Here is a 55,127-nt window from a genome sequence, read left to right as displayed (position 1 = left end):
CTGACTCGTTATGCGCAGGGGAAGACTGACGCGCCCTTTTCTGTGGTCGCGCGGTTAGCCCAGGCGGCGGGATTCAGTCTCGATTGGATTGCGACAGGCCGAGGGGCGCCAGATGCGCAACCTCTTGCGGAAGGGCAGCTTGGCGTAAAGGTGTCTGAGCGAGAGCAGAACTCAGGGATCGTTACCTACAAGTCGGCAAGTGATCTAGGCGACGAATATGTTTTGGTTCCCCGATATGATGTCCGGGCGTCAGCTGGACATGGAGCCGTTATTCATTCTGAACAGGTTGTTGATCATTTGGCCTTTAAGGCTGAGTGGGTGCGACGCCAATTACGGGTAAACCCATCTTACTTGCTTCTAATAGAAGCAATGGGAGACAGCATGGAAGAAACCATTTCTGATGGTGATCTTCTTCTTGTGAATACCCAAGAGCCGCGCATTAAAGACAATGCGATTTACGCGCTTAGCGTCAACGGAGACCTGATTGTTAAGCGGGTTCAACGTCGACTTGATGGAACGCTCCTCGTCAAGTCTGACAATCCACGCTATGAACCTGAAGAATTGCCACCACATTTGGCGGGACAATTACGTGTAATAGGACAGGTAGTTTGGCACGGAGGCCTGATCCGTTAAAAGCAGGAGTAAAAAATGTCGAGCATTAAAGTTTTGGCAGGGGATCTGGAAAAAGGCACTTGGAGCGGAAGCTTCGGTGTGTTCACAAAATACACAGTTTCCCATCCGGTTAAGGGGGAAACCTTTGCTTTAAGGGATTTTCAACAGGCTGAAATGCTGACTGAAGAAAACAAGAAAAAAGTAGCAGGGACTCTGGGGTGGGCTGCCGTAGGTGCAATCGCTTTAGGACCAATTGGTGCTCTGGGCGGTGCTCTTCTCGGCGGACGCAGTAAGGAAGTCTGTTTCGCGGCAAGCCTGAAAAATGGTCGGAAGTTCATGGCCACTACTGATATGAAGACCTGGCAGAAGATACAGGCATCGATCTTTGAGAAAGCATGACGCTGCAAACGAAAAGCGGCGTTTGACCAATCAGGTCACGCGCCGCTCCTTTCCGCTCATTCCCTGTCCAAAAGCGCTCACCGCCTAGCCCATTTTTGCGCATTTCTCGTCCAAAAGGCTGCCGCCCTACTAACGCCCGAAACGTCAGCCTTTCTGCGCCTCTCGGCCTATTCCAGGCCCTTCCCCGTGATTCCAGAAATGATCACCTCCCCACAGCGGGGCGGTCCAAAACCGCCGCCGCGATCCTTGCCGCTACTCCTTCACCTCCACCGAAACGAAACGCTGTGCCCGGAAGCGTGGCGACCAATGCCGGGGGTGAAGCCCGGCCTTGTCGCGGAGATGGTCGAGGAAGTCCTGCGGGTCGGGCAGGCTTTCCCAGACCGAGGGAAGGAAGAGGGCGCGGTCGCGGCCGTCTTCGATGATCAGGCCGTCGATGCCGGGGCGCAATTGCGCCAGCAGACTGGCCTCGCTGTCGAAGGTCATGGCCTCGGGGGCCGAAAGCAGTGACACCGACAGGCGGAGATGTTCCGTTTCCGCCGCGCGCAAGGGCGGGAAGCGGGGATCGCGGAAGGCGGCCTGGAAGGCGTTGGCGCAGACATCCTCGGCCCAGCTCCGCCATGCCTGGGCCGAGCCGATGCAGCCGCGCAATTCATCCCGGTGCTTCAATGTGACGAAGCAGGCGCCCTGCTGCCCGGTCAAGGCGGGCGGGCAGGCAGCCTGATCGGCGGGCAGGGGCGTGCCGGTCTCCAGCCCATGGCGAAGCGAACGCCAAGCGAGGTCGAGCATGGTCCTGCCATGCGTCTGGGCGAAATCGGCCAGGGCGGTTTCGGGGCTGGTCATTCCCTGTTCTCGTAAAAAGCCCAGGAGCCGTAGCCGACGACGCGGTCGCGCCCGCCCGCCGTGTCGCCGGAATTGCGCAGATCCAGCCGTTCGACCCGCATCCGGCGGGCCTTGGCGGCGGCGAGGAGCCCTTGCAGCGGACGCCGTCCACAGGCCTGGTCATAGGTGATGGCCGCGCCGTCCAGCGTTTCGATGGCGCGGGCCGTGCGGGAATCGAGTTCCCGGGCGGTGCCGTGGTCGAGGAAATGGCTGAGGTCGGAACTGATGACCAGCAAGGTTTCCGGCCCGCCCCAAAGGGTTTCCAGGACCGCCGCGATCTGCTGCGGTCCGGCATCGCCGACGACCACGGGAACGAGCGCGAAGTCCCCCAGGACCTGTTGCAGGAAGGGCAGGTGGACCTCCAGGCTGTGTTCCTGGGCATGGGCGGCGTCCAGCACGCTCACGCCCGGCAATTCTTCCAGCCTTGCCTGGGCGTCGCGGTCGATCCTGACCGGCCCCAGGGGCGAGTCATAGGCCTCGGCCGAGGACAGGGCGAGGCCGCGGAAGCCGACGCGATGGCTCGGCCCCAGCAGAACCACGCGGCGGATGGTGGCGCGTGCGGGCTTCAGCCGGGCATAGGCTTGCGCCGCCACCGGGCCGGAATAGACATAGCCGGCATGGGGGGCGATGATGGCCTTGGGCAGCGGGGCATCGGTTTCCGGGACGGAGGAGAGGTGCCGGGCAATCTCGGCGGCCAGTTCGTCCGGCTCGGCGGGATAGAAGAGCCCGGCAACGGCGGCATGTCGAAGCGCGGCCATGACAAGATCCTCCAAGCAATTTCCTGGTGGAAATAAAGAATGTCCGGCACCGCCACGCAAGCGGGGCACCCATCTTTCGCAGCGCCCCGCCGGGGCTATATAGCGGCGCGTCCAGGAAAGGAAGAGCACGAGGAAGAAACCCATGGCAGCCCAGAGCTTCCCTCCCGAACGCTTCGCCGATACCGTTCCCGGCCGTCATTGGCACCGCCTGGAGGACGGACGGCTGCAATGCGATGTCTGTCCGCGTTTCTGCAAGCTGCATGAAGGCCAGCGCGGCCTATGCTTCGTGCGGGCGCGCCAGGACGATCAGGTGGTGCTGACCAGCTATGGTCGCTCTTCGGGCTTCTGCGTCGATCCCATCGAGAAGAAGCCGCTGAACCATTTCCTGCCGGGCAGTCCGGTCCTGTCCTTCGGCACCGCCGGTTGCAATCTGACCTGCAAGTTCTGCCAGAACTGGGATATCTCGAAGGCCCGCGAATTCGACCGCCTGACCGACCTCGCCATGCCCGAAGCCATCGCCGATGCCGCCGTCCGGTCGGGATGCCGGTCCGTGGCCTTCACCTATAACGATCCAGTAATATTTCTCGAATACGCTGCCGACGTGGCCAAGGCTTGCCATGCGCGGAACGTGAAGACGGTGGCGGTGACGGCAGGGTATTTCGCGCCCCAGGCGCGTGAGGACTTCTTCGCCAATATCGATGCGGCCAATGTGGACCTGAAGGGGTTCACCGAGGGCTTCTACAAGAAACTGTGCACGGCCAGCCTGGGTCCGATCCTCGAGACCCTGGATTATATCAAGCACGAGACGCAGGCATGGCTGGAGATCACGACACTTCTCATTCCCGGCGAAAACGATTCGCCGGCCGAGATCGAAGCCATGACCGCGTGGATCATGGAGCATCTCGGCCCCGACGTACCACTCCATTTCACAGCCTTCCACCCCGACTGGAAGATGCTGGACAAACAAGCTACACCATCCTCTACACTCCGGAACGCGCGCGCCATCGCAAAGCGCAATGGCTTAAGGCATGTCTACACGGGAAACGTGTCCGACCCAGAAGGCGGCAGCACATGGTGTCACGGATGTGGCGCCCTGCTCATTGGCCGCGACTGGTATGAGCTTTCGGCCTGGAACCTGACCGAAGAGGGGCATTGCCGCGATTGCGGCACGCCCTTGCCCGGAATTTTCGATGCCGCGCCCGGCGATTGGGGACGGCGGCGGATGCGGGTGGCCGTCGGGGCGTGACCGGCTTTTCTGTCCTTTCGGGGACGGGTGTGTTAACTTTCCGGCGTGACGTGGCAAGGCGGCCTTTCCGCCGGTGAGAAAATGATCAAGACCTGGCTGCCCTGGATATTCAAGCTGACGCTGACCGGGGCGTTGTTCTGGTATCTCGCGCAGAAGATCGATTTCGTCCAAGCCTGGGAACGCGGCCGGACGGCCGATCCTCTGTTGCTGCTGCTGGCCTGCTTGCTGCTGGTGGTGCAGGTCGGGCTGGGGGCCGTGCGCTGGGACGTGGTGATGCGGGCCATCCGCGCCCGCCTGCCGCTGGGGCGGGTCTTTTCCATTTTCTATGCGGGCAATTTCTTCAATCTCGCGCTGCCCGGAGCCTTGGGCGGCGATGCCGTGCGGATCTGGATGGGCCGCCGCGCCGGGCTGGCGCTGGGGCCGGCGGTCAACGGCGTGATGATCGAGCGGGTATTGACCCTGCTCAGCCTGATGATGATGGTCGCCATCCTGCAGCCCGTCCTGATCTACCGGGTGGGCGACATTCCCGGCAGATGGATCTTTCCCCTGGCCAGTCTGGCGGCGGTGGTCGCGGTCGGAATGCTGATGACCCTGGACCGGCTGCCTGCCGTGCTGGCGCGCTGGCGCCTCGTCTCCGGGCTGCGGAAGCTGGCTGGTGACAGCCGCCGCGTCTTTCTCAGCCGCCATGCCTTTCCCGCCTTTGCCTGGGCTTTCGCGGGCCATGCCAATCTGGCGCTCGTCTTCTGGCTGCTGGCGCTGTCGCTGGGGCTGGATGTCTATTTCCTCGACTTCCTGGTGCTGGTGCCGCCGATCATCCTGCTGATGACCCTGCCCATTTCCGTGGCGGGTTGGGGCGTGCGCGAAGCGGCGGTGGTGATGGCCCTGTCGCTGGTCGGCGTCGACCCGGCTTCGGCACTGGTGGTCTCGGTGCTGTATGGTCTGGTCAATATCGCCGCGAACCTGCCGGGCGGCCTGTTCTGGCTGCTGGCGCGTGAGAACGGGCCGCATGCGCCGGGTAGTCTGGCGGCCGGACCCGCCGCCTGACTGCCGTCATAATCCTCTTCCTTTTCCCTTCCTTTCGGCGGCACGATGGCTACATTGTTGGTCATTCGTGCTTTTTCATTTTGTGAGCCGAGAGGAATTGGAACCATGAAGATTTCCTTCGCCAAGCCGGGCCTGCCGGGATCGGGTGCCGTGGTGGTGCCGGTTCTGGAGGGCCGCACCCTGTCCGCTTTGGGTGCCGAGCTGGACGAGCGTACCGGCGGGGCGCTGGGCAGGGCCATGGCGGCGAGCCGCTTCGAGGGCAAGAAGGATCAATCCCTGACCATTCTGGCCCCGGCCAATCTGGGCCTGTCCCGGGTGCTGCTGCTGGGTCTCGGCAAGGCGGCGGAAATCGATGAAGCGCGCGCGCAGGCCTTCGGTGCCGCCGCCGTGGCGAATCTCGCCTCGGCCACGGACGAGGAAGCGGCCATCCTGTCGGATGTGATCGACGGCAATGGCCTCGGCTCCGCCACCTTCGCCGCCCATGCCGCCTTCGGCGCGCGGCTGCGCGGCTATCGCTTCGACAAGTACCGCACCAAGGAAAAGCCCGAGGACAAGCCTGCGCTGAAGAAGCTGGTCATCCAGGCCGAGGACCACAAGGAAGCCAAGGCGCTGTTCGCCCCGCTGAACGCGGTGGCCGAGGGCGTCGAGCTGACCCGCAACGTGGTCAGCGAGCCCGCCAATGTCATCCATCCCGAAAGCTTCGCCGACGAGGCGCGCAAGCTGGCCGATCTGGGCGTGGATGTGGAAGTGCTCAACGAAAAGCAGATGAAGAAGCTGGGCATGGGGGCGCTGCTGGGCGTCGGCCAGGGCAGCGAGCGCGAAAGCCAGCTCGTCATCATGCGCTGGATGGGTGCGGACAAGGACAACGAGGCCCCCGTCGCCTTCGTCGGCAAGGGCGTGACCTTCGATACCGGCGGCATCTCCATCAAGCCCGCCGCCGGCATGGAGGACATGAAGTTCGACATGGCCGGGGCCGGCTGCGTGCTGGGCCTGATGAAGGCCCTGGCGGGCCGCAAGGCGCGGGTCAATGCGGTGGGCATCATGGGGCTGGTCGAGAACATGCCCTCGGGCAATGCCCAGCGCCCCGGTGACGTCGTCACCTCCATGTCCGGCCAGACCATCGAGGTCATCAATACCGATGCCGAAGGCCGCCTCGTCCTGGCCGATGCCCTGTGGTACTGCCAGGACCGCTTCAAGCCCAAGGTGATGATCGATCTGGCGACCCTGACCGGGGCCATCATCATCTCGCTGGGCAGCGAGCATGCCGGCCTGTTCTGCAATGACGATGACTTGGCCGCCAAGCTGATGGAAGCCGGGCAGAAATCGGGCGAGACGGTCTGGCGCATGCCCATGGGCGACAGCTACGACAAGCAGATCCGTTCCGACATCGCCGACATGAAGAATACCGGCGGGCGCGAGGCCGGCAGCATCACCGCCGCCCAGTTCCTCAAGCGCTTCGTCAAGGACGTGCCCTGGGCGCATATCGACATCGCCGGGACCGCCTGGACCAAGAAGGACCTGACCGTCACCCCCAAGGGCGCCACGGGCTTCGGCGTGCGGCTGCTCGACCGGCTGGTGGCCGATCATTACGAGGACCGCTAAAGGAGGCGGAGACATGATTGGAGAAGCGGGGGTGCCCATCGTTTTCGAGGGGCGTCCCCCCTTCGCCGACGATCCGACCGGCAGCAACGACGAATATATCGGTGCCGTCGTGGTCGGATACTGGCGCGGCTGCCTTCCGACCCCGGCAGCCGTGGTGGTCGACCGGGCCTCGGGGGCGCTGACCCGGGCCCTGGCCGGATCGCACTTCGCGGGCGAGGAAGGCGATGTGCTGACCGTCCTTGCCCCCGCAAGCCCGGCCTGCGAGCGGGTCATCCTGCTGGGTCTGGGCGACGAGGCCGAACTGGACCCCGCCCGCCTGCGCCGCCTGGGCGGCATCGCCGCCAAGGCGCTGATGGAGAGTACCGGCGGGCGTGCCGTCATTGGCTTGGGGCTCGACGGTTTCCTGGCCGCGCAATTCGCCTACGGCCTGCGGCTGCGGGGCCATACTCCCCTGAACCTCCGTTCCCGTCCCGATCCCGACCGGCCGGCGGGACCGGCGGAAATAGTGGTCGCCACCAGCGACCCGGACGCCGCACGCAATCTCTTTTCCCGTCTCGAATCCGTCGCCGAGGGCGTGCATCTGGCGCGCGATCTGGTGGCCGAACCCGCCAACCGTCTGACACCCCAGGCCATGGCTGAGCAGGCAGCGGCCCTGGAGGCGCTGGGCGTCGAGGTGGAAATCCTGGAGGATGCCGCCTTGAAGGCCGAGGGGCTGGGCCTGCTGGCGGGTGTGGGGCAGGGGGCGGACAATCCGCCCTGTCTCGCACTGCTACGCTGGCGGGGGAGCGGCGAAGAGGGGCAGCCGCCGCTGATCCTGGCGGGCAAGGGCATCACCTTCGATACCGGCGGCATCTCGATCAAGCGCTATGACAGCCTGCACGAGATGAAAGGCGACATGGCCGGCGCGGCCGCCGTCCTGGGTGCCATGCGTGCCCTGGCCGGACGGCAGGCCCGGGTCGAGGCCGTGGGCGTGCTGGCCCTGGCGGAAAACGCCGTCTCGGGCCGCGCCCTGCGGCCGGGCGACGTGCTGCGTTCCTATGCCGGGAAGACGGTCGAGATCATCGATACCGATGCGGAAGGGCGGCTGGTGCTGGCCGATGCCCTGGCTTATGCCTGTTCTCGCTATCGGCCCGCCGCCGTCCTGTCCCTCGCGACCCTGACCGGCGCCGTCGTCACCGCCCTGGGGCGTCACCGCGCCGGATTGTTCAGCAATGACGAGGCCCTGGCGGCCAAGGTCCTGGAAGCGGGCGAGGCGGCGGACGAACCCGTCTGGCGCCTGCCCATCCTGCCGCAGCATGACGAAGATCTGGCTTCGGACATCGCCGATACCCGCAACTGCGCCTGGGGCAAGGTCCCCGACGCCTTGCACGCCGCGCGCTTCCTGATGGGTTTCATTCCCGAAGGGGTGGCCTGGGGTCATCTCGACATGGCGGGCACCGCCCGCACCGAGGAAGACCTGCCGCTCTGTCCCAAGGGAGCCACCGGCTGGGGCGTCCGCCTGCTCGACCGTCTGGTGGCGGAAGGCTGGGAACGCTGACCTGAGGACGAAAGGGCGGGCGGTCAGCGCGCCTCGACGGCTTGGGCCAGGCGGCAGAAATCTTCCACCGACAATTCCTCGGCCCGCGCGGTCGGGGTGATGCCGGTCGCGGCCAGCAGGCTTTCGGCGTCGCCCAGGGCTTTCAGGCTGGAACGCAGCATCTTGCGGCGCTGGCCGAAGGCGGCGGCGGTGACTTTCTCCATGATGGCGAAGGAGACTGGAGCCAGCGGCGCAGGGCGCGGCTCGATTCGCACCACCGTCGAGACCACCTTGGGCGGCGGGGTGAAGGCCTTGGGGGTGATGTCGAAAAGCGGCCGCACATGGCACAGCCATTGGGTGATCACCGACAGGCGGCCGTAATCGGGCGTGCGCGGGGTGGCGGCGAGGCGGTCCACCACTTCCTTCTGGAACATCAGCGTCATGCTTTCGAAGGCGGGCGCATGGCGCAGCCAGTTCAGCAGCAGCACGGTCGAGATGTTGTAGGGCAGGTTGGCGATGATGCGCCGGGGGGCGCTGCCCAGTTCATGGGCCGCCACGTCCAGCGCGTCACCGGCGATGACGGTCAGGCGGCCGGGATAGGCGGCGGCGATTTCCTCCTGCACGGCGATGCAGCGGTCGTCGCGCTCGATGGCGATCAATTCGCGCGCTCCGGCCTCCAGGATGGCGCGGGTCAGGCCGCCCGGGCCGGGGCCGATTTCGATCACGGTGCCGACGCTCAAATCCCCGGCGGCGCGGGCGATGCGCCCCGTCAGGTTGAGGTCGAGCAGGAAATGCTGGCCCAGGGATTTGCGGGCGGCGAGGCCATGCTGGGCGATCACGTCACGCAGCGGCGGAAGTTCGGTCATGGAAGAGTCCGGGAAGCCATCTCGCCGGCCAGACGCAGGGCGGCCATCAGGCTTTGCGCATCGGCCTTGCCGGTCCCGGCAATGTCGAAGGCGGTGCCGTGGTCGGGCGAGGTGCGGATGAAGGGCAGGCCCAAGGTGACGTTGACGCCACGGTCGAAATCGATGGTCTTGAGCGGGATCAGCGCCTGGTCGTGATACATGCACAAGGCGGCGTCGTAACCGGCGCGGGCGCGGGCATGGAACAGGGTATCGGCGGGGGCCGGGCCGAAGACGTCGATGCCTTCGCCGCGCAGCGTCTCGATCGCCGGGGCGATGATGTCGATTTCCTCGCGGCCCATCGCGCCCTGCTCCCCGGCATGGGGATTGAGCGCGGCGACGGCGAGGCGCGGCGCCGCGATGCCGAAGCGGCGCCGCAATTCGGCCGCCGTGATGCGCCCGGCGGTGACAATGGCTTCGGTGGTCAGGCTGCGCGCGGCCTCGGCCAGCGAGACATGGATGGTCACCGGCACCACGCGCAGGCCGGGGCAGGCCAGCATCATCACCACCGGCACATTGCCGCCCAGCTCGGCCAGGAATTCGGTATGGCCGGGAAAGGTGAAGCCCGCGGAATACATGACCTGCTTGTTGATGGGATTGGTCACCACGCCCGAGGCGCGGCCCGCTTGCGCCAGGGCCACGGCTTCCTCGATAGCGGCGCGCACGGCGGGGGAATTGGCGGCATTGGGGCGGCCGGGCTCGACCGGGCCGGGCAGGGGGCGGTGCAGCACCGGCAGGGACTTGCCGAAGACGGCCACGGCCTCTTCCGGCTGGGCGATCTCGGTTACCGGCACATCCAGGCCCAGGCGCTCGGCCAGACGCTTCAGGCGTCCCGCATCGTCGATGACGAAGAAGGGCGGCAGGGCTTCGGCAGTGCGGCGGGACCAGGCGGCGAGGGTGATGTCGCCGCCGATTCCCGCCGGTTCCCCCATGGTCAGCGCCAGCGGCGCCCTTGGGTCAGATGCGGACATCGATGAAGGCCTGGCGGCGCAGGTCGCGCAGCAGGCGGCGCGCCATCATGTCCATGCGCTGATCCAGCAGGCTTTCGGAAATCTGCTGGCGGCTGGGCAGGGCACCGGCCGGAACGTCGCGCGAGCAGACCATCAGGATGGCGATGCCGTCTTCCATCAGCACGGGGGCGCTGGGCTGGTTGTTGTCCAGCGGCAGGACGGCCGGCAGCAGATATTGCGGCAGGTCGCCCAGGCGGATCTTGCCCATCAGGCCGGAGCTGGGCGCGCGGGTTTCCTCGGCCACGCGCACCAGATCCTCGCAGGAAGAGGCACGGCTGCCCCAGGAGGCGGCCTGCTGCGCGGCCTGGTTCAGCTGCGCCTCGCTGGCATTCGGAGGGACCGGCACCAGCAGGCGGGCCAGTTCCAGTTCCGTCCCGGCGGCGTCGCCGCCGACGATGCCGCGTTCGCGCAGGGCCAGGATGTAATAGCCGTTGGGGGTGCGGATCAGGCCGGACACTTCGCCCGGGCGCAGGGAGCGCACGACCTGTTCAAGCTCTTCCTCCAGCGTGCCGGAGGTCACCCAGCCCATGTCGCCGCCTGTCGCTGCCGTGGGGCTTTGCGAGAATTGGTGGGCCAGGGCGGGGAAGGGGGCGCCGTTGCGCATTTCCTCGATCAGGCGCAGGCCCAGATTGCGGACCTCGTCCTCACGCTGCCCTGATTCGAAGGACAGGAAGATTTCCGACAGCAGATATTCCGGCTTGCCGTGGGCTTGGCGCAGCATGTCGAGCTGGGCGTTCACCTCCTCGTCGCCGATGCTGATCGTGCCGGCGAAATTGCGGCGGACCAGTTTCACCCAGCTGATTTCGGCGCGGATCTGCTGATACATCGATTGCGGCAGGATGCCGTTCTCGCGCAGCAGCTGTTCCAGCCCTCCTTGGGGCATGTCGTTCTGCCGCTCGATCATGGCCATGCCGTCGCGCAATTCGGTCTCGGTCACCGTGATGCCCTGGCGGCTGGCCTCCTGCAATTGCAGGCGTTCGTCGATCAGCTTGCGCAGCACCTGGGGCAGCACGCGCTGACGCATCTCGATGGTGTCGGGCATGCTCGACGACATCAGCGCCAGACGGATGCGCATCTCCAGGTCGAGGATGGAAATGGCTTCGTCATTGACCACCGCGGCGATCCGCTCGACCTGTTGGGCGCCGGCAGGCGCCAGGGAAGCCCCGACGGGCGCCCAGGCTATGGCGGCGAGGAAAGCGGTGGCGAGAAAGCGTTTCATGGCTCGTTCCATCGGGGCTGCGAGTAGACGTCTACGGGCAATTCGCCCAGGGTTTTGAAGACGAGGCGGAACATTACCGAATCCCCGCCGTCATATTCGCGGTCGTAGGCATTGCTGCCTTCATAGACGGCCGAGAAGATGAAGCATTCATCTTCGTAAGTCACGCCCAGACCGTTGGTGACCAGCCGCCCTCTCGGTCCTGCGCTCAGGTCGCGGGTGGTCGAGCCGAAGACGGACCAATGCTGCGTCAGGGCCGAAGACAGGGCCAGGGTCACCTGTTCCCGGGTGCCGTATTGAGCGTCCACGAACTCGCCGCTGCCGCGCTCGCCATCAAGATAGGTGTAGGAGACCCAGCCCCGCAAGAGCGGCGGCCCGGCCCAGGCATTGACCTCCGAACGGCGGAGGCTGAAATCGTCCTTGTCCAGGCGGAAGCGATACTCGCCGCCCAGATTGCCGCCGACCGCCGGAATGGCGCGAATGCGCCCGACATAGTCGGACAGGCGGTCATCCATGCCGCTGGCCGGTCCCAGACCGCCTTCCGGATAGAGCCGTGCCGTCTGGCCGAACATGGTCTCCAGGGTGCCGCCGCTATCGCCATAGACGTTCCATTGCAGGCCGTAGGTGATGCGCGGCCCGGTCTCCAGACGGTCCCAGCCGGTATAGCGGTTGGTGGAGAAGAGGTTGGTGTCGTCGAATTCCAGGTCGCGGCTGTCCTCGTTGGGAATGCCGCTGGTGCGGTTGCCGCCGCGCGGGCTGACGGCGGCGATGACCACCGGTTCCAGCACCTGGTGGTAATTCTCTCCCCGCTTCTCCATCGGATAGCGCCATTCCACGGCGACTTCGGGAACCACGCGGCCCCGCAGGACCGACGAATCGTCGGGCCTGTCTTCGGGATCGGTGACGTAATAGGCATCGGTGCGCAGGCTGGTCGAGAAGCGGTAGACCGAGCCGCCGGGGGTGATCAGGGGCATCTGCCAGCCGGTCTGCAGGCCGATGCGCTGGACATTGGGGCCTTCGTCGCGGGCGATGTGCAGGATATTGCTGTCGATGGTCCAGTAATCGCCGTGCTCGCCGGTATCGCCGACATAGCTGTACTGGGCATAGGGCAGGACCAACGGCGTCTGGCGCCGGTCCGCGACCTGGCGCATCTCCTGGAAGGAGAAGGCCTCGATCCGGGCATAGTCGTTCCCAAGGAAGCCTTCCGCCCAGGGCTGGGTGGTCAGCCAGGCATCCCGCCCGAAGCCGTAGCGGCGCATATAGGTGGCATTGGTCGCCCGCTCGAGCGTCCAGCCCGCCCGCCAATCCTGGTTGAGGTGGAAGTCACCCTCCGCCCGGATATGACTCAGCGTATCGCCCTCGGAATCATGGGTGATGCTGCCTTCCGTGATCATCTGGCCATGGGTGAAGCGGCGGCGATGCTCGCCGACCAGCACCGCTCCCTCCCGTGCCGTGATCATCGGCGAGATGGTCATGTCATGGGATTCGGAAAAGACATGATGATAGGGCTGGCGATAGAAGATGCCGAGATTGGAGCTGTTGCCGGCAATCGGGGGCAGCAGGCCGCTCTTGCGCTCGACCGTCGGATCGGGATGCGAGAAATAGGGCACATAGGCCACCGGCACCCCGAACATCTCCAGCCAGGCATGGTTGAAGGAGATGGTCTGGCCGGGCTGGTCGTGGATCACCTTGACCGCCTTGATCTGCCACAGCGGCGCCCGTTCCGGGTTTTCGCGGCAGGGTTCGCAGGCGGTGTAGACGCCGTATTCCAGTTCGCTGACCTCGCCGTCCATGCGCCGGGCGGACGCGGCGGCAAGGCGCGAGCGGTCGGCCAGCAGCAGGCGGATATTCTGTGCCAGCCCGTCGCGCAGGTCGCCGGTCAGTTCGACATATTCCGCGAACAGCACCTCGCCGGTCGGTTCCGTGATGCGCACATTGCCGGACGCCGTCACGACATCGGTGCGCAGGTTGTAGGTCACGGTATCGGCCACCAGCACACGTCCGGCCTGGATGATCTCGACCTCGCCCTTGGCCGTCACCAGGTCCAGCTCCTGGTCGTGGATCAGTTCTTCGGCCGACAGATGCACCGGTTGCTCGCTATCCGGCTGGGCCTGTGCGGCGGTCCAGGGGGCGAGGACCAGCAGGGTCAGCAGCGAGGTGGTGGCGGCAAGTCTGCGCGCGGTGTGAGGAAGGAAAGGCAAGGTGGCTGCTCTCGGGCTGGGGCTAGGGCTGGAGCCGGGGTCAGGATGAGGCGGAAAGCACCGTCCTGGGACGGCGGGGCGGACGGAGCAGAACCCAGGCGGCAATCGGCAGGGGCAGCAGGGCCGTGACATACATCAAGGGGACGAAACGCAGATCGTTGGCGGCAAGATTGCCCGTTCCCAGGGCGGCGGCCTGGACCATCACCATCAGACCGACGGCGGTCAGCACGCGGGGCGCCTGGCCTCGCCGGTTGAAGGAGCCCGAAAGCAGGGTCGCCAGGGCGATCATGGCGAAGGTCAGGTGATTGAGCGGTGTGACCAGGCGCTGATGGAGTTCGACCTTGAGGCGGCGGAAGCCAGTGGGGCTGTAATCCTCGGGCGAGGCCGCATGCAATTCCCGGATCGAGAGTTCGCGGTCGTCGCGGCTGCGGGCTTCCAGTCCGGGCTGGGGGCCGCCGAAATCGATGGTGTAGCTGTCGAAATACAGCACCGACAGGTTCAGGTCGTCCTGCCGCCGCTCCTGGCGGGCCCCGTTGAGCATCATCACGCGCGGACCGGAGTCTCCTTGCATCAGGGCGCCGCGTTCCGCCGTCAGCGTGACCTCGGTGCCGGGCTCGCGGGAATCATGAACCAGGATGCCGTGCAGGGCGCCGTCGGGGCTGCGCTCGCGCACATAGACGGTCAGTCCCTGCTGGACCTGGGTGAAGGCACCTTCCTGCAACAGGAGGCCGCTGATGTTGTTGCGGATGGTCCACTGCAATTCCCGGAATTCCTGTGCCGATTTCGGAATGATCCAGATGTTCAGGCCATAGCCGAAAATGGTGGCGGCCAAGGCGAGGAGCAGGGCCGGCTTGGCAAGGCCCCACTGGCTCATTCCGGCGGCCCGCATTACCACCAATTCGCGGTCCATGGTCAGCCTGTTATAGGTGAACAGGATGATGGAAAACAGCGAAATGGGCAGGATATGCGGCAGGAAGTTGGGGATGAACAGCAGGCTGATCGTCAGGAAGGTCCAGGACGAGATGCCTTGGTTGACGATCAGTTCGACGAAGCGCAGCGATTGGGTCAGCCACAGGATGCTGAGCAGCCCGATGGTGACGAGCACCATGCCGATCAGGAGTTGCTTGAAAATATAGCGTGATGAGATTGCCCACATGGGCGGGAGTATAGTGTCGGCCCTTCCCCCCGGACAGGGGAAAGTAACACTTCCTTCCTTCAGGATGGGAAGACGGCCGCAAAGGGCCGTCTTCCAGGTCTGGGCCAATCCTTTAGAACTGGTCTTCGTGCAGGGCCATGATGCTGCCGGACCCTTGCGTCGCCGAGGCCAGCAGGCCGCCCGTCTGGGGCAGCAGATGTTCGGCGAAGAAACGGGCGGTGACGATCTTGGTGCGCAGGAAGGAATCCTCGCCTGCCGCCAGATGCTTCTCGGCGGCCAGGGCCGCGCGGGCCATCAGCCAGCCGCCGGTGACGATGCCCCACAGGCGCAGATAGGGCGTGGCGCCGGCGGCGGCGGCTTCCGGATCGTCGTCATGGGGGGCGAGCAGCCATTCCGTGGCCTGCTGCAAGTCGTCCAGCCCCTGCGACAGGGCGTCGCGGATCACCGCCAGGTCGCCGTCCTTTCCGGCCAGGGCGGTGGCCGTCCCGCGCATTTCCGTCAGCAGACGGCGGGCGGTCCTTCCCTGGTCGCGCAGCAGCTTGCGGCCCACCAGGTCGGCCGCCTGGATGCCGTTGGTGCCTTCGTAGATGGCGGTGATGCGGGCATCGCGCAGATATTGGGCCACGCCGGTTTCCTCGATATAGCCCATGCCGCCATGGACCTGGATGCCGGTCGAGGCGACGTCGATGCCGATATCGGTGGACCATGCCTTGACCACCGGGATCAGCAGATCGGCGGTGGCCTGCCACAGGGCACGCGCTTCGGGTTCGGGATGACTCTTGGCGCGGTCGATGGCGGCGGCGGCGTAATAGGTCAGGGCGCGCGCGGCTTCGGTCTGAGCCTTCATGCTCATCAGCATGCGGCGGACATCGGCGTGATGCACGATGGTCAGGCCCCGGCCCTGGACGCGTTCCTTGGCATAGTCGCGGGCGGCCTGATAGGCGCGCTCGGCGATGGAGACGCCTTGCAGCCCGACATTGAGGCGGGCGTTGTTCATCATGGTGAACATGTATTCCAGGCCGCGATTCTCCTCGCCGACCAGGAAGCCGATGGCGCCTTCGTTCTCGCCATAGGCCATGACGGCGGTGGGGCTGCCATGGATGCCCAGCTTGTGCTCCAGCGCGATGCAGCGGGCATCATTGCGCATGCCCAGCGAGCCGTCGGTATTGACCAGGAATTTCGGCACCACGAAGAGCGAGATGCCCTTCACCCCGGGCGGCGCGTCGGGCGTGCGGGCCAGGACCAGATGGACGATGTTCTCGGCCATGTCGTGGTCGCCATAGGTGATGAAGATCTTCTGGCCCGACAGGCGCCACCTTTCCCCGTCCGGCACCGCCTTGGTGCGGATGGCCGCCAGATCCGTCCCGGCCTGGGGTTCGGTCAGGTTCATGGTGCCGGTCCATTCGCCCGAGACCAGCTTGTCCAGATAGAGGGCCTTCAGCTCCTCGCTGCCATGCCGGGTCAGCGCCTCGACGGCCCCTTGGGTCAGGAGGGGGCAGAGGCCGAAGGACATATTGGCGGAATGCCAGATCTCGGCCACGGCGGTCGCAACCAGCCAGGGCAGGCCTTGGCCGCCATGCTCGGGCTCGAAGGGAACCGCGTTCCAGCCGCCCTCGACGAAGCGGGCATAGGCCTCGGCGAAGCCGTCGGGTGTCTTGACCACGCCGTTTTCCAGCCTGCAGCCGGTGCGGTCGCCGACCACGTTCAGCGGCGCCAGAACCTCCGCGCCCAGCTTGCCCGCTTCTTCCAGTACCGCCGTCACCAGATCGGGGCTGGCGTCTTCATAGCCGGGCAGGGCGGCGATCTCGTCCAGGCCGGAAAGTTCGGTAATGGCGAAGGCCATGTCGCGAAGGGGGGCTGTGTAATCGGGCATTTTTCCCTCGGGGCCTGTGCGGCCTGTTGCTTGGACGTTTGGTGTTTCGAGACTTAAAGCACCTTGCCCGGATTCATGCGATTCTCCGGGTCGATAGCGGCCTTGATCTTGCGCATAAGACCCAAGGCCTCTTGTGGTTTATAACGTTCCAGTTCCGCACGCTTCAAGCGACCGATGCCGTGCTCGGCGGAAAAGCTGCCGCCCAGCTCTTCGACGATATCGTGGACGATGCGGTTGAACTCTTCCCAGCGGGCCAGGTATTCGGCCTTGTCCATGCCCGGCGGCTGGCTGAGGTTGAAATGGATGTTGCCGTCGCCGACATGGCCGAAGGCGACGACACGGATGCCGGGCAGACGTTCGGTCGCGGCAGCAGAGGCCTGCTTGATGAAATCGGGCACCGAGGAGACCGGCACCGAGACGTCGTGCTTGATGCTGCCGCCTTCGTATTTCTGCGCTTCCGACATGCCTTCGCGCAGTCGCCACAGGGCGTGGCGCTGATCAATGCTTTCGGCCAGGACGGCATCGGTGACGGTGCCGTTCTCCAGGGCGCCGCCCAGCATGTCTTCCAGCGCTTCGCGCAAGCCGCCGCCGGTGCGCGAGGACGAAAGCTCGATCAGCACATACCAGGGATGGGGGCCGTCGAAGGGATCGGCGGCACCGGGCATATGGGCCACGGTCATTTCAAGCCCGATCCGGGGCAGCAGTTCGAAAGCGGTGACGGCATCGCCGCTGGCCTCGCGCGCCAGGCTCAGCAGGGGCAGGACATGGTCTAGTTCCTCTACCGCGACCAGGGCGGTCTGGACGTCGCGGGGCCGGGGAAACAGCTTCAGCACCGCCGCCGTGATGATGCCCAAGGTGCCTTCCGAGCCGATGAAGAGGTGGCGCAGGTCGTAGCCGGTATTGTCCTTGCGCAGGCTTTTCAGCCCGTTCCAGACGGAACCGTCGGGCAGCACCACTTCCAGTCCCAGCACGAGGTCTCGGGCATTGCCGTAGCGCAGCACGTTGACGCCCCCGGCATTGGTGCCGAGATTGCCGCCGATGGTGCAGGAGCCTTCGGCGGCGAGGCTCAAGGGGAAGAAGCGGTCGGCCTCTTCGGCGGCGCGCTGGATATCGGCCAGCACACAGCCCGCTTCCACGATCATGGTGTAGTCATGAGGGGTCACCGCCCGGACACGGTTCATGCGGCGCAGCGAGATCACCACCTCGTCGCCCGTCTCGTAGGGGATGCCGCCGCCGACTAGCCCGGTATTGCCGCCCTGGGGCACGATGGCGATGCTCTCGGCGGCGCAAAGCTTGACCAGCGCCGCCACCTCCTCGGTGCTGCCGGGGCGCAGGACCAGCGGCGTGCGGCCCCGGAACAGGCCTCGTTCTTCAAGGCAGTAAGCTTTGGTGTCGCTGTCCTCGGTCAGGCAGTTGCCCGCCCCGACGATGGCGGTGAAACGGTCCAGCAGGGAGGCGGAAAGAGTCATGGCGTGGCTCCGCTCGTTGGGCGCGGCGCGGCGGCACGGCGCAGACGGTCGTTGATCGCCTCGCCCAGGCCGCGCTCGGGGATGGGCATGACGGCGATACCGGTGAATTCCGGGCGGTCGAGGGCGCGCAGCATGGCGAACAGGTTCGCCGCCGCCTCGGTCAGGTCGCCGCCGGGGCTGAGATTGAGCGTCGCCTGCGGCGCCTCGCCGAATCCCAGCAATGCCTCGCCCGGTCCGGCTTCCGGCGCATTCAGCCGCACGGCGGCACGGGGTGCGTAATGGCTGAGCAACTGGCCGGGCGATTTGGGGGCGTCTGCGGCCTCGCCGCTGACCGTTACCGGCCCCAGCAGGGCCTCGATCCGTTCCCGCGAGATGCCGCCGGGGCGCAGGATGGCCGGGGTCGCGCCGGTCAGGTCCAGCACGGTGGATTCCAGTCCGACGCGGCACGGTCCGCCATCGAGGATCATATCCACCCGCTCGCCCAGGGACTCGGCGACGTGTTCCGCCGTGGTGGGGCTGACGGCGCCGGAGCGGTTGGCGCTGGGCGCCGCGATGGGACGGCCGGCGGCTTTCAGCAGGGATTGGGCCAGCGGATGGTCCGGCGCGCGCACCGCCACCGAATCCAGCCCCGCCGTAACCAGCAGGGAAACCGGCGACTCCGCGCGGCGCGGCAGCACCAGGGTCAGCGGGCCGGGCCAGAAGTGATCGGCCACCTGCCGTGCCCGCTCATCGACCAGGACCAGGCTTTCCGCCGCATGAATATCGGGCAGATGGACGATCAGCGGATTGAAGCTGGGTCGGCCCTTGGCGGCGAAGATGGCGGCGACGGCGCTATCCGAGGTGGCATCGCCGCCCAGGCCGTAGACGGTTTCCGTCGGAAAGGCCACGAGCCGGCCTTCGCCGATCAGTTGCCCGGCCCGCGCGATGGCCTCGGGAGTGGCGGTTACGATATTTGTAATCATGGGCCGAGCATAAACCATGGCAGAGGGGGAGGGAATGGTACGCGTTTTCCGCCTCTGCAGGGAACGGACGGGCCCCTCACACCACGCCCTTTTCCCGCAGTCTTGCGATCTCCTCGGCCGACAGGCCCAGGAGATCGGACAGGATTTCCTCGGTATGCTGGCCCAGATAAGGCGGAGCATGGCGGTAGCCGGGCGGGGTGGCGGACATTTTGATGGGGCTGGCGACCAGCGGGACCGGTTTGTCGGTCAAGGCATGGGGCATTTCGATGCGCATGCCGCGCGCTTTGACCTGGGGATTCTCGAAGGCTTCCGGCAGGGTGTTCACCGGACCGGCGGGCACGCCCAGCTTCTCCAGCCCGTCGAGCCAATGCCGGCGGGGATGGCGGGCGATGACGCTGCGCAGTTCCGGGATCAGGGTGGCGCGGTTCTTCACGCGCGCCGTGTTGGTGGCATAGCGTTCGTCCTCCGCAAGGTCGGGGCGTCCGGCGAAGGCGCAGAATTTCTGGTATTGCGAGTCGTTGCCCACCGCCAGGATCAGGAAGCCGTCGGCGGCGGGAAAGACCTCGTAGGGCACGATATTGGGATGGGCGTTGCCGCGCCGCTTGGGCTCCTCGCCCGAGATCAGGTAGTTCTCGGCCTCGTAGGTCATCCAGGCGACCTGGGAATCCAGCAGGGCGCAGTCGATATGCTGGCCCTGGCCGGTCCGGTCGCGGTGGCGCAGGGCGGCCAGGATAGAGACGCAGGCATACATGCCCGTCAGCAGATCGGCATTGCCGATGCCGGCCTTGACCGGCTCGCCCTCGGGATCGCCGGTCAGGCTCATCATGCCGCCCATGCCCTGGGCGAGGAAATCGTATCCGGCGCGCGGCGCATAGGGGCCGGTCTGGCCGAAGCCGGTGATCGAGCAATAGACCAGGCGCGGGAAGCGCGCGTGCAACTGCTCGAAACCCAGGCCGTAGCGGGCCAGGTTGCCCAGCTTGTAATTCTCGACCAGCACGTCGCAGCCTTCCAGCAGACGCAGGATCAGGTCCTGGCCTTCCGGCGTGGTGATGTCGATGGCGACCGAGCGCTTGTTGCGGTTGGCCGACAGGTAATAGGCGCTTTCCTTGGTGTCCTTGCCCTCGCGGTCCTTCAGGAAGGGTGGCCCCCATTTGCGGGTATCGTCCCCGGCGCCGGGCCGTTCCACCTTGATGACGTCGGCCCCCAGGTCGCCCAGCACCTGCGTGCAGGTCGGTCCCGCCAGGACGCGGGTAAGGTCGAGAATGCGGATACCCTCTAATGCTCCGGTCATGTCATAGCCACCACGATCAGGACAAGGGGAAGGGTGAAAGCCGCCAGCAGATGGGTGGCGGTGATGATTCCGGCCATCAAGGGCGCGTCGCCACCCATCTGGCGCGACAGAACATAGGCTGAGGACGAGCAGGGCAGCGCGGCATAGAGCACGGCGGCGCCCAGGCTGACGGCATCCACGCCGATGCTCCAGCAGGCCAGCCCGACCACCAGCGGCAGGGCCAGCAGCTTGATGGCGCTGGTGGACAGGATGGCCGCCGAACTGCCGCGCAGCGCCCGGATGTCCAGTCCCGCCCCCACGGCCAGCAGCCCCAGCGGCAGGGCGGCGCTGCCCAGCACGGAGAGCAGGGAATTGACCGGGCCGGGCAGCCGGATCCCGGCCACGTTCAGGGCGATGCCCACCAGGCAGGACAGGATCAGGGGATTCTTGATCACCGACAGGACCAGGGCCCGGCCCCCACTCGCCTGCGCAGGTACCCAGCGCAGATGGACCAGCACGGCAATGAGGTTGACCAGCGGCACGACGGCGGCGATGCCCAGCGCCGTCAGCGTCACCCCTGCCGGGCCATAGACCCCGGCGGCGGCGGCCAGCCCGACATAGGTGTTGGGGCGCACGGTGCCTTGCATCATCGAGGTGAAGGACGGGCCCGGGACGGGGATGACGCGGCGCAGGGCGATCATGGAGAGGGCGGCCAGAACCGTCCCTCCGGCCAGGATGACGGCCAGTTCCAGGACCGGCAGCCCGGACATGTCGGCATTGGCGAGATTGGTCGTCAGCAGGCCGGGAAAGAAGACGTAATAGGTCATCTTCTCGGCGGGGGGCCAGAAGGAATCGGGGACGAATTGCCACCGGCGGATGGCCCAGCCTGCGAGGATGAGAACGAAGACGGGGAAAAGGGCGCCGAGAACCTCGATCATGATAGCGGAAGGGGTAGACCAGTCAGGCGGTGGGAACAAGAGGGTGGAGTGAGGCGAAGAGCATGGGCCGGAAGGAAAGGGAGGGCAATGACCTTGAAGTGCGGCTTGAAAATTTCGTCCATTGGGGGGTAGGATATAGAACCTTTTGTATATCTCCCTCCTCGAGGACTCAGATGCGTAAAATCAGGATGGCTGTTCTGGCTGCCGCTGTTGGCGTGGCCGCTTTCAGCACGGCTGCTTCGGCCGGTGATGCCGCCAAGGGCGAGAAGGTTTTCAAGCGTTGCGTCGCGTGCCACACCGTCGACGGCAAGAGCAAGGCGACCGGCCCGACGCTGGCCGGTGTCGTCGGCCGCGCCGCCGGTAGCCTGGAAGATTTCAAGTATTCGCCGGCCATGGCGGGTTCGGGCAAGACCTGGGACGAAGCCAGCCTCGACGCCTATCTGACCAAGCCGAAGGATTTCATCCCCGGCAACAAGATGGCCTTCCCCGGCCTGCCCAAGGCCGAGGACCGCGCCGACGTGATCGCTTACCTGAGCACCCTGAAGTAAGTCGATCGCCTGAAAAAAAACGCCGCCGCCCTGCAAAGGACGGCGGCGTTTTTTTATGCCCTTCGTCAGCCTTGGCGCGACCGTTCGAGCAATTCGGCCCTGGCCTGGGCCAGGGCTTCGCCGTTGGCGCGCGCGGTGCGCAGCAAGGTCTGGATCAGATTGGCGAGGCCGACCGACGTTTCGGCCATCATGTCTTCGATCACCTGCTTCTGCAGGACGTAGCAGACCGTTTCCTCGGCGGCCTCGGCGGAGGCCATGCGGGGCTCGTTATCGAGCAGGGCGAATTCGCCGAAGATGTTCCAGGGCGTGACCTCGCCCAGCAGGATGCGGCGGCCGGAGACGGTCTTGAAGATGTTGACCTTGCCGTATTCCACCATATAGGCGGCATCGCCCCTGTCGCCTTCCTTGAAGATCAACTGGCCGCGTTGGAAGAGCTTGCGGTCGGGGGATTTGGCTGCCTTCGCTGTGTCTCGCATGATATCCCACATGATCGAAACTCCCCGTCCCTGGAGGGTGTGAGAATTTTCGCGCAGAACGGGAATTCTGGCAAGGGGACTTCACGCCCAGGCGATGGAATCCAGCGCGCCCTGCAGGATATAGGCGGCGGCCATCTTGTCCACCACCTCGGCCCGGCGCTTGCGCGAGGCGTCGGCCTCCAGCAGCGTGCGGGTGACGGCGGCGGTGGACAGGCGTTCGTCCCAAAGCGCGATGGGAATATCGCGCAATTCCAGCAGATTGGTCGCGAATTGGCGGGTGGATTGGCAGCGCGGACCTTCCGTTCCATCCATGCTGATCGGCATGCCCAGCACCAGCCCGCCGACGTCGTGCTTGTCGATGACGGCCAGCAAGGCCTGGGCATCCTTGGTGAATTTGGTGCGCTTGATGGTGTCGAAGGGCGTCGCGATGGTCAGCATGACGTCGGACAGGGCCATGCCGATGGTCTTCGTTCCCAGGTCCAGCCCCATCAGGCGCTGGCCGGAACGAAGGAGTTGCTTGAGTTCGCCAGGGTTGCGGACCAACATGCCGGGTGATACCTTCCGCCGCATTTCCTAAGAAAAGACAAGTTTTCTTGTCCCGTAGCTGGAGACACTTATCCCATGTCGCTGGACAAAGCCACCGTCAGGACCATCGCGAACCTGGCGCGCATCGAAGTCCCGGACGAGGAACTGGACCATCTGGCCGGTGAATTGTCGCGCATCGTCGATTTCGTCGAGCAATTGTCCGAGGTGAATACCGACGGCGTTGCGCCCATGACCAGCGTCGCCGAGATGACGCTGCCCCGGCGCCAGGATGTCGTGTCGGACGGCAATTGCCGCGACGGCGTCCTTGCCAATGCACCCGATGCCGATGACGGCTTCTTCTGTGTGCCGAAGGTGGTGGAATAATGACCCGGCTTACCGATCTGACCATGGCCCAGGCCCGCGACGGGCTGGCCAAGGGCGAATTCACCTCGGTCGAACTGACCGAGGCCCATGTCAAGGCGATGGAAGCCGCGCGCGGCCTGAACGCCTATATCACCGAGACGCCGGACCTGGCGCTGGAACAGGCCAAGGCTTCCGACGAGCGCCGCCGCAAGGGCGAAGCCGGCGCCATGGAAGGCCTGCCGGTGGCGATCAAGGATCTGTTCTGCACCAAGGGGGTGCGCACCACGGCGGCCTCGAAGATCCTGCATGACTTCACCCCGCCCTATGAATCCACCGTCTCGGACAATCTGCTGAAGGCGGGCGCGGTCAGCCTGGGCAAGACCAATCTGGACGAATTCGCCATGGGCTCGTCCAACATGACCAGCCATTTCGGCGGCGTCACCAATCCGTGGAAGCGCCGGGGCGACGACAGCCCGCTGGTGCCCGGCGGCTCCTCGGGCGGCTCCGCCGCCGCCGTGGCCGCGCGCATCGCGCTGGGCGCCACCGGCACCGATACCGGCGGTTCGATCCGCCAGCCCGCCGCCTTCTGCGGCATCGTCGGCATCAAGCCGACCTATGGCCGCTGCTCGCGCTGGGGCACGGTGGCCTTCGCCTCTTCGCTCGATCAGGCCGGGCCGATGACCCGCACCGTGCGCGACGCGGCGATCATGCTGGGCGCCATGGCCGGGCACGACCCCAAGGATTCGACCTCGGCCCCCATGGCGGTGCCGGATTTCGAGGCGGCGCTGACCGGCGACATCCGCGGCCTGAAGGTGGGCATTCCGAAGGAATACCGCCCCGAGGGCCTGTCGGACGAGATCGCCAAGGTCTGGGAGCAGGGCATCGAATGGCTGAAAGCCGCCGGTGCCGAGCCGGTCGAGATCAGCCTGCCGCATACCAAATACGCCCTGGCGACCTATTACATCGTCGCCCCGGCGGAAGCCTCGTCGAACCTGGCGCGCTATGACGGCGTGCGCTTCGGCCTGCGCGTCGACGGCAAGAGCCTGGACGAGATGTATGCCAAGACCCGCGCCGAAGGCTTCGGCTCCGAGGTCAAGCGCCGCATCATGATCGGCACCTATGTGCTGTCGGCGGGCTATTACGACGCCTATTACGCCAAGGCCCAGAAGGTCCGCGCGCTGATCGCCGAGGACTTCCGCAAGGCCTATGAGACGGTGGACGTGATCCTCACCCCCACCGCGCCTTCGGCGGCCTTCGGCATGGGCGAAAAGATGGACGACCCCATCACCATGTATCTCAACGATGTCTTCACCGTGCCGACCTCGCTGGCCGGCCTGCCGGGCCTTTCGCTGCCCGCCGGGCTGAATGCCGAGGGCCTGCCGCTGGGCCTGCAGCTCATCGGCCGTCCCTTCGACGAGGAAACGGTCCTGAAGGTGGCCGATGTGATGGAGCAGGCCGCCGGCTTCACCGCCCGCCCGGCCGGTGTGGAGGGCTGAACATGAGCTATATCATCCAGGGCGAGACCGGCGAATGGGAGGTCGTGATCGGCCTCGAAGTCCATGCCCAGGTCATTTCCAAGTCCAAGCTGTTCTCGGGCGCGGCCACCGATTTCGGCTCCGAGCCCAACACCCAGGTCTCGTTCATCGATGCGGGCATGCCGGGCATGCTGCCGGTGATCAACGAGGTCTGCGTCGAGCAGGCGGTGCGCACCGGCCTGGGCCTGAAGGCGCAGATCAACAAGACCTCGGTCTTCGCGCGCAAGAACTACTTCTACGCCGATTTGCCGCAGGGCTACCAGATCAGCCAGTACGACCAGCCCATCGTGGGCGAGGGCACCATCATCCTGGACATGCCCGACGGTTCGACCCGCGAAGTCGGCATCGAACGCCTGCACCTGGAACAGGATGCGGGCAAGTCCATGCACGACCAGCACCCGACCAAGTCCTATATCGACTTGAACCGTTCGGGCGTGGCGCTGATGGAAATCGTCTCCAAGCCCGACATGCGCAGCCCGGAGGAAGCCGGGGCTTACCTCAAGAAGCTGCGGTCGATCCTGCGTTATCTCGGCACCTGCGACGGCAACATGGAGGAAGGCTCCATGCGCTGCGACTGCAACGTGTCGGTGCGCAAGAAGGGCGAGACGGGCCTGCGCACCCGCTGCGAGATCAAGAACGTGAACTCGGTGCGCTTCGTCATGCAGGCCATCGAGCACGAGGCCATGCGCCATGTCGAGATCTACGAATCCGGTGGCGACATCAAGCAGGAAACCCGCCTGTTCGACCCGAACAAGGGCGAGACGCGGTCCATGCGCAGCAAGGAACAGGCGCATGACTACCGTTACTTCCCCGATCCGGACCTGCTGCCGCTGGTGCTGGAAGACGAACTGATCGAACGCATCAAGGCCGACCTGCCGGAACTGCCGGACGAGAAGAAGGACCGCTTCATCCGCGACTTCAAGCTCTCGCCCTATGATGCCGGCGTGCTGGTGGCCGACCGCGCCACGGCCGACTTCTTCGAGACGGTGGCTTCGGGACGCGATGCCAAGATGGCGGCCAACTGGGTCATGGGCGATTTCTTCGGCGCCATGAACCGCCTGGGCCGGAGCATCGAGAATCCGCCGGTCACCGCCGAAAATCTCGGCAAGCTGCTGGACCTGATCGCGGACAACACCATCTCGGGCCGCATCGCCAAGGAAGTCTTCGAGCTGATGACCGAAACGGGCAAGGATCCATCGGTCATCGTCGAGGAAAAGGGCCTGAAGCAGGTCACCGATACCGGTGCGATCGAGCAGGCCTGCCAGGCGGTGGTCGATGCCAATGCCGACAAGGTCGCCGAATACAAGTCCGGCAAGGACAAGCTGTTCGGCTTCTTCGTCGGCCAGGTGATGAAGAACACCCAGGGCAAGGCCAATCCGGCCATGGTCAACGAGATCCTGAAGAAGCTGCTGGCCTAGGGCGGCAAGGCGGGGCGGGGGCCTTTTCGTCCGCCCCGCCGCTTCTTCTTGGTCTGGAGGCTGGGCCGTGGAACGGATCGTCGCCAATGGCGGCTGCTGGGTCGCTTGCGAACCGCTGCCGATCTTTGACATTCTCTGCGATTTTGAAGGCTGGCGCACATGGTGGCCGGCCGAGTTGCGCGTGCGCAAGGTGGAAATGGCCGCCGGCATCACCGGTTCGGCGGTTCACCTGGGCGCGCGGCGCAGGAAGACGGTCTGCCGCGTCGAGGCCATGGACCCGCCCCATGCCCTGACCTTGCGCCGGACCTCCGGCCCGGTGCGCGGCAGGATGCTGTGGCGCCTGGAGCCGCAGGAGGGCGGTACGCTGGTCACTCTGTCGATGGATTTGGAAATTACCGGTTTTCTTCCCCGCCTGCTGGCCGGTCTGACCAATGCCCAGGCCGCCGAACAGCGCCGTGTCGGGCAGATGCTGCACGGCTTGAAGCGATTGGCCGAAACGCCATGACGATCCGTCCCGCCATTCCCGAGGATGCGGCCGGTCTGGCCGAGCTGCTCAACGAACTGGACCTGCATGTGGGTAATCCCGGCGGCGTCTTCACCGCCGAGAAGGTCCTGGCCGACGGCTTCGGCCCCGAGGCCGCTTTCCACTGTCTGGTGGCGGAAGGCGGGACGGGGCTGCTGGGCTATCTGCTGTGGTATCCGGCCTACGACACCGATCTTGCCGCCCGCAAGATGTGGGTCTCCGACATCTATGTCCGTCCGGCGGGCCGGGGCAAGGGAGTGGGGGCGGCCCTGCTGCGTGCCGCCGCAGCGGAAGCCCTGGCGCGGGGCTGGCCCTCCCTGGAGTTGCCTGCCTTCGCGGAGGAAAGCACCTTGCGTTTCTATCGCGGGCTGAAGGGTCACGCCAAGGGGGCCGAGGTCTTCCGTTGGGAGGGTGCGGATCTGGCCGCCCTCGGCGCAGGGGAGCCGAAGGCGTCCTGACGCGCCCCTGCGCCTGGCAGGGGTGGCGTCATTTCCCCATCATTTCGTGCACCTTGGCGAGGAAGGCGCTGATGGCGATGGGCTTGCTCAGCAATTGCGTCGCCGGGCCGAGGGGTTCCTTCTCCATCGCTGCATTGTAGGCATAGCCGGTCAGGAACAGCACCTTGAGGTCCGGACGCAGCGCCCGGGCCATTTCCGCGAGTTGTCGTCCGTTGAGGCCGGGAAGGCCGACATCGGTCGCCAGAAGGTCGATCTTTTCCGGCTTGGCGAGAAAGGCGAGGGCCTTGTCGCCGTCTTCCGCTTCCAGTACCGTGTAGCCGTGCTCCTTCAGTTCCTCGACGAGGAGCAGGCGCACCAATGCTTCATCCTCTACCACCAGCACCGTTCCCTGGCCAACCGGCTGAGTTTCCGGAGAGGCAGGGGCATTTTCTTCCGCCGTTTCTTCCGCTTGCTGGTGGCGCGGCAGGTAAATCTGGACCGCAGTGCCGACTCCGACCGTGCTGTCCAGCTGGATGAAGCCGCCCGATTGCCGGGCGAAGCCGTAAAGCTGGCTCAAGCCCAGGCCCGTGCCTTGGCCGATCGGTTTCGTGGTGAAGAAGGGTTCGAAGACGCGAGGAAGGATATCGGGCGGAATGCCCGTGCCGTTGTCCCGGACTGCCAGCATGACGTAATCGCCTGGGGCAGCCTCGGGGCTTATGTTCGGCGGGCGCGTCTTTTCGTCCAGATTGATATTGCGGGTCTCGATCTCCAGCGTGCCGCCTTCCGGCATGGCGTCGCGGGCATTAATCACCAGGTTGAGAAGCGAGCTTTCCACCTGGTTCGCATCCGCCCAGGTCGGCCAGAGATCCGGGCAGAGCAGGGTCTCGACGCGGACCGCCTCGCCCACCGATTGCTCGATCAGGTCGCGCATCCCCAGCACCAGTTGGTTGAGGTCCGTGCGCTTGGGGGTGAGCGGCTGGCGCCGGGAAAAGGCGAGCAGGCACTGGGTCAGGTTCGCGGCGCGGTCCACCGAGGTCCTGGCGGCCGCCGTGAAGGCTTCGATATCGGTGCGCCCGGCGGCGAGCCTGCGTTCGATCATCTCGATGCTGCCGCTGATCGCTTGCAGCAGGTTGTTGAAGTCGTGGGCCACGCCGCCGGTCAGCTGTCCCACGGCTTCCATCTTCTGCGACTGGAAGAGGGCCTGGCGGGTTTCCTCCAGGGCTTCCTCGGCTTTCTTGCGTTCGGTGATGTCGCGGGTAATCTTGGCAAAGCCCACCAGCCTGCCCTGGTCGTCGCGGATCGGGTCGATGACGATGCTGGCCCAGAAGAGTGTCCCGTCCTTGCGGACCCGCCATCCTTCCGTCTCGAATTTTCCCTCGGCCGCGGCAATCGCCAAGCCCCGTGCCGGGATGCCCGCGGCGCGGTCTTGTTCCGTGTAGAAGCGGGAGAAATGCTGCCCGACGATTTCTGTGGCGCTATAGCCCTTGAAACGTTCGGCTCCGGGATTCCAGCTCCGTACGATGCCCTGTGTATCGAGCATGTATATCGCGTAATCTGAAACGTTCTTGATCAACATTTCAAACCATCGCTCACCTGACAAGCTTTCCATCCTGTCGTCGGGCGCCTCAAATCCAGTCACACTCATTCTCCAAGCCCTTTGATTGGATAATGCTACTTACTGGGCGGTGTTACGGCAACTTCTTATCCGATTCGATAACTTGGTATTTAGGACTTATGGGGTGGGGGATATGTCGTAATGCCGCCATGCCAATGCCTTGTCGGTGAGCAGGGAAATGTCGCCGGGCTTTTTCGTAAGGATCGAATATAGGACGCAGTCCTCTGGAACCATCTCTCCTTTTACGCCGTTGATGGGAAACTCTTCCAGCACCAAGAAGGTGAGCCATGCCGACTCCGTCGCTCTTGCCGTACCGCATCACCATCTGCGGACTGTCGGAATTGTCCGGCCATTGTAGTGCCGGGGTCAGTCATGTGGTGTCGATTCTCGACCCCGATTGCCCGGACCCGGAGGATTTCCTATCCTATGGCCGGCATGCGCGGGAGGTCTGGCGTTTCCATGACACCATCCTCGACCATCCCGCCACGGTGCCGCCCAGCGAAGAGACGCTGCGGGCCATCCTGGCCTTCGGCGAGGCGGCGCTGAGGGAGCGGGCGAAGCATGTGCTGATCCATTGTCATGCCGGGGTCTCGCGCTCGACCGCCGCCGCCGTGGCCTTGATGGTGCAGAACAGCCCGGGGCGGGAGGAGGAGGCCTTCGCCCATCTCCGCACGATCCGCCCCCGTTCCTGGCCCAACAGCCGCATGATCCGCTATGCCGACAGCCTGCTGGGATGCGGCGGGGCACTGGTGGCCGCCATGCGGGCGCATCACGCCCTGGTCGCCCGTGCCTATCCGGCTTTCGTTGAGCTGCTGAAGGCCGGCGAACGGGCGCATGAGGTGCCGCAGGCCTAAGGCTCTTCCGGGGGCGGGGGGCGGGCGATCCGGATGCGGGTCTGCAGCCACAGGGTGACCGTCCAGCACAGCAGCGCCCAGGCCGCCCCCAAGGCCCATCCGGCGACGACGTCGCTCAGCCAGTGGACGCCCAGATAGATCCGGGTCAGGCCGATCATCACGGTCAGCAGGATCGCCGTTCCCATGATGAACAGTTTCAGGCGGAGGCGGGGCGTCATGCGGGCGAGCAGGGCGCCCAGGGTCAGATAGGCGACGGCGGCCGAGGTGGCATGGCTGCTGGGGAAGCTGGCCGTGGCGGTTTCGACGACATGCCAGGCGATATCGGGGCGGGCGCGGGAGAAGACATCCTTCAGCATGATGCTCAGCACCGTCCCGCCGCCGACCGAGACGGCCACCAGCAGCGCCGCCCGGAATCGCCGGGCCAGCATCAGGAAGAAGATGGCGATGGCCGAGAACAGATAGACCACGGTGAAACTGCCCAGCGCGGTGATGTCCTGGGCCGCCGTCACCAGCCAATGCGGGCCGACCAGATGGGCGGGGTCGCCATTCACGCGCAGATGGAACAGCACCAGCTGATCCAGCTCATTGCCGCCGCCCTCTGTCACTTCGTCGGTGATGGCGACGAAGACCATCGCCGCCATCACCGCCAGCAAAGCCACCCCAAACAGCAGCAGGATCTTCCTGTCCTGCCGCCCGGCAAAAGCGTGCCGCTCCACTCCTTGTTCCTCCTTCCGCCCTGGATGGAAGGGGAGATGGGGTGCGAAACCAATCGCTTCATGGGGGCGTCGGCATAGAACGAAAAAGTTACTCGCAAGGCGTTGACTTGCCCCGCAGTATTCGGTACAAACCGCACCTCAGCCCAACGGCATCAAATACCGTTCCCGCGGAGGGGTGGGTGAGTGGCTGAAACCAGCGGTTTGCTAAACCGTCGTACTCTGATAAGGAGTACCCCGGGTTCGAATCCCGGTCCCTCCGCCACTTTGCCGCCCGTTGCCCTATATGGCGCGATATTGACGCCGGTTTCCGCATCATCACCAAGTGGTGTAGCGAACCGCTGATCACTGCCGTTTCCACGTTACAGCCTGCTCATTTCGCTCAGCGGTCAAGCTGGGGGATGAAAAGACGTCGATAGAAACAGGCGGATAGACGCTTTAGTTACCTTCTTGATGCGTAGGATGCTGAATAGTCAGCTTGCGCACATAACCGCCGAGGCGGGCGTCTCCCCAATCTGACCGGTCCAGCGATACTCGTATGCCATCAATCACCAAAACTTCGGGCTCGGAGGTTTGAGCGCTAATATAGATCGCCGTTGCCCGCTTGGCGTCAAAGGTCTTGGCAAGAAGGGTTAGCGCGCGTTCATCGAAGGCGCGCTGCGCTTCCTTCACATCGTTTCTGTTCGAGCTATCGAGTGCAAGCCGCAGCTGCGTTACGGCGTGCTCATTGCCAGTGAGGTGGTAGGAAATCCGATCGGCCAGCACTTTGTCGTTCAGCTTCACTGATGGTGTATCTGCGAACCATCCCCATTGCGTGCGGTGATAGTCGTCGGTAACGAGGCCGTATTCTTCAAGGAATAGCTGAGCCGCGTAAGGCGACCAGCCTTCATCGCGCATAACGGCAGGCGGATTTTTTCCGATTTTGAAGAGCCGCTTGATTTCCCGAATGGCTTCTTTAACTCCCTGCTTGTCGGCGATATCGCGCTCGCGAATATCTCGCGTGAGACGTTTTACCCCGTCGATATTCCAGCCAAACGCGAGCAAAGCGCGCCATCGCGCATAGCGGGTGATGGGAGCTTGTTTTGGTCTCATCTGTAGGTGGATGAAGGCTTCCTCGTAGGACATATAGACCGCGAGTAGGAAAATGAACGGGATGAACATTAGCCAGAGCAGCAAGGGCAGCCCGAATTCGCGCAGTGTGTTCAATGTCCAGAATTCGGTAACGCTAGCGGCAACCAGCCAATAGCTGAAGCCGAGGATAGTGAAACCCGCTAGAATTTGGAGCCCGCGCAGCAGGCTAAGCACTCGGGAAACTCCGAGGTTGTCAGTTTGATGTTCGCCGACTGCTATAAGGAGAGTGAGAAACACAAGTGCCGGAAGCATGAGCAGTTCGACCCAGAGTGGGAAGCTTACCAGCTCGGCGATGAACAGAAGAACGGCGGAAAGTGTGAACGCATCGCGCACCAGCTTGCGTAGCGCATGTGGCTTGTCCTTAAGCCGTCGTGCTTCAAAGACGCTGCTGAAACCAACTGTCAGCCACCACAGCAGAGTAGACTTGAGATTGGGCCATTCCCATAGATTTAACCGTGTGAGCAGCCAGACACAGGCCGCCACGTAGAGGGACATGAGCAGCCAGAGCAGTACGAGCTTCGGCATAAAGAAAGCACGTATGACATTAAACGCGAGAGGGCGACCATTTTTCCACAGCAGCACAGTAATCAGTAGCAGGCCTAAATAAACGAGGGTAGCAATCTCGCGATTGCTCAGGCCGAATCCGAAACTGGCTAATGTGAAGGACATACTTTTTTAGATCACATCTCACGCGTGGCGATAAGCACCTTCTTCCAACATTAGGATACTCATACATCATCGCTTATAGGTAGTCTTACGCTGATGGTGGGTGGAGGAAAGGGCGAATTCAGGGGCCATTTTGGGAAGCTATAGTGTAGACGTAGTTCCCCGATTCATCGCTCTCGATCCGCCATTTTCAAGAAATGCGCGCCTTTGGGCGCTTTTTTTGTGTCTTCCCAACATCCGGGGTGCCTCACCGGAGCCCTGGACGCAGACCAATACACCACATCACAAATCCGCCGCATCAAAGACGGCTGCCACCCAATCGAGGAAAACCCGCACACGCGGCGATAATTGGCGGTTCTGCGGATAGTAGGCGGCGAGCGGCAAAGGCGGGGGCGGCTGATCCGGCAGGACCTCGACAAGGGTGCCGCGCGCCAGATCCTCCCGGAAGCGATAGCGGGGTGCCTGAATCAGCCCGTATCCCATCCGTGCGAGATGATGCGCCGTCTCCGCCTCGTTGGCGGTCACGCGGCAGGGAAGCGTCACCTCCTTGATTCCCTCGGCGGTTTGAAACTCCAGCGGCATGACACGACCCGTGCGCGACGACACGAAGCCGATCATTTGGTGTCCGTCGAGGTCATCGGCCGAAGCGGGCATTCCGTGCCGTTCGAGATAATGGGGGCTGGCGCAGGTCTGTTCCGGAATATCGGGAAGCCTGCGCATGATCAGGCCGCTGTCATCCGGTGTGCCCGCCCGGATGACGCAATCCACCCCCTCGCGTACCAGATCGACCAGCCTGTCGCCCTGGCCGATCTGCACATTGATCTGTGGGTATGCGTCCAGGAAGTCCGGCAGGCGCGGCAGCAGGAAAGCCCGCGTCAGCGCGCCGTGTGCGTCGATGCGGAGTACTCCCGACGGCTCACCGCCCCGCAAGACGCCCTCTGCTTCGTCGATATCGGCGAGGATCGACAGGCAGCGCCGGTAATAGGCTTCGCCATCCGGCGTGGGCGCCACATGCCGGGTGGTGCGTTCCAGCAGCCGGCTGCCGAGGTCGCGCTCGAGCCGTCGGATCGCTTCGGTTGCCGTCGAACGCGGAATGCCAAGATCGGCCGCCGCGGCCGTGAAGCTGCGGCGATCGATGACCCGCACGAAAAGACGCATTGCCTCAAGACGATCCATGATTGTTCGAGATAGCCGAATTTTGTTGCCGCTGAAAGGGCGGTTATCCCGCCTTCAAGTCTGCCTACCTTCTTGGCAAACAACGGAGGTCAAGACATGAGACTGAAAGACAAAACCGCAATCGTGACCGGCGGCGGCAAGGGCATCGGCGCGGCAATCGCGCGACGGCTGGCCCAGGAGGGATGTGCTGTTGCGGTGAACTATGCGCGCGATGAGGCTTCTGCCCGTCAGGTCGTGCAAGATATCGAGCAGGCGGGGGGCAAGGCGGTCGCGGTGCAGGCTGATGTCGGCGATCCGGCCGGCATGCCCGCGCTGTTCGATGCGGCTGAAGCGGCGTTCGGCCCGGCCGACCTGCTGGTCAACAATGCAGGGGTGATGCGGCTGTCCCCCATAGCCGACGCTACGGATGCGGATTTCGAAGACCATTGCGCCATCAATCTTGGCGGCACGTTCCGCGGCATGCGCGAAGGCGCCAGGCGGCTGCGCGATGGGGGACGGATCATCAGCATCTCTTCAAGCGTGGTGGGCTTCTACCAGCCCGGTTACGGATTGTATGCCGCGACGAAAGCCGGGATCGAGGCGCTGACGCATGTACTCGCCAAAGAGTTGGGGCCGCGCGGGATCACCGTGAACGCAATCGCGCCCGGTCCGGTCGAGACCGATTTCTTCATGCGCGGCAAGTCCGAGGAACTGGTCGACAGCATCAGGCGGATGATCCCGCTCGGCCGCCTCGGCCGTCCCGATGATATCGCCGAGGTTGTCGCTTTCCTGGCCGGGCCGGAAAGCGGCTGGATCAACGGCCAAACCATCCGCGCCAATGGCGGCGCCGTCTAACCGCCTCCCCCAAAGCCAAGGAGCACATCATGCCTTTCGCGAATTACAAACTGCCGCAGGCCTCGCTTTCGACGGCACAGAAGGAAGACCTGATCCATAAGACCACCGAACTCATGGTCGGCTATTTCGGGGAGGCCGTGCGTCCGACCACGATGGTCCTTATCGAGGAAGTAGCCGATGGCGGATACGGACGTGCGGACGAGGTCTTCATCATGCCGGAAGAGTACCGGGCCAAGGACTGACGCGGTTTCGGGAGTCGCTTCCTCCTTTTCGTGATGCCCCTTGAAAGGGGCGCTGCCAGCGGATATGTTCTCGTTATGTTCCGTGAACGCGCCTCTTCTCATGCAGAGCAGGACCGCCAGCCTCCCGCCGGGCTGATTGGTCCCGCCTTGCCCGGGGCGGCGGTGGAGCTTGCGCTTTATTCCTCGGTGCCGGCGGGGTTTCCCTCGCCGGCCGAGGATTACGTGGAAGGGGCGCTGGATGTGCATGCCCTGCTGGTGCGCAGGCCGGCGGCGACCTTCTTCTGCCGGGCGCAAGGTCCTTCCATGCGCGATGCCGGTATTCATGACGGCGACCTGCTGGTCGTGGACCGGTCGCTGGAGCCGCTGTCGGGGGATATCGTGGTGGCCACCATCGAGGGCGGGCTGACGGTCAAGCGCTTGCGCAAGACGCGGGGAGGATGGGTGCTGGAGCCGGCCAATCCCGATTTCCCCTCCATCCCCATCAATCCGGATGCCGGCATCACCGTCTGGGGCGTCGTCACCTTTTCGATCACCGGGCTCTGCGCGAGATGAGTCATGGCTCTTTTCGGCATCGCCGATTGCAACAACTTCTATGTGTCCTGCGAGCGCAGCTTCCAGCCCCGGCTGGAAGGCCGCCCGGTGGTGGTGCTGTCGAACAATGACGGCTGCGCCATCGCCCGGTCCAGCGAGGCCAAGGCGCTGGGTGTTTCCATGGGAGCACCCTGGTTCAAGATCCGCCACCTGACCGAGACGGAGGGGCTGGTCGCCGTCTCGTCCAATTATGCCCTCTATGGCGACCTGTCCATGCGGGTGATGTCGATCCTGGCCGATCAGGTTCCGGCCACCGAGGTCTACAGCATCGACGAATGCTTCCTCGATCTCGATAATCTGGCCGTGCCGGATTTGACGGAATGGCTGCGCGGCCTGCGCAGCCGGGTCAGGCAATGGACGGGCATTCCCATCTCGATCGGCGTCGGCCCCACCAAGACCCTGGCGAAGATCGCCAACCACCTTGCCAAGACCAGCCCCAAGGCGGGCGGCGTGCTGGACCTGTCCCGGCGGGCGGACTGGCGGGAGATCGCGCTGAAGAGGACGCCGGTCAGCGATGTCTGGGGTATCGGCTGGCAATGGACCGGGCTTTGCGTGATGAACGGCATCCGCACCGCCTGGGACCTGCATCAAGCCGATGACGGCTGGGTGCGGGCGAAGATGGGGACGGTGGGGATGCGCACCGTGATGGAATTGCGGGGCGTGGCGGTGCATGGGCTGGAGGCGGAGGCCGCCGACCGGCAATCCTGCTGCGTCTCGCGCAGTTTCGGCGAGGCCACGGCGGAATACGGGCATGTCCGCGACGCCCTGGTGGAGTATGCCGCCGCTGCTGCGGGCAAGCTGCGGCGCGACGGTCTGCTGGCCGGGATCGTCCAGGTCTTCGCGATGACCGACCGCTTCCGCCGCGACCTGCCGCAATATTCCGGCAGCGCCTCCGTGACGCTGTCTTCGCCCAGCGCGTCGAGCCGGGAGATCATCGCGGCGGCGCTGAAAGGGCTGGATCGTCTTTGGAAGGAAAAGTTCGCCTATCGCAAGGCGGGGGTCATCCTGCTCGACCTGGTCCGGCCCGAGAATGTGCCGCGGGATCTTTTCTCACCGCCGCCGGAAAAGCCTGATTCCCTGATGTCGGCCCTGGACAGGATCGAATCCCGCTTCGGACGGGGAGGGGTGAGGTTCGGCTTGGCCCGGCCGGATGCGCCCTGGCGGATGCGCCAGGCCATGCGTTCCCCCTGCTGGACGACGAGATGGGAGGACGTCCCGACGGCGCGCCTGGAATGAGAAATGCGGGAGGCGCCCCTCAGGCGGCCTCCCGCATCGGTATTCGGCTTCAGGCAGGGGTGGCCAAGTGCTGGCGTGAAAGCTGCTCGAAAACGGCAAAGACGCTGCGGCCGCCGTAGTAAAGGTCCTGCAGGGCGCGGCGCGGAATGCCCAGGTCCTTCGAGGTCACGCCATGGATGCGCTTGAGTTGGCTGTCCAGATCGCCATGCCAGATCGTGAAGCCGGTATCTTCGATGGGGTGGGACATCTAAACCCTCCGCTTAACCATTTCGTGCTGCTACCTCGGCAGGTATATGCCGTTTGGTATGGTGATTATGTGCCGCTTTCCTTTCCCTGTTGCAACACCTTTACAAGGACGAATATGGATGAAGGGAAATTAGCCTTAAGAATAGGAGGGTCTTATTTTCGGGTTACTCCAGGAAATACTCAATCGTCGATACGACGCGCACCTGTTTTTGCATCTGGGTTGATTCCGGCATGCTTCCGATCGGGTCGCGGGGCAGGATCGAGAAGCTGCCCTGGCTGGCCTTGCGGATGCCGCCAACGCTGGCACCGGAATCGGCGGCGAATTGTTCGGCCCCGGCGCGGGCGTTGCGGGTGGCCTCGGCGATCATCTCGGGCTTGACGTCGTTCAGCCGGGTGAAGATGAAGGTGGGGCCGCCGAAGGGGCCGTCCTGTTCGCTCAGCACCACGCCGCGCCGCGCCAGTTCACCGCTCTGGCGGGCGATCCGTTCCACCATCTCCACGTCGTTGGAGCGCACCACCAGGGTCTGCGCGACGATGAAGCGGTTGTTGCCGGCCCCTTCGGGACGGTAGGCTTGGGCCAGCAGGTCGGTGACTTCCGGGCGGCGCGGGGTTATCGCTTCGGGATCGAGGCCTTGCTGGATCAGGAATTCGGTGACCGTCGCCACATCGGCATCGATCTTCGCCTGGACTTGCGTCAGGTCGTCGCCGGTGGCCGAAAAGCGCAGCGGCCAAACCGCCAGATCGGCGATGACGTCCCGTTCCGCCAGGCCTTTGACGGAGACATAGCGGTCGGCGGTGCGGACCCGCTCCAGGCCCTGGGACAATTGCCAGCCGGCGAAGGCGATGCCGCCGGACAGGACCAAGGCGGAACCGAAGAGAACGAGGGACCGGAGAGACATGGGCGGCACTCACGAAGGAAATCGGATGGGAAGCTTGTTTAGCCGGGGATCGTGGCGAAAGAAAGGAACCATGATGTTCCTCTTGTGGTGTATGGCAGCCCATCCGCTCCAGGCGGGCGAGGTGAGGATCGAAGCCGGGCCGCAGGGCCATCGCCTGATGCTGGACGGCCAGCCCTTTCCCTTGCGCGGTGCGGCGGCGACCGGCCATCTGGAGGCCCTGGCGGCGGCGGGGGCGAATGTGGTGCGGCTCTATGGCGAGGATCAGGCGCCGCTGTTGGACGAGGCGGCGAAGCACGGCCTGAAGGCCATTGCGGGCATCTGGCTGGAACATCCCCGCCACGGCTTCGACTATGCCGACGAAGACGCCTTGCGGCAGCGCGAGGCGGAGGTGCGGGAATATGTGCTGCGCACCCGCAACCATCCCGCCGTGCTGCTCTGGGGCATCGGGAACGAGTTGGAGATCGACCATCCCGATCCGCTGCCCGCTTGGCGTTTCGTCAACCGGCTGGCACGGATGGTCAAGGAACTGGACCCGGGCCGCCCGGTGATGCTGACGGTGGCCGAGATCGATGAGGACAAGCTGGCGCGCCTGGCCGAATTGGTGCCGGATGTGGATATCCTGGGAGTGAACAGCTATGGCGGCGGCATCGAGACGCTGGGCGACCGGCTGCGCGCGGCCGGTTGGAACAGGCCGGTGATCGTCGCCGAGTTCGGCCCCTTGGGGCAATGGCAGGCCGAATACACCGCCTGGGGCGTCCCCTACGAGCCCGACAGCACCATCAAGGCGGAATTGTATGGCCGCTGGTTCGAGACCATCGAGGCCGATCCCGCCTTGATGGGCGGCATCGCCTTCCTGTGGGGCGCCAAGCAGGAACAGACCAGCACCTGGCACGGCATGTTCCTGGAAAGCGGCGAGGCCCTGGAAGCGGTGGACGTGCTGACCCATGCCTGGACCGGGAAATGGCCGGAGCATCGCGCGCCCCGGATCGAAGGCAAGTGGATTTCAGGGCAGGTCTTCCCGCCGGGCAGCCTGCAACAGGCCAATGCCCTGGCCGAGGGCGAGAGCCTGTCCTGGGACTGGCAGGTGGTGCCGGAATCCACCGACCTGCGCCAGGGCGGCGACCTGGAGGCAGCCCCCGTGCCGGTGCCCGGCTCGATCGTCGAGGTGCGGGAGAACCATGTCACCTTCCGCGTTCCCGACAAGCCCGGCCCCTATCGGCTGTTCCTTACCCTGCGTGACGGCAAGGGGAAGGCGGCGACGGCCAATATGCCTTTTCTCGTGGAAGAATAGAACTTCCGCCATAACGGCTTTCGTACGGGACGGTATCCTCCTATCTTCCCGCGCATGGATACTGTAACCCAAATGCTTCTCGGCGCGACGGTGGCCCAGGCGGGCTTCCGGCGCAAGCTCGGCCGTGGCGCGATGGTCGCCGGGGCAGCCATCGCCCTGGTGCCCGATCTGGATGTGGTCGCCGGCTGGGTCGGCGATACCTTCACGACTTGGCAGCATCATCGCGGCATCACCCATTCCATTTTTTTCGGCCCGGTGGTCGGCCCGCTCTTCGGCTGGCTGGCCTGGCGGATCCACCGATGGCGAACGAACGACCGTCCCGACGTGATGGCGGGTGAAACCCTGCGGGCCTGGATCTGGCTGGCGGTCCTGGCGCTGCTGACCCATCCGATCATCGATCTGTTCACCAGCTACGGCACGCAGCTGCTGACGCCGTTCTCGACCCATCGCTTCGCGGTGGATGCCATGTCGATCATCGACCCGGTCTACAGCCTGATCCTGATCCTGGCCTTGCTGGTGGGTGCCTTCGCTAGGAACCGCCCGAGATTGGCCCAGGACGTGGCCGGGGGCGCGCTGATCGTGATCACCGCCTATACTCTGATGGGCTGGGCGATCAACGACCACGTCAAGCATGTGGCGCGCGGCCAGGTCACGCCGGCGGCGCAGATCGAGGCCTATCCGCTGCTGTTCCAGCCCTATTACCGGCGCGTCGTCGCCAGCACCGAGCAGGAAACGCTGGTCGGCTTCTATTCCGTGCTGAATCCCCGTCCCATCACCTGGCAGAGCTTCCCGCGCAGCGAGGACCCGCGCATCGACCGGGTGGCGGCCCAGCCCGAGGCGCAATTGTTCGACTGGTTCTCGCTGTACCGGCTGCATTGGCGGGTGATCGAAGAGGCCGACGGACGGGCGCGGGTCGAGGCCCTGGACACCCGCTACGGCCTGCCGCAGAACGGTTCGGAACTGGGCTTCTGGGGCATCCGTGCCATGGTCGGCCCCGACGGGGAACTGGCCGGGCCCGTCGAGACTTTCAGCCTGCCGCGCGACGGCTCGCGCAACGCCCTGGTCCAGTTCTGGCGCGAAATGGTCGGGGAGTAAGGCGGGGCGATCCGTCTTGCCCTCTCGGACGAAAAAAGGCCGGCGAGATCTCGCCGGCCTTTGTTTTTGCGGGGCAGGGGCCTCAGCTCTTCGGCTTGCGGGCCTGTTCGACCAGCTGCTTCAAGGTGTTCTGGTCCACCGCGCCGGGGATGATGCGGTCGCCGATGATGAAGGCGGGCGTGCCGGTGATGTTGAGGTCGCGGGCCAGTTCGTAATTGGCGCGGATCTGGGCCTCGATCTCGGGCTTTTCCATGTCGGCCTTCAGCTTGTCCACGTCCAGGCCGACTTCCTTGGCGGTCTTGAAGATGCTCTGCTCGTTGACCGGGCCGCGCAGTTTCATCAGGGCGGTGTGGAAGGGCAGGTACTTGTCCTGTTCGGCGGCGGCCAGGGCGGCACGGGCGGCGACGACTGAATCCGGGCCCAGGATCGGCAGTTCCTTGAACACCACGCGGATATTGCCGTCGGCCTTTGCCGTGTCGAGCAGGCGGTCCACCACCGTCTTGCAATAGGTGCAGCGGTAATCGAAGAATTCCACGATGGTCACGTCGCCTTGCAGGTTGCCGGCGACGGGCGAGGCCGGATCGTGGAAGATGGCTTCCTCGCGCGCTTCCAGCGCCTTCTGGGCTGCTTCCTCGGCTGCCAGGATCTGCTTTTCCTGCAATGCCTCCAGCGCCTCGTAGACGACTTCGGGATTGTCCATCAGGAACTGGCGGACCAGCTTGCGCACTTCCTCGGCCTGTTGGGGCGTGAACACGCTTTCTTCCTGGGCGGCGGCCGGAAGGCTCAGGGGAGCGGCCAGGATCGCGGTGGAAAGAGCAGCAACCGCAAAATGCTTGGCGAACATATCGAGGGCAACCTCTCGGAAAGATACGGGCCGGTCCAGTTCCGGCCGCCGCATATTGGGCCAGCTTGGGGCGCCGAAGCAAGCCTTGCGGCTCGTCTTTCGCGCCTTATTCGGAAATGCCCGGGGCCGAAGGCGGCGGCGGGGCCAGCGAGATCTGCGCCACCTCGCCGAGGCTTTCCTCGGCGGTGTCTTCAGCGGCGACGGCGACGAAGGTGATGCGCACGGCGCCGATCTCGATCTCGGGCCAAAGCCGGCGGTGCAGGGCGGCCAGGTCCAGTTCCTGCCCCCACCATCTTCCGTCGCTGCCGCCGGCCCGGGCGACGAAGCGGCCATAGGGGCCGCGCGTCAGGGCCGCGCCGCCTTGCCAGGATTCCGCGGCCCACAGGATGACCGCCGCCCGTTCATGGGGCGGCAGGGCGGAGAGGGCGGTTTCTTCCGTGCCGGTGCCGCCTCCGGAAAAGCCGACCAGCAGCCGCATGGGCGCGTCGGGCGAGGGGGTGAGCATGGGCGCCGGAGTGCGCGGCTGCAGCCGCCAGGACCAGGACAGATAGGGCATGTCGGTCAGGGCGGTGTCGATGCGCCGTCCCACCGCGCCGCGTCCCGGCGGGGTCAGCACTTGCAGGGCGTTGCGGCCCATCGCTTCGGGCGTGGCAGGGGCCTGGAAGGCGGGGAAACCCACCGTGAAGAACCCGGCCTCGCGCCGTGCCGAAGGCGGAGCCGACAGGGCGAAGGCCAGATCCTCGCCCAGCAGGTCCAGTTCCGTCCCCTGGGCGACGGCGAGCGGAACCGGCGGCGGGACGGGGGCACAGCCGGCCATCAGCAGCAGCATGGCCAGACCTGGCCCCCACCCGGTCGTCCGGTTCCGTCGGTTCACCTTTTCTGGTTCTCCCGCAGGCGCTCCGTCTCGGCCTTGATGTCCTGGGTGCGCAGCCAGGTCGGCGAGGACTGGGGCAGAAGCTGTTCGGCGCGATTGGCATAATAGGCCGCCTCGGGCAGGCGCTGGCCGAGCAGGGCATGTTCGGCCATGGCATAGGCGGCCAGCCCTTCCTCGCCCAGCCGCCCCAGGGCGGTGGCGTAAAGCCGCCAGGCAAAGCCGTTGTCGCCTTCGATCTTCAGGGCATTGGACAGGTTCTGCCGGGCTTCCTCCAGCATGTCGGGCGTGCCCAGTTCGATCTGCACCTGGGCGAGGCTGATCTGCAGCAGGGGATGGGGCAGCAGGCGCACCGCCTCGCGATAGGGCGCAAGCGCTTCCTCGGCGCGACCGTTCTCGAACAGCATCTGGCCCTTCAATTCATGCAGATAGGGGTCTTCGGGCCGTTCGGCGATCAATTCGTCGATCAGTGGGATGGCGCGGCCCAGGTCGGGGCGGCGGTAATAGGCGATGGCTTGGGCGTAGCGGGCGACGAAGCTGGTGTCGGTCTCGGGATAGCGGCGCAAGGTGCGCACGGGCGATTCCAGGAAGGCGTAGAGCTTGGCGCGCATCCGCTCGTGCATCTCTTCATAGCCGGGACGGCTGGGCGCGTCGGAATGGGGCGAGCGGGCGACATGGGCGCGCAGGAAGTCGATGCGGTCGCGGGTCAGCGGATGGGTGCGGACATAGGGATCCTGGCGCTCGGTCTGGAGCAGGTCCTGGCCCTCCAGGATTTCCATGAAGCGCAGCAGGCCGCGCGCAGATTGGCCGGTGGCGTCCAGATAGTTGACCGCCGCCTGGTCGGCGGCGGATTCCTGGGCGCGGGTATGGGACAGGAAGTTGCGCTGGGCCGCGTGCTGGCCGCCCATGATCACGGCGGCGCCGACATCGCCGCGCCCGGTGGCCATGGTGGCGGCGGCGCCCAGCACCATGGCGACGATGGATTCGGCGGTGGCGCGCCCGGCGGCATCGTGCAGGCGGCTGAGATGGCCGCCCGCCATGTGGCCGATTTCATGGGCCAGCACGCCGATCACCTGTTCCGGGGCCTCGGCGCGCATCAGAAGGCCGGTATTGAAGAAGACGTTGAGGCCGCCGGCGACGAAGGCATTCAAGCGGTTGTCCTTGACCAGATAGATGCTGACCGACTGCGGATCGATGCCGGCAACCTCCAGCAGTGGCGTGGCGTAGGCGCGGATGGTATTTTCCACTTCCGCATCTCGAATCATCGACATGTTATTCGCGGACGCGCGCGACAGGGGCGCGGACACGGCCACCAGGAACAGCATGACCAGGAAGATTATGCGATTGAACACGGACAAACACTCGCTGCTCGACATCAAACCTAGGCAGACCCGCCGTTACGGGCAATCTGGCCTCGTGGGAGCGGCCCTGGTATTGGCCCTGGCCGCTTGCCAGCCGACGCAAGGCGAGGGCCTTGGCCGACTGGGATATGTCCAGGGCTATGCCGGCATGGTCGCCGCCGACGAACCGCGTGCCGCCCTGATCGCCCGCGATACCCTCTCCGCCGGCGGCACCGCTGCCGATGCCGCCGTTGCCGGTTACTTTACCATGGCCGTGACCATGCCGTCTGCCGCCAGTCTCGGCGGCGGCGGGGCCTGCGTGGTCTGGGACCCCCAGAGCCGCCAGGCCGAAATGCTCGACTTCCTGCCTCCGGCCTCGCAGGCGATCACCGACAACACCGACCGGCCCAGCGCCATTCCCGGCAATCCGCGCGGCATGGCCGCGCTGCACGCCAAGCATGGCCGCCTGCGCTGGGAAAGCCTGATCACCCCGGCGGAACATCTGGCCCGCTTCGGCGTTCCGGTCTCCCGCGCTTTGGCCCAGGATATCAGCATGGTGGCCGATCCCCTGCTGCGCGATCCCGCCGTTCGGTCCATCTTCGCCGCCAATTCGGGCGAAGCCGTGGCAGAGGGGCAGCGGATCACGCAACTGGATCTGGCGGCGGTGCTGGCGCGTCTGCGCCTCAATGGGGCGGGGGATTTCTATCTCGGCCAGACGGCGCGCCTGCTGGCCACCGGGGCGGAACAGGCCGGCGGTTCTCTGTCGCTCGACGAGCTGCGCAATTTCGTGCCGCAATGGCGTTCCACGCTGGCCGTGCGGGTCGGCGACGACACCGCCCATTTCGCCGGGGTTCCGGCAACCGGGAGCGTGATTGCCGCCGAGATCCTGTCGATGCTGCAGGAAAGCGGCTTCGCCCGCGCCGATGACGAGACGCGATCCCGCCTGCTGTCCGAAGCCTCGTCCCGTGCCGGGGTGGGGTCCGCCAGTGACTTTCCGGCCTCGGCGGGTCTGATCGTGGCCGATGCCGAGGGGCAGACGGTCGCCTGTTCCTTCACCATGAACCATCTCTTCGGTACCGGGCGCATGGTGCCGGGAACGGGCGTGATCCTGGCCGCGGCGCCGGACAGCCGCGCGGGCGCCGCCTATGCCGCCGTGGCGCCGGTGGTCGTGGTCAACGAACCCACCACGGAATTGCGCCTGGCCGCGACGGCGTCCGGCGGCATCGGCGTGCCGGCAGCCTTGGCCGATGTGACGGCGCGGGTGATGCTGGCGGGCCAGCCCCTGGCCGAGGCCCTGACGGCGCCGCAAGGTCCCCGCATTCTGCCCGCCGTCCAGCCCAACCGGGTCCAGGCCCTGCAATGCACCAGCGGCCGGGCCGGACCCGAGCGCTGCCGGGCGGTGACCGATCCGCGCGGCGCGGGTCTGGCCATCCTGCTGGGAGGCGGGGCATGACCTTGAAGGTCGCCAAGCGGGGCAATGTCCCGCCCTTCATCGTCATGGACGTCATGCGCGCCGCCGCCGAACGCGAGGCGGCGACGGGCGACGTTTTGCATCTGGAAGTGGGGCAGCCTTCGACCGGCGCCCCGGCCCGGGTGGTCGAGGCCGCCAAGCGGGCATTGGAGTCCGGCGACAGCCTGGGCTACACCCTGGCCTTGGGCATCGAGCCCCTGCGCGAGAAGATCGCCGCCCATTACAAGGCGGAATACGGCGTGGCCGTCGATCCCCGGCAGGTGGCGGTGACCACCGGCTCGTCCGGGGCCTTCCTGCTGGCCTTCCTGGCGGCCTTCGAGCCGGGCGACCGGGTGGCCATCGCCAGCCCCGGCTATCCCGCCTATCGCAACATCCTGCGCGCCCTGGGCGTCGAGCCGGTGCCGCTGCGGGTGGGGGCGGAAACGCGATTCCAGATCACCGCCCAGGTGATCGAGGCCCTTGACCAGCCCATCGACGGCGTCATCGTCGCCAGCCCCTCGAACCCCACCGGCACCATGCTGAGCGAGCAGGAGGTGGCGGATCTGGCCGCCTGCTGCAAGCGCAAGGGCATCCGCCTGATCTCGGACGAAATCTACCACGGCATCACCTTCGGGCGGAAAGCCGCGACGGCGGCGGCCTTTGCCGATCATGCCGTGGTCATCAACAGCTTTTCCAAATACTTCTCGATGACCGGCTGGCGGCTGGGCTGGATGGTGGTGCCCGACGATCTGGCCCGTGCGGTGGAATGCTTGGCGCAGAACATGTTCATCTCGGCGCCTACCCTGTCCCAGCAGGCGGCCCTGGCGGTCTTCGACTGCAAGGAGGAGCTGGAAGCCAATGTGGTCCGCTACGCTCGGAACCGCGAACTGCTGTTGAACGAGTTGCCCAAGGCCGGTTTCGACCGGCTGGCCCCCGCCGACGGTGCCTTCTACATCTATGCCGATATCAGCCAGATGACCAATGACGCGCAGGATTTCTGCCGCCGCATGCTGGCCGAAACCGGTATCGCCGCTACCCCCGGCGTGGATTTCGACCCCGAGGAAGGCCATCGCGCCATGCGCTTCTCCTTCGCCGGTTCCACCGAAACCATGGCCGAGGCCGTCAAGCGGCTGCGGGCCTGGCGGAAATAACCCAACTGGAAACCCCGTCCGCTTTGCCGGGCGGGGTTTTTTCTAGGCCTTCGGCGGATTCTCCTGCTCGGTGTCCTCGGCGAACAGGCGTTCCAGTTCCAGGGCATCGGCACGCGCCCGGTCCAGCATGCGCTGCTCGTCGCTATGATAGTGGTAGTCGTCCTTCAGGCGTTTGACGTCCTGCTCGCGGAAGGTCTCGATGGAGGCGGCCGCCTGGTCCTCTGACCATCCCAGCCCGATGAGAAGCTGGCGGGTCAGTTCGAGCGAGGACAGGAAGGTCTCGCGCTGGATCAGCGTGACCCCGGCATCCATCAGGCGGTGGACATGGCGGCGGTTCCTGGCGCGGGCATAGACCGGCAGCTTCGGGAAATGGGACCGCACCATCTCCGCCGTCCGGACGGAGGCCTCGACATCGTCGATGGCGAGGATGAAGGCACGGGCATTTTCCGCTTGTGCGGCCTGCAGGAGATCGAGGCGCGAGGCGTCGCCGTAATAGATCTTGTTCCCGTAGCGTGCCACGAAATCCACCTGTTCCGGGCTGATGTCGAGCGCGGTGAAGGGAACCTGCTTGGCGCGCAGGACGCGGGCGACGATCTGGCCGAAACGCCCGAACCCGGCGATGATGACATGCCCCTGCGCTTGCGGCGGGGTGTCGTAGCGCATCGTCTCCGCCGGGGGCGGAAACAGCCATTCGTCTGCCCGGATCAGGACGGGCGTCATCAGCATCGAGATGGTGACCGCCGCCGTCAGGATGGCCGCGAGATTGGCTGCGATCACCTGGGTCGCGGCGGCTGCCGAGAACAGGACGAAGGAGAATTCCCCGCCCTGGCAAAGATAGAGGGCATAGGAACGCGCGGCCTTCGGCGGTAGGCGCTGCCAGCGGCCCAGGCCGTAGAGCACCCCCGATTTCACAACGACCAGTCCCAAGGCGATGGCGGCCACGGCAAGCGGCTGCGCCAGGACGAGGCCGAGGTCGAGCGCCATGCCGACGGCGACGAAGAAGACCCCCAGCAACAGCCCTTCGAAGGGTGCGAGATCGGCTTCGACCTCGTGACGATAGGAACTCTCCGCCAGCACCGCCCCGGCGATGAAGCCGCCCAGCGCGGCCGACAGTCCGATGGATTCGAACAGCAGCACCACGACGAGAATGGTCAGCAGGACGGAAGCGGTCATCGCCTCCTTGACGCGGGTGGAGGCGACGAGATGGTAAAGCCGTTCGAGCAGCAGCCGGCCGCCGACAATGACGGCAGCGATCACGCCCAGGGCGATGAAGGGATGGGTCCAGTCGAAGCTCTCCTGCGTTCCCGTCCGGCTCAGCAGCGGCAGCAGCGCGATCAGGGGAATGGCCGCGAGATCCTGGAAGAGCAGGGTCGAGAAGCCCAGCCGCCCGGAGCGCGTGTTCAGCTCCCCCCGTTCCTCCATGAGCTGGAGGGCGAAGGCGGTCGAGGAGAGCGAGAGGGAAAAGCCGATCAGCACGGCCACGCCGGGGGCAAGCCCGAAGAGCCAGGCGCAGAGCGATAAAGGAATGGCGGTGATGCCGACCTGCAATCCGCCGAGGCCGAAAAGCTTGGAACGCATCGCCCACAGGCGGGCCGGGCGCAGTTCCAGGCCGATCAGGAACAGCAGCAGGACGACGCCGAACTCGCCGAAATGCAGGATCTCGGCCACATCGTCGGCGGTGCCGATCAGGCCCAGCCCATGGGGACCGATCAGCATTCCGGCGGCCAGATAGCCGATCACCGAACTGACCCCGAGATATTTCCCCAAGGGGGCGGCGATCGCCGAGGCCGCCAGGAAGATGATGACTTCGACTAGAAGGCTGTTCATTGTCCCGCTCGCTCCCAGGCTCGCGTTCCCCGGGGCAAGGTGGCGCTTCTCGCGGAGGGCCTGGCCGCCCTTCCTTGCCGGGAGGGATCAACGGAGAGCGAGAAGCCTCAATGGGAACGGCTTCGGCAGGGGAAGGTTCCGCCGCGTGGCCGGGGAAGGATGGTCCCGGTCATTGTCACAGATGATCCACAAATCCTGTGGGGAAGCCTGTGGATAAGTTCCGGGCAAATTGTTGGTAGTCCCAGCCGCCAAGGGGATAGATGGCTTCGCTCAAAAAATAAGCAGCTGATTTCCATCTTTTCCGGCTCTGTCAATGAACTGTGCAGGCCGAGCAGGGATCGAAGGAACGGACCACATGCTGGACGGCCAGCGGCATGGTTTCGTTGTCCGAGACGGGCGTTCCCACCAGGGCCTGCTCCAGCGCGCCGGGCTGCCCCTGGGCATCGCGGGGGGAGAAGTTCCAGGTGGTCGGGGCGATGATCTGGTAACCGGCGATGCGGCCGTTCTCGACCCGCAGCCAATGGCCCAGCGCGCCCCTCGCGGCCTCCACCAGACCGGCGCCGCTGCCCTGGTCGGGCAGTGCCACATCCAGGCAGAAGGGTTCGCGCGGGCGCAGGGCGCGGGCCCAGCCTTCCATCAGCGGCACAAGCCGCGCGGCTTCGATCAGGCGGGCGATGACGCGGTTGCGCACATTGCCGCCGGATTGGCGGACGAGATCGCGCAGCAGGGGATGGCCGTCGACCACCTGGCGGGCCAGGGCACCGACCTCGGCCACCTCGCCGTCCAGGCGCGGAGCCTTGCACCAGGAATAGGCCCCGTCCTTGTCGGCATCGGGCAGGGTGTGGCCGCGCGTGGGATGGGCGGTATCGCCGGTCATCCAGGCATGGCTCAGATCCTCGGTGATCGTGTTGGCATCCAGACTTTGGTCGCCGTGATGCCACTGGCCGCGCCGGAAGAAACCGCCATAGCTGAGGAAGCGGTCGGTGGCGCGGCCCAGGCGGTCCAGTTCCAGCGTCTCGGCCAGATGCAGGAAGAAACGGAAATCGCCCTCCTGTTCGGGTTTTTCCGCCTTCCAGGCCTGAAGCTGCGCGGCGTTCTCCAGCCCCGCCACCTGTTCCAGCGGAGCCGCGAAGACGTGGCGCTCCAGGAAAGCGCGGAACTCGCCCAGGATCGCCAGTAGGCGCATCTTCTCGCCCGCATCCACCGGCTTGGTGGTGCCGCCGGGTTGCAGGGCTAGGCTATGGGGCCATTTTCCCGCCAGCAGCCCCATGACATGCAGCAGGCGGCTGCGGGCGGGCAGGAAATCCGCCGAGGCCTCGCCCTTCACGGCGGCGAAGCGGCGGACGGCATGGGGATGCCAGGATTTCCCGGCATAGGCCGCACGGGCGAAATCGGGCATGAAGAAGAGATAGAAATGGGTCAGGTGGTCGGCCAGGTTCTCGCAGGCCAGGGCAAGATTGGCGGACAGGCGGCCGTTCTCGGCCATGGATGCGCCCGCCAACTGGGCCAGGGCGGCGACGGCGGCCGAGGATTGCGAGACGGAGCAGATGCCACAGATGCGCGGGGCGATGACCAGGGCATCCAGCGCCGGGCGGCCCAGCAATATCTGCTCGAAGCCGCGATAGAGCGGCGAGTTGACCTGTGCCTCGCGGACCCGCCCGTCCTGGACGTCCAGCCTTATCTCCAGGTCGCCCTCGACGCGGTTGAAGGGACCGAGGACGAGCCGGCTCATGGTGTCTTCTTCCGGCTTTGCGGCGGCACCACGACATGATCGGAGGTGGCGTTGGTGCGGACGCGATCCGGCGTGGCCGATTTGGACAGGGCGGCCAGGGCGACGAACCAGGCCTTGGGCATGTCCAGCGGCAGGCCCACCGGGATGCCGGCGCGCTTGGGCGTTTCCTGAAAGGCCCCGGCGGGGTCCTGGAAGCCGGGCACGGTGCAGGCGATGCAGGCATAGCCGGCATCGGTGCAGGACCCGTCGCCGTTCCAGCGCCGCAGGTTGCAGTCGCCCGGCGCCTGGGTGGCCTTGCAGCCGAGATTTTCCATCATGCAGCCCATGTCCGAGGGGGAGACGGCGCTGGCCTTGAATTCGTAGAATTCATTGCGCCCGCAGCCGTGATGGGCCAGGTGCTCGGCCCAGAAGCGGGGACGGCCCAGCATGTCCAAATCCTCGGCGCGCAGGTCGCCCAGGGCCAAGGCCGCTAGGGTCTCGACGATCCAGCCGGGATAGGGGGCGCAGCCGGCGACATTGATGACCGGCAGGCCGCCGGGCGAGCGCCAGGATTCGCCCAGCAAACCGCCCGCTTCCTCGTCCAGATAGTGCAGGCCGGTAGCATCGGTGGGATTGCTTCCCGCCGCCGGGATGCCGCCGAAGGCCGCGCAGCTTCCGATGGCCAGGGTGTGGCGCGCCCTGACCGCCAGTTCCCGTACCCACCACGCCATGGAGCGCCCGGTCCCGGCCAGCATCTGGAACCGCCCCGTGCCGTTGGGGCCGGTCAGGATGGAGCCTTCGACGCAGAGGGCGTCCAGGTGCTGTTCTCCGGTCAGGATGGCCTCGAAGATGGCGGTCGCCTCCGGCCCGCTTTCCTCGCTGAGCGAGGGATGCCACAGCAGCCTGATGCCGAAGCGTTCCAGCAGGGCGGCGAAGCCCACGCCTTCGGCTTCCAGCGCTGCCATGGTGCAGCCGCCGCAGGACCCGGCCTGAAGCCAGAGAAGCGTGAAGGCGCGTTCGCTCATAACGCGAGAGTAAGGCCGTCTCGCCCGCCGAGGCAAGGGGGCCGGGAACCCTATCGCCGTTCCGGCTGTTGATCTGCCCAGGAGGACCATCCATGGAGCAGGGCATGACATCCCATCCCCTGGACCCGGTGCAGGTTCCGGGCGCGGAGGATGATTGGCGGGAATATCTGCGCCACCAGGCGCAGATGCGCGATTTCCAGCGCCTGACCGAGGCCGAGGACAAGCTGTATGTGCTGCTGACGCCGGGGCTGCTGCTGGCCTTGGCCCTTGTGATGTGGTCGATCTCGACCGAATGGGTCCTGCGGTAAAGAGGAGGCGACATGGCCAGAGACGAAAGCTCGCAGCACGTGCCGAGAAAGGGCGAAACGCAGCGTGGCGATATCGATGCGGGGCGCACCGGCGACAAGCATGCCTTCGATCCCTACGCGGCGGCACCCATGGAAACCGACGCCGAGGCGTCCGCCACGCCAACCTCCAGCCAGGACATGCGCGCCGACCTCCGTCGCCAGAAAGGCATGGTGGAGCGGATGGACTTCGCCGGGCCGGAGGGCAATTCCAAGACCAAATCCGGAACGGCCTGGGCCTTCGGCGGGCTGATTTTCCTGATCGTCCTGGGCGTGCTGATCGCCGCGCTCTCCTTCTGGGGGTTCTGAAGGGGCGGCGGCATTCCAGCCGCGATACTTGGTAAGGAAACGCAAATGGGAATAGGGGACTGATCCTCGGCCGGCTTTCCGTGTTGGTGCCCGAAAGGCCAATGCTGGAGGATTGGAATGCGTTTCAAATATACCTTACTGATCGCCACGTCGCTGGCCCTCGCGGGTGGCGGCGTCCATGCACAGCAACAAGACAATCAATCGCCTGCGGAGCAGCTCGGACAGGGCGCGCAGGAGCAGTTGCAGCACGGCCGTGACGCACTCGGCCAAGCGCTGCAGCCCGAGGACCAGCAGGCGCAGCAGCCTCCGCCGGATCAGCAGGCACAGCAACCACCGCCGCCGGAAGCCGGAGAGCAGCCGCCCCCGGATCAGCAGGCGCAGCAGCCACCGCCGGAAGCCGGACAGCAGCCGCCCCCGGATCAGCAGGCGCAGCAACCCCCACCGCCGGAAGCCGGGCAGCAGCCACCCTCGGATCAGCAGGCACAACAGCCTCCGCCGCCGGAAGCCGGACAACAGCCCCAGGATCAGCAGGCACAGCAGGAACAGCAGCAGCAACAGCAGTTCCAGGACCAGATGTCGCAGATCAGGCCGGAAGCCCAGGACATGATCGGGCAGACGGCCGTGGATCAGCAGGGGCAGGAACTGGGTGAGATCACCGATGTCATCATCGGGCCGCAAGGCCAGGCCGACGCTGTCGTCGTGCAGGAAGGCGCCGTTCTCGGCATAGGGGGCCGCGAGGTGGCGGTACCCTGGGATCAGGTCCAGATCAGCGGCGACCAGGTGATCGTCAACATGAGCCAGGAAGAACTTTCGCAGATGCCCGAATATCAGAGCGGCAACTAATCCCTTTCCCCCAAAAAAGAAGGCCCGCCGTTTCGCAGCGGGCCTTTCGCTTATTCGGCCGGAACCAGGTTTCCGCGCTTCTTCTTGTCGCGCTTGGCCTCGCGCTCCGAACGGGAGGGTAGGGCGCTGATCATCGAGGTGATCAGGGCTGCCAGGAAGGGCGTGGATTGAACCACCATCACCAGCGCCCAGATGCGGGCATCGGGATCGTGCCAGCCATAGGAGGCCAGCACCGCGCCTGCGGCAAGCCACTGGCCCAGCATCAGCAGCGTTTCCGAGCGGGCCATCAGGAAGCCCTGGGTCAGGGCCGCCTTGTTCTCGCATTTGGGCGTGCGGAAGAAGGGCGTGGACTTGGTGAAGATGCCCTGCCACATCGCCAGGGCGACGGAATAGGTCAGGCCCATCCCCGCGACCGCCGACCCAAGCCGCTGTTTCCACGTGCATTTGACGCGGGTGGAATAGAGGAACAGGTGGTGGATCAGCTTGGCGACGAAGACGCCCACCGTGGGCAGGACGAAGGTCGCCAGCGGGAAGTCGAAGTAGCGGGGCGCCAGCACCAGGCCCGCGGCCCAGAACAGGCTGAGCAGGGTGAAGGCTAGATAGAAGGCATCGGCGAACCAGGGCAGCCAGCCTGCGACGAAGTGATATTTCTGCGCCGCGCTGAGGCCGCTCTTGCGGAAGGGCATCAGCGCCTTCCAGTGGCCCTTCAGGATCTGCACCCCGCCATAGGCCCAGCGGAAGCGCTGCTTCTTATAGGCCAGGAAGGTATCGGGCGTCAGGCCGTGGCCGAAGCTGTGCTCGACATAGACCGAGTCGTAGCCGTGCTTGAGCAGGCGCAGGCCCAGCTCGGCGTCCTCGCAGATGCACCATTCCGCCCAGCGCCCGGTATCGACCAGCGCTTCCTTGCGGATCAGGGTCATGGTGCCGTGCTGGATGATGGCGTTGGCCTCGTTGCGCGCCACCATGCCGATATGGAAGAAGCCGGCATATTCCCAGTTGATCATTTCCTTGAAGGGATGGTCTTCCCATTCGCGGTGATCCTGGGGCGCCTGCACCCAACCCACTTTCTCGTTCTCGAAATAGGGGATCAGCGAGCGCAGCCAGTTCTTGTCCACCACGTAATCGGCGTCGATCAGGCCCACCACCTCGGCGTCGGGGGCGGTCTGGGTCAGGCCGAAATTCAGCGCGCCGGCCTTGAAGCCCGGCCACTTGCCCAGGGTGAAGAAGCGGAAGCGGTCGCCCAGTTGCTCGCAATATTCCTGCACCGGCTTCCAGGTTTCGGGGTCGCGGGTGTTGTTGTCGAGAACCAGGACCTCGAAATTCGGGTAGTCGAGCTTCGCTAGGCTGTCCAGCGTCAGCTTCACCATATGCGGCGGCTCGTTGCAGATGGGCAGGTGCAGCGAGACCTTTGGGAAGCGCTTGGCGGCCTCGGGCGGCAGCGGCTGGAAGCGGCGGCGCGGATTGCGCGTCCAGGTCAGCTCGGTCAGTTCCAGGCCCGAGATCAGCACCACCAGCAGCAGCATGATCTGGGATGGGATCAGCACCAGGACCATCAGTTCCGTGGCCGGGGCGGTGTCGCGGATGACCGGCATGGACATGGACCAGATCACCAGCGAGGCGGCGAACTGCACGAGAAGGGCGAAGAAGATGCGTCCTCCCGGCCGCAGGTCGTTCCACTTATAAAGGAAGAAGATGACCGGCAGGAGGGCCAGGATGGTCGCGGCACCGGCCTGGAGCGGCCATTCCTTGAATTCGATGACCGGGCCGACCCAGGAGAATTTGGCATTGCGGTCGGCATCCAGCATGCCCCAATGGGCGCCGACCGACCATTCGATCTCCTTCTTCCAGGGCTGGTCGAAGGCTTCGATGATGTTGTAGTCGATGTTCTCGAGCGCGGCGACGTTCAGGAAGCGGCGCAGGAACAGGGCCTGGTTGACCAGCGAGGGTTCGGCCTGCATGCGGCTCTTGCCCGCGCTCGGCCAGCCCACTTCGGTGATGACCACCGGCTTATCGGGGAAGCGGCGCTGGATTTCGTGATACTGGCCGAGCAGGAAGTCCACCGCATGTTCGACCGGCACGCCTTCCCAATAGGGCAGGATGTGGATGGCGATGTAATCCACCTCGCGCGCCAGTTCGGGATATTCCAGCCAGATATAGGACGGCTCGGCGGTCGAGACCGGCACGCTGACCTTCTCGCGCACCTTGCGGATGTAGCGGGCGATCTGGGCCGGCGTGACGTCGCCGCGATGCAGGGCCTCGTTGCCGACGATCACCCGGTCGATATTGGGGTTGTTGCGCACCATGCGCAGCAAGGTGGTGATTTCCGCTTCGTTCTTGCCCAGGCGGTCGTCGATCCAGGCCCCCGCATTGACGCGCATGCCGTATTTCGCCGCCAGTTCGGGCACGACTTCCATGCCCTCCAGCGCGGTGTAGAGACGCACGGAATCGACCTTGCCCGCCAGGAGACGCAGGTCGGAGTCGATCTCTTCCGGCGTCGGCAGGATGTTTTCCAGCGGGTTGTGATGCCGCTGGTAGGGAGCGAAGGACACGCCGCGGATGGTGCCGGACCAGGGCAGGTCGGAATGGGGCCGGTTCATCCAGGCCCAGACGCCGATATTGCCCAGGACGATCACGATCAGAACTAAAACGCCTGAAAGTCGCATCGATTCTACCAGGTAAAAGCGGAGAGGTGAGGAGTGCCCTCGGGGGTGTAAATATGAATAAAGGCCGTACGCATTTCTGCGCCGGCTTGTATCCGTTTGCTGTTTTTCCGTGGATTGCGCCGGTCTGACCCTAATCCGGCGGAGAAACCTTCTTGCGAATGACATCGCCACGACAGCAAGCCCGCGCGCGGAAAGGCGTGGCCGGGAGTGTCGGCGAATGGAGCCAAATATATCGAAACCGTCACGACAAGTCGAGTACCTGTAATGCTTTAGTTGGCAGTCCTGCCTCTGAAAAGTGGCATGATCATGGCAGTGCCAGCCCATCCTCCCCATCATTGCTTCCATCGATGTCGAAGGGACTGGCACAGCCTAGGCCGGATGGGGTAAAGCCTTTGGCTCGCTCAACGCGTTCACGATTCCAAGACAGGACGTTCATGCTTTCCATCGCGCAACGCATCGCACAGGAACTTTCGGTTCGCGACGCCCAGGTCCAGGCCGCCATCGAATTGCTGGACGAAGGCAACACCGTTCCCTTCATCGCCCGCTATCGCAAGGAAGTCACGGGGGCGCTGGACGACACGCAACTGCGCACCCTGGAAGAACGCCTGCGCTATCTGCGCGAGCTGGAGGACCGCCGGGCGGCGATCCTGTCGAGCATCGAGGAACAGGGCAAGCTGACCGAGGAGCTGAAGGCCCAGATCAACGAGGCCGAGACCAAGGCCCGGCTGGAAGACCTTTACCTGCCCTACAAGCCCAAGCGTCGCACCAAGGCGCAGATCGCCCGCGAGGCGGGGCTGGAACCGCTGGCCGACGCCCTGCTGGCCGATCCCGCCTTGTCGCCCGAGGCCGAGGCGGCGAAATATGTCGATGCGGAAAAAGGTGTGGCCGATATCAAGGCGGCCCTGGACGGAGCCCGGCAGATCCTGATCGAACGCTTCGCCGAGGATGCCGAATTGCTCGGCTCGCTGCGCGACTGGCTGTGGGACAGCGGTGTCCTGACCTCGAAACTGGCCGATGGCATGGCCGAGAAGGGCGCCAAGTTCGCCGACTATTTCGACTACCAGGAAAAGATCAAGGCGGTGCCGTCGCATCGGGCCCTGGCCTTGTTCCGGGGGCGGAACGAGAATGTGCTGCATCTGAAGTTGCTGCCCCCGGATGAACTCGATGTCCAGGCGGTGAAGACCCAGGGCGAGGCCGAGCGCCGCATCGCCGGGCGTTTCGGCATCATCGAGCGCGGCCGCGCCGCCGATTCCTGGCTGGTGGATACGGTGCGCTGGGCCTG

At 65.3% G+C, this 55,127-nt stretch carries 53 protein-coding genes and 1 tRNA gene (2 of these 54 cut by a window edge); 26 read left to right on the top strand and 28 right to left on the bottom strand.

From position 1 onward, the window contains the following. On the top strand, positions 1 to 633 hold the 3' portion of the coding sequence (locus tag EPD66_RS17430) for a S24 family peptidase (protein WP_142849786.1). 150 nt of this gene lie to the left of the window's left edge; only the last 633 of its 783 coding nucleotides appear in the window; its start codon lies beyond the left edge, outside the window; its stop codon occupies positions 631 to 633. 15 nt (positions 634 to 648) lie between these two features. Continuing rightward, positions 649 to 1,011: a hypothetical protein gene (locus EPD66_RS17425; protein ID WP_142849785.1), complete on the top strand. Its 363-nt coding sequence runs from the start codon at positions 649 to 651 to the stop codon at positions 1,009 to 1,011. Positions 1,012 to 1,263: 252 nt separating this feature from the next. Here the strand turns inward: EPD66_RS17425 and amrA are convergent, their stop codons facing one another. Beyond that, on the bottom strand, positions 1,264 to 1,851 hold the full coding sequence (gene amrA / locus EPD66_RS24665; protein WP_142849784.1) for an AmmeMemoRadiSam system protein A: 588 nt from the start codon (positions 1,849 to 1,851) through the stop codon (positions 1,264 to 1,266). Further along, entirely contained in the window at positions 1,848 to 2,648 is an 801-nt protein-coding gene (amrB, locus tag EPD66_RS24660; RefSeq protein ID WP_142849783.1) for an AmmeMemoRadiSam system protein B, read from the bottom strand. The genes amrA and amrB overlap by 4 nt, the downstream gene beginning before the upstream one ends. Before the next feature lie 142 nt (positions 2,649 to 2,790). Between amrB and amrS the strand changes: the two genes are divergently transcribed. From amrS to EPD66_RS17395, 4 genes are all read left to right on the top strand, one after another. Beyond that, positions 2,791 to 3,894: an AmmeMemoRadiSam system radical SAM enzyme gene (gene amrS / locus EPD66_RS17410; protein WP_142849782.1), complete on the top strand. Its 1,104-nt coding sequence runs from the start codon at positions 2,791 to 2,793 to the stop codon at positions 3,892 to 3,894. Positions 3,895 to 3,975: 81 nt separating this feature from the next. Next, positions 3,976 to 4,938, top strand: a complete 963-nt coding sequence (locus EPD66_RS17405) for a lysylphosphatidylglycerol synthase transmembrane domain-containing protein (RefSeq protein WP_142849781.1) — start codon at positions 3,976 to 3,978, stop codon at positions 4,936 to 4,938. A 105-nt stretch (positions 4,939 to 5,043) separates the two neighbouring features. After that, positions 5,044 to 6,540 carry a leucyl aminopeptidase gene (locus tag EPD66_RS17400; protein WP_142849780.1) on the top strand — a complete coding sequence of 499 codons (1,497 nt, stop codon included), beginning with the start codon at positions 5,044 to 5,046 and terminating at the stop codon, positions 6,538 to 6,540. 13 nt (positions 6,541 to 6,553) lie between these two features. Next, the gene (locus EPD66_RS17395; protein ID WP_142849779.1) at positions 6,554 to 8,077 is read left to right on the top strand and encodes a leucyl aminopeptidase; all 1,524 of its coding nucleotides are present in this window, start codon (positions 6,554 to 6,556) and stop codon (positions 8,075 to 8,077) included. A 23-nt stretch (positions 8,078 to 8,100) separates the two neighbouring features. On the opposite strand, the gene rsmA is transcribed toward EPD66_RS17395, so the two are convergent. The 10 genes from rsmA to EPD66_RS17345 form a co-directional block, all read right to left on the bottom strand. Next, a complete protein-coding gene (rsmA, locus tag EPD66_RS17390; RefSeq protein WP_142849778.1) occupies positions 8,101 to 8,922 on the bottom strand; it encodes a 16S rRNA (adenine(1518)-N(6)/adenine(1519)-N(6))-dimethyltransferase RsmA in 822 nt (273 codons plus the stop codon). Beyond that, positions 8,919 to 9,929, bottom strand: a complete 1,011-nt coding sequence (gene pdxA / locus EPD66_RS17385) for a 4-hydroxythreonine-4-phosphate dehydrogenase PdxA (protein ID WP_142849777.1) — start codon at positions 9,927 to 9,929, stop codon at positions 8,919 to 8,921. Before pdxA ends, rsmA begins: the two co-directional genes overlap by 4 nt. Beyond that, positions 9,916 to 11,187 (bottom strand): peptidylprolyl isomerase, encoded by a 1,272-nt coding sequence (locus tag EPD66_RS17380; RefSeq protein ID WP_185961477.1) that lies wholly within the window; start codon positions 11,185 to 11,187, stop codon positions 9,916 to 9,918. Before EPD66_RS17380 ends, pdxA begins: the two co-directional genes overlap by 14 nt. Then, positions 11,184 to 13,385 (bottom strand): LPS-assembly protein LptD, encoded by a 2,202-nt coding sequence (locus EPD66_RS17375; RefSeq protein WP_185961476.1) that lies wholly within the window; start codon positions 13,383 to 13,385, stop codon positions 11,184 to 11,186. The genes EPD66_RS17380 and EPD66_RS17375 overlap by 4 nt, the downstream gene beginning before the upstream one ends. A 40-nt stretch (positions 13,386 to 13,425) precedes the next feature. Further along, entirely contained in the window at positions 13,426 to 14,541 is a 1,116-nt protein-coding gene (gene lptF, locus EPD66_RS17370) for an LPS export ABC transporter permease LptF (protein WP_255448553.1), read from the bottom strand. 112 nt (positions 14,542 to 14,653) lie between these two features. After that, complete coding sequence (locus EPD66_RS17365; protein WP_142849774.1) at positions 14,654 to 16,414, bottom strand: acyl-CoA dehydrogenase; 1,761 nt, start codon at positions 16,412 to 16,414, stop codon at positions 14,654 to 14,656. 53 nt (positions 16,415 to 16,467) lie between these two features. After that, complete coding sequence (locus tag EPD66_RS17360; RefSeq protein WP_142849773.1) at positions 16,468 to 17,883, bottom strand: FAD-binding oxidoreductase; 1,416 nt, start codon at positions 17,881 to 17,883, stop codon at positions 16,468 to 16,470. Further along, positions 17,880 to 18,845, bottom strand: a complete 966-nt coding sequence (locus EPD66_RS17355) for an L-threonylcarbamoyladenylate synthase (RefSeq protein WP_142849772.1) — start codon at positions 18,843 to 18,845, stop codon at positions 17,880 to 17,882. Before EPD66_RS17355 ends, EPD66_RS17360 begins: the two co-directional genes overlap by 4 nt. A gap of 76 nt (positions 18,846 to 18,921) precedes the next feature. Next, positions 18,922 to 20,136, bottom strand: coding sequence for a CaiB/BaiF CoA-transferase family protein (locus EPD66_RS17350; RefSeq protein WP_142849771.1), 1,215 nt, complete (start codon positions 20,134 to 20,136; stop codon positions 18,922 to 18,924). Beyond that, positions 20,133 to 21,053 (bottom strand): AEC family transporter, encoded by a 921-nt coding sequence (locus EPD66_RS17345; protein WP_142849770.1) that lies wholly within the window; start codon positions 21,051 to 21,053, stop codon positions 20,133 to 20,135. Before EPD66_RS17345 ends, EPD66_RS17350 begins: the two co-directional genes overlap by 4 nt. Before the next feature lie 173 nt (positions 21,054 to 21,226). On the opposite strand from EPD66_RS17345, the gene EPD66_RS17340 reads away from it, so the two are divergent. Next, positions 21,227 to 21,601 carry a cytochrome c family protein gene (locus EPD66_RS17340; RefSeq protein WP_142849769.1) on the top strand — a complete coding sequence of 125 codons (375 nt, stop codon included), beginning with the start codon at positions 21,227 to 21,229 and terminating at the stop codon, positions 21,599 to 21,601. 65 nt (positions 21,602 to 21,666) lie between these two features. Here EPD66_RS17340 and EPD66_RS17335 read toward each other — a convergent pair whose 3' ends face one another. Together EPD66_RS17335 and ruvX are read right to left on the bottom strand one after the other, a co-directional pair. Further along, positions 21,667 to 22,077: a cyclic nucleotide-binding domain-containing protein gene (locus EPD66_RS17335; RefSeq protein ID WP_185961475.1), complete on the bottom strand. Its 411-nt coding sequence runs from the start codon at positions 22,075 to 22,077 to the stop codon at positions 21,667 to 21,669. An 81-nt stretch (positions 22,078 to 22,158) separates the two neighbouring features. Continuing rightward, positions 22,159 to 22,623: a Holliday junction resolvase RuvX gene (gene ruvX, locus EPD66_RS17330; RefSeq protein ID WP_142849767.1), complete on the bottom strand. Its 465-nt coding sequence runs from the start codon at positions 22,621 to 22,623 to the stop codon at positions 22,159 to 22,161. A gap of 75 nt (positions 22,624 to 22,698) precedes the next feature. Here ruvX and gatC point away from each other — a divergent pair, with 75 nt between their 5' ends. The 5 genes from gatC (at position 22,699) to EPD66_RS17305 (ending at position 26,899) form a co-directional block, all read left to right on the top strand. Continuing rightward, complete coding sequence (gene gatC / locus EPD66_RS17325) at positions 22,699 to 22,986, top strand: Asp-tRNA(Asn)/Glu-tRNA(Gln) amidotransferase subunit GatC (protein ID WP_142849766.1); 288 nt, start codon at positions 22,699 to 22,701, stop codon at positions 22,984 to 22,986. After that, complete coding sequence (gene gatA / locus EPD66_RS17320) at positions 22,986 to 24,461, top strand: Asp-tRNA(Asn)/Glu-tRNA(Gln) amidotransferase subunit GatA (protein ID WP_142849765.1); 1,476 nt, start codon at positions 22,986 to 22,988, stop codon at positions 24,459 to 24,461. Before gatC ends, gatA begins: the two co-directional genes overlap by 1 nt. A gap of 2 nt (positions 24,462 to 24,463) precedes the next feature. Then, positions 24,464 to 25,918, top strand: coding sequence for an Asp-tRNA(Asn)/Glu-tRNA(Gln) amidotransferase subunit GatB (gene gatB / locus EPD66_RS17315; RefSeq protein ID WP_142849764.1), 1,455 nt, complete (start codon positions 24,464 to 24,466; stop codon positions 25,916 to 25,918). A gap of 67 nt (positions 25,919 to 25,985) precedes the next feature. Further along, on the top strand, positions 25,986 to 26,423 hold the full coding sequence (locus tag EPD66_RS17310; RefSeq protein ID WP_142849763.1) for an SRPBCC family protein: 438 nt from the start codon (positions 25,986 to 25,988) through the stop codon (positions 26,421 to 26,423). Continuing rightward, positions 26,420 to 26,899: a GNAT family N-acetyltransferase gene (locus tag EPD66_RS17305; RefSeq protein WP_142849762.1), complete on the top strand. Its 480-nt coding sequence runs from the start codon at positions 26,420 to 26,422 to the stop codon at positions 26,897 to 26,899. Before EPD66_RS17310 ends, EPD66_RS17305 begins: the two co-directional genes overlap by 4 nt. 28 nt (positions 26,900 to 26,927) lie before the next feature. Here EPD66_RS17305 and EPD66_RS17300 read toward each other — a convergent pair whose 3' ends face one another. Beyond that, positions 26,928 to 28,487, bottom strand: a complete 1,560-nt coding sequence (locus EPD66_RS17300; protein WP_255448554.1) for a PAS domain-containing sensor histidine kinase — start codon at positions 28,485 to 28,487, stop codon at positions 26,928 to 26,930. Between the two features lie 293 nt (positions 28,488 to 28,780). Here EPD66_RS17300 and EPD66_RS17295 point away from each other — a divergent pair, with 293 nt between their 5' ends. Then, complete coding sequence (locus tag EPD66_RS17295) at positions 28,781 to 29,347, top strand: tyrosine phosphatase family protein (RefSeq protein WP_142849760.1); 567 nt, start codon at positions 28,781 to 28,783, stop codon at positions 29,345 to 29,347. Here the strand turns inward: EPD66_RS17295 and EPD66_RS17290 are convergent. After that, a complete protein-coding gene (locus EPD66_RS17290; protein WP_142849759.1) occupies positions 29,344 to 30,063 on the bottom strand; it encodes a phosphatase PAP2 family protein in 720 nt (239 codons plus the stop codon). The two genes, EPD66_RS17295 and EPD66_RS17290, sit on opposite strands and share 4 nt — an antisense overlap. 169 nt (positions 30,064 to 30,232) lie before the next feature. Here EPD66_RS17290 and EPD66_RS17285 point away from each other — a divergent pair. Continuing rightward, positions 30,233 to 30,325 (top strand) — tRNA-Ser (locus EPD66_RS17285). A gap of 173 nt (positions 30,326 to 30,498) precedes the next feature. On the opposite strand, the gene EPD66_RS24130 is transcribed toward EPD66_RS17285, so the two are convergent. Continuing rightward, on the bottom strand, positions 30,499 to 31,860 hold the full coding sequence (locus tag EPD66_RS24130) for a hypothetical protein (RefSeq protein WP_185961478.1): 1,362 nt from the start codon (positions 31,858 to 31,860) through the stop codon (positions 30,499 to 30,501). Positions 31,861 to 32,139: 279 nt separating this feature from the next. Next, positions 32,140 to 33,033, bottom strand: coding sequence for a LysR family transcriptional regulator (locus tag EPD66_RS17275; RefSeq protein ID WP_142849757.1), 894 nt, complete (start codon positions 33,031 to 33,033; stop codon positions 32,140 to 32,142). A gap of 96 nt (positions 33,034 to 33,129) precedes the next feature. Between EPD66_RS17275 and EPD66_RS17270 the strand changes: the two genes are divergently transcribed. The 4 genes from EPD66_RS17270 to EPD66_RS17255 all read left to right on the top strand — a co-directional run bounded on the left by EPD66_RS17270 (position 33,130) and on the right by EPD66_RS17255 (position 35,936). Then, positions 33,130 to 33,867: an SDR family oxidoreductase gene (locus EPD66_RS17270; protein ID WP_142849756.1), complete on the top strand. Its 738-nt coding sequence runs from the start codon at positions 33,130 to 33,132 to the stop codon at positions 33,865 to 33,867. A 29-nt stretch (positions 33,868 to 33,896) separates the two neighbouring features. Further along, positions 33,897 to 34,109: a 4-oxalocrotonate tautomerase family protein gene (locus EPD66_RS17265; protein WP_142849755.1), complete on the top strand. Its 213-nt coding sequence runs from the start codon at positions 33,897 to 33,899 to the stop codon at positions 34,107 to 34,109. A 75-nt stretch (positions 34,110 to 34,184) separates the two neighbouring features. Next, a complete protein-coding gene (locus EPD66_RS17260) occupies positions 34,185 to 34,661 on the top strand; it encodes a LexA family transcriptional regulator (RefSeq protein WP_142849754.1) in 477 nt (158 codons plus the stop codon). Positions 34,662 to 34,664: 3 nt separating this feature from the next. After that, positions 34,665 to 35,936 carry a Y-family DNA polymerase gene (locus tag EPD66_RS17255; protein WP_142849753.1) on the top strand — a complete coding sequence of 424 codons (1,272 nt, stop codon included), beginning with the start codon at positions 34,665 to 34,667 and terminating at the stop codon, positions 35,934 to 35,936. A gap of 49 nt (positions 35,937 to 35,985) precedes the next feature. Here the strand turns inward: EPD66_RS17255 and EPD66_RS17250 are convergent, their stop codons facing one another. After that, positions 35,986 to 36,183, bottom strand: a complete 198-nt coding sequence (locus EPD66_RS17250) for a hypothetical protein (protein WP_142849752.1) — start codon at positions 36,181 to 36,183, stop codon at positions 35,986 to 35,988. Positions 36,184 to 36,346: 163 nt separating this feature from the next. Then, positions 36,347 to 37,081, bottom strand: a complete 735-nt coding sequence (locus tag EPD66_RS17245; protein WP_142849751.1) for an SIMPL domain-containing protein — start codon at positions 37,079 to 37,081, stop codon at positions 36,347 to 36,349. 70 nt (positions 37,082 to 37,151) lie between these two features. Here EPD66_RS17245 and EPD66_RS17240 point away from each other — a divergent pair, with 70 nt between their 5' ends. Continuing rightward, complete coding sequence (locus tag EPD66_RS17240) at positions 37,152 to 38,372, top strand: glycoside hydrolase family 2 TIM barrel-domain containing protein (protein WP_142849750.1); 1,221 nt, start codon at positions 37,152 to 37,154, stop codon at positions 38,370 to 38,372. Positions 38,373 to 38,426: 54 nt separating this feature from the next. Further along, positions 38,427 to 39,467, top strand: a complete 1,041-nt coding sequence (locus tag EPD66_RS17235) for a metal-dependent hydrolase (RefSeq protein WP_142849749.1) — start codon at positions 38,427 to 38,429, stop codon at positions 39,465 to 39,467. Positions 39,468 to 39,549: 82 nt separating this feature from the next. Here the strand turns inward: EPD66_RS17235 and EPD66_RS17230 are convergent, their stop codons facing one another. From EPD66_RS17230 to EPD66_RS17220, 3 genes are all read right to left on the bottom strand, one after another. After that, positions 39,550 to 40,311: a DsbA family protein gene (locus tag EPD66_RS17230; protein ID WP_142849748.1), complete on the bottom strand. Its 762-nt coding sequence runs from the start codon at positions 40,309 to 40,311 to the stop codon at positions 39,550 to 39,552. Positions 40,312 to 40,417: 106 nt separating this feature from the next. After that, entirely contained in the window at positions 40,418 to 41,185 is a 768-nt protein-coding gene (locus tag EPD66_RS17225) for a DUF3047 domain-containing protein (RefSeq protein ID WP_142849747.1), read from the bottom strand. Then, entirely contained in the window at positions 41,182 to 42,534 is a 1,353-nt protein-coding gene (locus EPD66_RS17220; protein WP_255448552.1) for a M48 family metalloprotease, read from the bottom strand. The genes EPD66_RS17225 and EPD66_RS17220 overlap by 4 nt, the downstream gene beginning before the upstream one ends. Here EPD66_RS17220 and EPD66_RS17215 point away from each other — a divergent pair. Together EPD66_RS17215 and EPD66_RS17210 are read left to right on the top strand one after the other, a co-directional pair. Beyond that, positions 42,527 to 43,975: a gamma-glutamyltransferase gene (locus EPD66_RS17215; RefSeq protein ID WP_142849745.1), complete on the top strand. Its 1,449-nt coding sequence runs from the start codon at positions 42,527 to 42,529 to the stop codon at positions 43,973 to 43,975. The two genes, EPD66_RS17220 and EPD66_RS17215, sit on opposite strands and share 8 nt — an antisense overlap. Next, entirely contained in the window at positions 43,972 to 45,123 is a 1,152-nt protein-coding gene (locus EPD66_RS17210) for a pyridoxal phosphate-dependent aminotransferase (RefSeq protein WP_142849744.1), read from the top strand. The genes EPD66_RS17215 and EPD66_RS17210 overlap by 4 nt, the downstream gene beginning before the upstream one ends. Positions 45,124 to 45,165: 42 nt before the next feature. Here the strand turns inward: EPD66_RS17210 and EPD66_RS17205 are convergent, their stop codons facing one another. The 3 genes from EPD66_RS17205 to EPD66_RS17195 all read right to left on the bottom strand — a co-directional run bounded on the left by EPD66_RS17205 (position 45,166) and on the right by EPD66_RS17195 (position 49,686). Beyond that, on the bottom strand, positions 45,166 to 46,950 hold the full coding sequence (locus EPD66_RS17205) for a monovalent cation:proton antiporter-2 (CPA2) family protein (RefSeq protein WP_142849743.1): 1,785 nt from the start codon (positions 46,948 to 46,950) through the stop codon (positions 45,166 to 45,168). Between the two features lie 310 nt (positions 46,951 to 47,260). After that, positions 47,261 to 48,682, bottom strand: coding sequence for a nickel-dependent hydrogenase large subunit (locus EPD66_RS17200; protein WP_142849742.1), 1,422 nt, complete (start codon positions 48,680 to 48,682; stop codon positions 47,261 to 47,263). Next, positions 48,679 to 49,686, bottom strand: a complete 1,008-nt coding sequence (locus EPD66_RS17195) for a HupU protein (protein WP_142849741.1) — start codon at positions 49,684 to 49,686, stop codon at positions 48,679 to 48,681. The genes EPD66_RS17200 and EPD66_RS17195 overlap by 4 nt, the downstream gene beginning before the upstream one ends. Positions 49,687 to 49,790: 104 nt before the next feature. Here EPD66_RS17195 and EPD66_RS17190 point away from each other — a divergent pair, with 104 nt between their 5' ends. Beyond that, positions 49,791 to 49,994 carry a hypothetical protein gene (locus tag EPD66_RS17190; protein WP_142849740.1) on the top strand — a complete coding sequence of 68 codons (204 nt, stop codon included), beginning with the start codon at positions 49,791 to 49,793 and terminating at the stop codon, positions 49,992 to 49,994. Between the two features lie 12 nt (positions 49,995 to 50,006). Then, positions 50,007 to 50,339 carry a hypothetical protein gene (locus tag EPD66_RS17185; RefSeq protein ID WP_142849739.1) on the top strand — a complete coding sequence of 111 codons (333 nt, stop codon included), beginning with the start codon at positions 50,007 to 50,009 and terminating at the stop codon, positions 50,337 to 50,339. Positions 50,340 to 50,474: 135 nt separating this feature from the next. On the opposite strand, the gene EPD66_RS17180 is transcribed toward EPD66_RS17185, so the two are convergent. Beyond that, on the bottom strand, positions 50,475 to 50,894 hold the full coding sequence (locus EPD66_RS17180; protein ID WP_142849738.1) for a hypothetical protein: 420 nt from the start codon (positions 50,892 to 50,894) through the stop codon (positions 50,475 to 50,477). Between the two features lie 18 nt (positions 50,895 to 50,912). Between EPD66_RS17180 and EPD66_RS17175 the strand changes: the two genes are divergently transcribed. Next, positions 50,913 to 51,182, top strand: a complete 270-nt coding sequence (locus EPD66_RS17175; RefSeq protein WP_142849737.1) for a PRC-barrel domain-containing protein — start codon at positions 50,913 to 50,915, stop codon at positions 51,180 to 51,182. Positions 51,183 to 51,232: 50 nt separating this feature from the next. On the opposite strand, the gene EPD66_RS17170 is transcribed toward EPD66_RS17175, so the two are convergent. After that, the gene (locus tag EPD66_RS17170; RefSeq protein ID WP_142849736.1) at positions 51,233 to 53,845 is read right to left on the bottom strand and encodes a glycosyltransferase; all 2,613 of its coding nucleotides are present in this window, start codon (positions 53,843 to 53,845) and stop codon (positions 51,233 to 51,235) included. Positions 53,846 to 54,279: 434 nt separating this feature from the next. On the opposite strand from EPD66_RS17170, the gene EPD66_RS17165 reads away from it, so the two are divergent. Beyond that, positions 54,280 to 55,127, top strand: partial view of a Tex family protein gene (locus EPD66_RS17165; RefSeq protein ID WP_142849735.1) — the 5' portion only. It continues 1,492 nt past the right edge of the window; only the first 848 of its 2,340 coding nucleotides appear in the window; it begins with the start codon at positions 54,280 to 54,282; its stop codon lies off the right edge, out of view.

This window comes from Telmatospirillum sp. J64-1 (assembly GCF_006980715.1).
Taxonomy (GTDB): domain Bacteria; phylum Pseudomonadota; class Alphaproteobacteria; order Rhodospirillales; family Magnetospirillaceae; genus Oleiliquidispirillum; species Oleiliquidispirillum nitrogeniifigens.
This window is presented reverse-complemented; position numbering and strand designations above follow the sequence as displayed.

Coding starts and splice junctions, on each gene's coding strand:
- EPD66_RS17270 (WP_142849756.1), top strand. CDS start 33,130: ATGAGACTGAAAGACAAAACCGCAATCGTGACCGGCGGCGGCAAGGGC.
- EPD66_RS17345 (WP_142849770.1), bottom strand. CDS start 21,053: ATGATCGAGGTTCTCGGCGCCCTTTTCCCCGTCTTCGTTCTCATCCTC.
- EPD66_RS17235 (WP_142849749.1), top strand. CDS start 38,427: ATGGATACTGTAACCCAAATGCTTCTCGGCGCGACGGTGGCCCAGGCG.
- EPD66_RS17255 (WP_142849753.1), top strand. CDS start 34,665: ATGGCTCTTTTCGGCATCGCCGATTGCAACAACTTCTATGTGTCCTGC.
- EPD66_RS17300 (WP_255448554.1), bottom strand. CDS start 28,487: ATGGAAAGCTTGTCAGGTGAGCGATGGTTTGAAATGTTGATCAAGAAC.
- EPD66_RS17395 (WP_142849779.1), top strand. CDS start 6,554: ATGATTGGAGAAGCGGGGGTGCCCATCGTTTTCGAGGGGCGTCCCCCC.
- EPD66_RS17230 (WP_142849748.1), bottom strand. CDS start 40,311: ATGTTCGCCAAGCATTTTGCGGTTGCTGCTCTTTCCACCGCGATCCTG.
- EPD66_RS17295 (WP_142849760.1), top strand. CDS start 28,781: ATGCCGACTCCGTCGCTCTTGCCGTACCGCATCACCATCTGCGGACTG.
- EPD66_RS17200 (WP_142849742.1), bottom strand. CDS start 48,682: ATGAGCCGGCTCGTCCTCGGTCCCTTCAACCGCGTCGAGGGCGACCTG.
- amrS (WP_142849782.1), top strand. CDS start 2,791: ATGGCAGCCCAGAGCTTCCCTCCCGAACGCTTCGCCGATACCGTTCCC.
- EPD66_RS17170 (WP_142849736.1), bottom strand. CDS start 53,845: ATGCGACTTTCAGGCGTTTTAGTTCTGATCGTGATCGTCCTGGGCAAT.
- EPD66_RS17335 (WP_185961475.1), bottom strand. CDS start 22,077: ATGCGAGACACAGCGAAGGCAGCCAAATCCCCCGACCGCAAGCTCTTC.
- lptF (WP_255448553.1), bottom strand. CDS start 14,541: ATGTGGGCAATCTCATCACGCTATATTTTCAAGCAACTCCTGATCGGC.
- EPD66_RS17405 (WP_142849781.1), top strand. CDS start 3,976: ATGATCAAGACCTGGCTGCCCTGGATATTCAAGCTGACGCTGACCGGG.
- EPD66_RS17260 (WP_142849754.1), top strand. CDS start 34,185: ATGTTCCGTGAACGCGCCTCTTCTCATGCAGAGCAGGACCGCCAGCCT.
- EPD66_RS17190 (WP_142849740.1), top strand. CDS start 49,791: ATGACATCCCATCCCCTGGACCCGGTGCAGGTTCCGGGCGCGGAGGAT.
- EPD66_RS17425 (WP_142849785.1), top strand. CDS start 649: ATGTCGAGCATTAAAGTTTTGGCAGGGGATCTGGAAAAAGGCACTTGG.
- EPD66_RS17350 (WP_142849771.1), bottom strand. CDS start 20,136: ATGACCGGAGCATTAGAGGGTATCCGCATTCTCGACCTTACCCGCGTC.
- EPD66_RS17175 (WP_142849737.1), top strand. CDS start 50,913: ATGTCGCAGATCAGGCCGGAAGCCCAGGACATGATCGGGCAGACGGCC.
- EPD66_RS17250 (WP_142849752.1), bottom strand. CDS start 36,183: ATGTCCCACCCCATCGAAGATACCGGCTTCACGATCTGGCATGGCGAT.
- EPD66_RS17265 (WP_142849755.1), top strand. CDS start 33,897: ATGCCTTTCGCGAATTACAAACTGCCGCAGGCCTCGCTTTCGACGGCA.
- EPD66_RS24130 (WP_185961478.1), bottom strand. CDS start 31,860: ATGTCCTTCACATTAGCCAGTTTCGGATTCGGCCTGAGCAATCGCGAG.
- EPD66_RS17240 (WP_142849750.1), top strand. CDS start 37,152: ATGATGTTCCTCTTGTGGTGTATGGCAGCCCATCCGCTCCAGGCGGGC.
- ruvX (WP_142849767.1), bottom strand. CDS start 22,623: ATGTTGGTCCGCAACCCTGGCGAACTCAAGCAACTCCTTCGTTCCGGC.
- EPD66_RS17245 (WP_142849751.1), bottom strand. CDS start 37,081: ATGTCTCTCCGGTCCCTCGTTCTCTTCGGTTCCGCCTTGGTCCTGTCC.
- EPD66_RS17195 (WP_142849741.1), bottom strand. CDS start 49,686: ATGAGCGAACGCGCCTTCACGCTTCTCTGGCTTCAGGCCGGGTCCTGC.
- EPD66_RS17210 (WP_142849744.1), top strand. CDS start 43,972: ATGACCTTGAAGGTCGCCAAGCGGGGCAATGTCCCGCCCTTCATCGTC.
- gatA (WP_142849765.1), top strand. CDS start 22,986: ATGACCCGGCTTACCGATCTGACCATGGCCCAGGCCCGCGACGGGCTG.
- EPD66_RS17205 (WP_142849743.1), bottom strand. CDS start 46,950: ATGAACAGCCTTCTAGTCGAAGTCATCATCTTCCTGGCGGCCTCGGCG.
- EPD66_RS17360 (WP_142849773.1), bottom strand. CDS start 17,883: ATGACTCTTTCCGCCTCCCTGCTGGACCGTTTCACCGCCATCGTCGGG.
- gatB (WP_142849764.1), top strand. CDS start 24,464: ATGAGCTATATCATCCAGGGCGAGACCGGCGAATGGGAGGTCGTGATC.
- EPD66_RS17365 (WP_142849774.1), bottom strand. CDS start 16,414: ATGCCCGATTACACAGCCCCCCTTCGCGACATGGCCTTCGCCATTACC.
- amrB (WP_142849783.1), bottom strand. CDS start 2,648: ATGGCCGCGCTTCGACATGCCGCCGTTGCCGGGCTCTTCTATCCCGCC.
- pdxA (WP_142849777.1), bottom strand. CDS start 9,929: ATGTCCGCATCTGACCCAAGGGCGCCGCTGGCGCTGACCATGGGGGAA.
- EPD66_RS17275 (WP_142849757.1), bottom strand. CDS start 33,033: ATGGATCGTCTTGAGGCAATGCGTCTTTTCGTGCGGGTCATCGATCGC.
- amrA (WP_142849784.1), bottom strand. CDS start 1,851: ATGACCAGCCCCGAAACCGCCCTGGCCGATTTCGCCCAGACGCATGGC.
- rsmA (WP_142849778.1), bottom strand. CDS start 8,922: ATGACCGAACTTCCGCCGCTGCGTGACGTGATCGCCCAGCATGGCCTC.
- EPD66_RS17305 (WP_142849762.1), top strand. CDS start 26,420: ATGACGATCCGTCCCGCCATTCCCGAGGATGCGGCCGGTCTGGCCGAG.
- EPD66_RS17380 (WP_185961477.1), bottom strand. CDS start 11,187: ATGAAACGCTTTCTCGCCACCGCTTTCCTCGCCGCCATAGCCTGGGCG.
- EPD66_RS17355 (WP_142849772.1), bottom strand. CDS start 18,845: ATGATTACAAATATCGTAACCGCCACTCCCGAGGCCATCGCGCGGGCC.
- gatC (WP_142849766.1), top strand. CDS start 22,699: ATGTCGCTGGACAAAGCCACCGTCAGGACCATCGCGAACCTGGCGCGC.
- EPD66_RS17400 (WP_142849780.1), top strand. CDS start 5,044: ATGAAGATTTCCTTCGCCAAGCCGGGCCTGCCGGGATCGGGTGCCGTG.
- EPD66_RS17340 (WP_142849769.1), top strand. CDS start 21,227: ATGCGTAAAATCAGGATGGCTGTTCTGGCTGCCGCTGTTGGCGTGGCC.
- EPD66_RS17185 (WP_142849739.1), top strand. CDS start 50,007: ATGGCCAGAGACGAAAGCTCGCAGCACGTGCCGAGAAAGGGCGAAACG.